Origin of the sequence: Gloeocapsopsis sp. IPPAS B-1203 (assembly GCF_002749975.1) — a bacterium.
Lineage (GTDB): Bacteria > Cyanobacteriota > Cyanobacteriia > Cyanobacteriales > Chroococcidiopsidaceae > Gloeocapsopsis.
Genome location: NZ_PEIG01000018.1, coordinates 57672 through 115342 on the forward strand (window position 1 = coordinate 57672; position 57671 = coordinate 115342).

At 43.4% G+C, this 57671-nt stretch carries 52 protein-coding genes and 3 pseudogenes (2 of these 55 cut by a window edge); 22 read left to right on the forward strand and 33 right to left on the reverse strand.

What is annotated here, in order from left to right:
• Positions 1-171, forward strand: partial view of a DICT sensory domain-containing protein gene (locus CSQ79_RS23645; RefSeq protein ID WP_099703569.1) — the final stretch only. It extends 1236 nt beyond the left edge of the window; the window shows 171 of its 1407 coding nt (coding positions 1237-1407); its start codon lies off the left edge, out of view; its stop codon occupies positions 169-171.
• A 122-nt stretch (positions 172-293) separates the two neighbouring features.
• Here the strand turns inward: CSQ79_RS23645 and CSQ79_RS23650 are convergent.
• Positions 294-521 (reverse strand): annotated as a pseudogene (locus CSQ79_RS23650) (ArsR/SmtB family transcription factor); the annotation flags it as partial.
• 60 nt (positions 522-581) lie between these two features.
• Positions 582-2054, reverse strand: a complete 1473-nt coding sequence (locus CSQ79_RS23655) for a sensor histidine kinase (protein ID WP_099703570.1) — start codon at positions 2052-2054, stop codon at positions 582-584.
• A 649-nt stretch (positions 2055-2703) separates the two neighbouring features.
• On the opposite strand from CSQ79_RS23655, the gene CSQ79_RS23660 reads away from it, so the two are divergent.
• A complete protein-coding gene (locus tag CSQ79_RS23660) occupies positions 2704-3387 on the forward strand; it encodes a general stress protein (RefSeq protein WP_099703571.1) in 684 nt (227 codons plus the stop codon).
• Here the strand turns inward: CSQ79_RS23660 and bioF are convergent.
• Complete coding sequence (bioF, locus tag CSQ79_RS23665) at positions 3362-4567, reverse strand: 8-amino-7-oxononanoate synthase (RefSeq protein WP_099703572.1); 1206 nt, start codon at positions 4565-4567, stop codon at positions 3362-3364. The genes CSQ79_RS23660 and bioF overlap by 26 nt on opposite strands.
• A 105-nt stretch (positions 4568-4672) precedes the next feature.
• Between bioF and CSQ79_RS23670 the strand changes: the two genes are divergently transcribed.
• From CSQ79_RS23670 to CSQ79_RS23680, 3 genes are all read left to right on the forward strand, one after another.
• On the forward strand, positions 4673-5656 hold the full coding sequence (locus CSQ79_RS23670) for an ABC transporter ATP-binding protein (RefSeq protein WP_099703573.1): 984 nt from the start codon (positions 4673-4675) through the stop codon (positions 5654-5656).
• Between the two features lie 8 nt (positions 5657-5664).
• Entirely contained in the window at positions 5665-6441 is a 777-nt protein-coding gene (locus tag CSQ79_RS23675) for an ABC transporter permease (RefSeq protein WP_502693962.1), read from the forward strand.
• Positions 6442-6731: 290 nt separating this feature from the next.
• Positions 6732-8819 (forward strand): PhoX family protein, encoded by a 2088-nt coding sequence (locus CSQ79_RS23680; protein WP_099703575.1) that lies wholly within the window; start codon positions 6732-6734, stop codon positions 8817-8819.
• A gap of 135 nt (positions 8820-8954) precedes the next feature.
• Here CSQ79_RS23680 and CSQ79_RS28440 read toward each other — a convergent pair whose 3' ends face one another.
• The gene (locus CSQ79_RS28440) at positions 8955-9113 is read right to left on the reverse strand and encodes a hypothetical protein (RefSeq protein WP_289501501.1); all 159 of its coding nucleotides are present in this window, start codon (positions 9111-9113) and stop codon (positions 8955-8957) included.
• A 30-nt stretch (positions 9114-9143) separates the two neighbouring features.
• The gene (locus CSQ79_RS23685; RefSeq protein WP_099703576.1) at positions 9144-9542 is read right to left on the reverse strand and encodes a rhodanese-like domain-containing protein; all 399 of its coding nucleotides are present in this window, start codon (positions 9540-9542) and stop codon (positions 9144-9146) included.
• Between the two features lie 158 nt (positions 9543-9700).
• Between CSQ79_RS23685 and CSQ79_RS23690 the strand changes: the two genes are divergently transcribed.
• Positions 9701-10357, forward strand: a complete 657-nt coding sequence (locus CSQ79_RS23690; RefSeq protein ID WP_099703577.1) for a Uma2 family endonuclease — start codon at positions 9701-9703, stop codon at positions 10355-10357.
• Positions 10358-10409: 52 nt separating this feature from the next.
• Here CSQ79_RS23690 and CSQ79_RS28445 read toward each other — a convergent pair.
• The 10 genes and pseudogenes from CSQ79_RS28445 to CSQ79_RS23750 form a co-directional block, all read right to left on the reverse strand.
• A pseudogene (locus CSQ79_RS28445) lies at positions 10410-10895 on the reverse strand (Rpn family recombination-promoting nuclease/putative transposase).
• Between the two features lie 204 nt (positions 10896-11099).
• Positions 11100-11966: a class D beta-lactamase gene (gene blaOXA / locus CSQ79_RS23705; RefSeq protein ID WP_099703580.1), complete on the reverse strand. Its 867-nt coding sequence runs from the start codon at positions 11964-11966 to the stop codon at positions 11100-11102.
• Between the two features lie 420 nt (positions 11967-12386).
• Complete coding sequence (locus CSQ79_RS23710; RefSeq protein WP_099703581.1) at positions 12387-12800, reverse strand: transposase; 414 nt, start codon at positions 12798-12800, stop codon at positions 12387-12389.
• Positions 12801-12983: 183 nt separating this feature from the next.
• Positions 12984-15143: a PAS domain S-box protein gene (locus tag CSQ79_RS23720; RefSeq protein WP_099703583.1), complete on the reverse strand. Its 2160-nt coding sequence runs from the start codon at positions 15141-15143 to the stop codon at positions 12984-12986.
• The gene (glsA, locus tag CSQ79_RS23725; protein WP_099703584.1) at positions 15133-16164 is read right to left on the reverse strand and encodes a glutaminase A; all 1032 of its coding nucleotides are present in this window, start codon (positions 16162-16164) and stop codon (positions 15133-15135) included. The genes CSQ79_RS23720 and glsA overlap by 11 nt, the downstream gene beginning before the upstream one ends.
• Positions 16164-16928, reverse strand: a complete 765-nt coding sequence (locus tag CSQ79_RS23730) for a MinD/ParA family ATP-binding protein (protein WP_099703585.1) — start codon at positions 16926-16928, stop codon at positions 16164-16166. Before CSQ79_RS23730 ends, glsA begins: the two co-directional genes overlap by 1 nt.
• A gap of 536 nt (positions 16929-17464) precedes the next feature.
• Positions 17465-17751, reverse strand: a pseudogene (locus CSQ79_RS28715) (nucleotidyltransferase family protein); the annotation flags it as partial.
• Between the two features lie 129 nt (positions 17752-17880).
• On the reverse strand, positions 17881-18108 hold the full coding sequence (locus CSQ79_RS23740; protein ID WP_099703586.1) for a hypothetical protein: 228 nt from the start codon (positions 18106-18108) through the stop codon (positions 17881-17883).
• Positions 18109-18233: 125 nt separating this feature from the next.
• The gene (locus CSQ79_RS23745; protein WP_099703587.1) at positions 18234-18566 is read right to left on the reverse strand and encodes a type II toxin-antitoxin system PemK/MazF family toxin; all 333 of its coding nucleotides are present in this window, start codon (positions 18564-18566) and stop codon (positions 18234-18236) included.
• On the reverse strand, positions 18551-18754 hold the full coding sequence (locus CSQ79_RS23750; protein WP_289501506.1) for a DUF2281 domain-containing protein: 204 nt from the start codon (positions 18752-18754) through the stop codon (positions 18551-18553). Before CSQ79_RS23750 ends, CSQ79_RS23745 begins: the two co-directional genes overlap by 16 nt.
• A gap of 393 nt (positions 18755-19147) precedes the next feature.
• On the opposite strand from CSQ79_RS23750, the gene CSQ79_RS23755 reads away from it, so the two are divergent.
• A complete protein-coding gene (locus CSQ79_RS23755) occupies positions 19148-20029 on the forward strand; it encodes an IS982 family transposase (RefSeq protein ID WP_099703588.1) in 882 nt (293 codons plus the stop codon).
• 155 nt (positions 20030-20184) lie between these two features.
• Here CSQ79_RS23755 and CSQ79_RS23760 read toward each other — a convergent pair whose 3' ends face one another.
• A complete protein-coding gene (locus CSQ79_RS23760; protein ID WP_099703623.1) occupies positions 20185-21153 on the reverse strand; it encodes an alpha/beta fold hydrolase in 969 nt (322 codons plus the stop codon).
• Positions 21154-21545: 392 nt separating this feature from the next.
• The gene (gene argZ, locus CSQ79_RS23765) at positions 21546-23660 is read right to left on the reverse strand and encodes a bifunctional arginine dihydrolase/ornithine cyclodeaminase (RefSeq protein ID WP_099703589.1); all 2115 of its coding nucleotides are present in this window, start codon (positions 23658-23660) and stop codon (positions 21546-21548) included.
• A 159-nt stretch (positions 23661-23819) separates the two neighbouring features.
• Between argZ and CSQ79_RS27170 the strand changes: the two genes are divergently transcribed.
• Together CSQ79_RS27170 and CSQ79_RS23770 are read left to right on the forward strand one after the other, a co-directional pair.
• Positions 23820-24020 carry a hypothetical protein gene (locus CSQ79_RS27170; protein ID WP_143755496.1) on the forward strand — a complete coding sequence of 67 codons (201 nt, stop codon included), beginning with the start codon at positions 23820-23822 and terminating at the stop codon, positions 24018-24020.
• Positions 24021-24130: 110 nt separating this feature from the next.
• A complete protein-coding gene (locus CSQ79_RS23770; protein WP_099703590.1) occupies positions 24131-25942 on the forward strand; it encodes an aspartate kinase in 1812 nt (603 codons plus the stop codon).
• Positions 25943-26054: 112 nt separating this feature from the next.
• Here the strand turns inward: CSQ79_RS23770 and CSQ79_RS23775 are convergent, their stop codons facing one another.
• The 3 genes from CSQ79_RS23775 to CSQ79_RS23785 all read right to left on the reverse strand — a co-directional run bounded on the left by CSQ79_RS23775 (position 26055) and on the right by CSQ79_RS23785 (position 28052).
• Positions 26055-26414: a phage holin family protein gene (locus tag CSQ79_RS23775; RefSeq protein WP_099703591.1), complete on the reverse strand. Its 360-nt coding sequence runs from the start codon at positions 26412-26414 to the stop codon at positions 26055-26057.
• 131 nt (positions 26415-26545) lie between these two features.
• Complete coding sequence (locus CSQ79_RS23780; protein ID WP_099703592.1) at positions 26546-27109, reverse strand: ExbD/TolR family protein; 564 nt, start codon at positions 27107-27109, stop codon at positions 26546-26548.
• Positions 27110-27350: 241 nt separating this feature from the next.
• Complete coding sequence (locus CSQ79_RS23785; protein ID WP_228055292.1) at positions 27351-28052, reverse strand: MotA/TolQ/ExbB proton channel family protein; 702 nt, start codon at positions 28050-28052, stop codon at positions 27351-27353.
• A 473-nt stretch (positions 28053-28525) separates the two neighbouring features.
• Between CSQ79_RS23785 and CSQ79_RS23790 the strand changes: the two genes are divergently transcribed.
• Complete coding sequence (locus tag CSQ79_RS23790) at positions 28526-28840, forward strand: YkvA family protein (protein WP_099703594.1); 315 nt, start codon at positions 28526-28528, stop codon at positions 28838-28840.
• 239 nt (positions 28841-29079) lie between these two features.
• On the forward strand, positions 29080-29262 hold the full coding sequence (locus CSQ79_RS23795) for a hypothetical protein (protein WP_099703595.1): 183 nt from the start codon (positions 29080-29082) through the stop codon (positions 29260-29262).
• Positions 29263-29298: 36 nt separating this feature from the next.
• Here the strand turns inward: CSQ79_RS23795 and CSQ79_RS23800 are convergent, their stop codons facing one another.
• Both CSQ79_RS23800 and CSQ79_RS23805 read right to left on the reverse strand, forming a co-directional pair.
• Entirely contained in the window at positions 29299-30774 is a 1476-nt protein-coding gene (locus tag CSQ79_RS23800; protein WP_099703624.1) for a leucyl aminopeptidase, read from the reverse strand.
• A 207-nt stretch (positions 30775-30981) separates the two neighbouring features.
• Complete coding sequence (locus CSQ79_RS23805) at positions 30982-31347, reverse strand: hypothetical protein (RefSeq protein WP_099703596.1); 366 nt, start codon at positions 31345-31347, stop codon at positions 30982-30984.
• 719 nt (positions 31348-32066) lie between these two features.
• Here CSQ79_RS23805 and CSQ79_RS23810 point away from each other — a divergent pair.
• The 7 genes from CSQ79_RS23810 (at position 32067) to CSQ79_RS23840 (ending at position 38426) form a co-directional block, all read left to right on the forward strand.
• Positions 32067-32903 carry a photosystem II manganese-stabilizing polypeptide gene (locus tag CSQ79_RS23810; protein WP_099703597.1) on the forward strand — a complete coding sequence of 279 codons (837 nt, stop codon included), beginning with the start codon at positions 32067-32069 and terminating at the stop codon, positions 32901-32903.
• An 828-nt stretch (positions 32904-33731) separates the two neighbouring features.
• Positions 33732-34517 (forward strand): RNA polymerase sigma factor SigF, encoded by a 786-nt coding sequence (locus CSQ79_RS23815; RefSeq protein ID WP_099703598.1) that lies wholly within the window; start codon positions 33732-33734, stop codon positions 34515-34517.
• A 140-nt stretch (positions 34518-34657) separates the two neighbouring features.
• Positions 34658-35650 carry a hypothetical protein gene (locus tag CSQ79_RS23820; RefSeq protein ID WP_143755497.1) on the forward strand — a complete coding sequence of 331 codons (993 nt, stop codon included), beginning with the start codon at positions 34658-34660 and terminating at the stop codon, positions 35648-35650.
• A 2-nt stretch (positions 35651-35652) separates the two neighbouring features.
• Positions 35653-35940: an acyltransferase gene (locus tag CSQ79_RS23825; protein WP_099703600.1), complete on the forward strand. Its 288-nt coding sequence runs from the start codon at positions 35653-35655 to the stop codon at positions 35938-35940.
• 54 nt (positions 35941-35994) lie between these two features.
• Complete coding sequence (gene hisS / locus CSQ79_RS23830) at positions 35995-37272, forward strand: histidine--tRNA ligase (protein ID WP_099703601.1); 1278 nt, start codon at positions 35995-35997, stop codon at positions 37270-37272.
• A 107-nt stretch (positions 37273-37379) separates the two neighbouring features.
• Positions 37380-37829 carry a GFA family protein gene (locus CSQ79_RS23835; protein WP_099703602.1) on the forward strand — a complete coding sequence of 150 codons (450 nt, stop codon included), beginning with the start codon at positions 37380-37382 and terminating at the stop codon, positions 37827-37829.
• Positions 37830-37943: 114 nt separating this feature from the next.
• Positions 37944-38426, forward strand: a complete 483-nt coding sequence (locus CSQ79_RS23840; protein WP_099703603.1) for a GNAT family N-acetyltransferase — start codon at positions 37944-37946, stop codon at positions 38424-38426.
• A gap of 299 nt (positions 38427-38725) precedes the next feature.
• On the opposite strand, the gene CSQ79_RS23845 is transcribed toward CSQ79_RS23840, so the two are convergent.
• Positions 38726-39124, reverse strand: coding sequence for a response regulator (locus CSQ79_RS23845; protein WP_099703625.1), 399 nt, complete (start codon positions 39122-39124; stop codon positions 38726-38728).
• 259 nt (positions 39125-39383) lie between these two features.
• Here CSQ79_RS23845 and gyrA point away from each other — a divergent pair, with 259 nt between their 5' ends.
• Positions 39384-41882: a DNA gyrase subunit A gene (gene gyrA / locus CSQ79_RS23850; protein ID WP_099703604.1), complete on the forward strand. Its 2499-nt coding sequence runs from the start codon at positions 39384-39386 to the stop codon at positions 41880-41882.
• Positions 41883-41959: 77 nt separating this feature from the next.
• Here gyrA and CSQ79_RS23855 read toward each other — a convergent pair whose 3' ends face one another.
• A complete protein-coding gene (locus CSQ79_RS23855; protein WP_099703605.1) occupies positions 41960-43405 on the reverse strand; it encodes a protein adenylyltransferase SelO in 1446 nt (481 codons plus the stop codon).
• Positions 43406-43717: 312 nt separating this feature from the next.
• Between CSQ79_RS23855 and CSQ79_RS23860 the strand changes: the two genes are divergently transcribed.
• Positions 43718-44002 carry a Calvin cycle protein CP12 gene (locus tag CSQ79_RS23860; protein WP_099703606.1) on the forward strand — a complete coding sequence of 95 codons (285 nt, stop codon included), beginning with the start codon at positions 43718-43720 and terminating at the stop codon, positions 44000-44002.
• Positions 44003-44094: 92 nt separating this feature from the next.
• Here CSQ79_RS23860 and CSQ79_RS23865 read toward each other — a convergent pair whose 3' ends face one another.
• From CSQ79_RS23865 to CSQ79_RS23905, 9 genes are all read right to left on the reverse strand, one after another.
• On the reverse strand, positions 44095-44622 hold the full coding sequence (locus CSQ79_RS23865) for an acyltransferase (protein ID WP_099703607.1): 528 nt from the start codon (positions 44620-44622) through the stop codon (positions 44095-44097).
• A gap of 120 nt (positions 44623-44742) precedes the next feature.
• Positions 44743-45321 carry an acyltransferase gene (locus CSQ79_RS23870; protein WP_099703608.1) on the reverse strand — a complete coding sequence of 193 codons (579 nt, stop codon included), beginning with the start codon at positions 45319-45321 and terminating at the stop codon, positions 44743-44745.
• 147 nt (positions 45322-45468) lie between these two features.
• A complete protein-coding gene (locus tag CSQ79_RS23875) occupies positions 45469-46659 on the reverse strand; it encodes a hypothetical protein (RefSeq protein ID WP_099703609.1) in 1191 nt (396 codons plus the stop codon).
• On the reverse strand, positions 46656-47687 hold the full coding sequence (locus tag CSQ79_RS23880; protein ID WP_099703610.1) for a glycosyltransferase family 4 protein: 1032 nt from the start codon (positions 47685-47687) through the stop codon (positions 46656-46658). Before CSQ79_RS23880 ends, CSQ79_RS23875 begins: the two co-directional genes overlap by 4 nt.
• A 10-nt stretch (positions 47688-47697) precedes the next feature.
• Positions 47698-48648: a phosphotransferase gene (locus tag CSQ79_RS23885; RefSeq protein WP_099703611.1), complete on the reverse strand. Its 951-nt coding sequence runs from the start codon at positions 48646-48648 to the stop codon at positions 47698-47700.
• Between the two features lie 35 nt (positions 48649-48683).
• Positions 48684-50444, reverse strand: a complete 1761-nt coding sequence (locus CSQ79_RS23890; RefSeq protein ID WP_099703612.1) for an ABC transporter ATP-binding protein — start codon at positions 50442-50444, stop codon at positions 48684-48686.
• An 88-nt stretch (positions 50445-50532) separates the two neighbouring features.
• The gene (locus tag CSQ79_RS23895; RefSeq protein WP_099703613.1) at positions 50533-53106 is read right to left on the reverse strand and encodes a glycosyltransferase; all 2574 of its coding nucleotides are present in this window, start codon (positions 53104-53106) and stop codon (positions 50533-50535) included.
• A gap of 289 nt (positions 53107-53395) precedes the next feature.
• On the reverse strand, positions 53396-54847 hold the full coding sequence (locus CSQ79_RS23900) for a sensor histidine kinase (protein ID WP_099703614.1): 1452 nt from the start codon (positions 54845-54847) through the stop codon (positions 53396-53398).
• A 24-nt stretch (positions 54848-54871) separates the two neighbouring features.
• Positions 54872-55576, reverse strand: a complete 705-nt coding sequence (locus CSQ79_RS23905) for a response regulator transcription factor (protein WP_099703615.1) — start codon at positions 55574-55576, stop codon at positions 54872-54874.
• Positions 55577-55944: 368 nt separating this feature from the next.
• Here CSQ79_RS23905 and CSQ79_RS23910 point away from each other — a divergent pair, with 368 nt between their 5' ends.
• Both CSQ79_RS23910 and CSQ79_RS23915 read left to right on the forward strand, forming a co-directional pair.
• The gene (locus CSQ79_RS23910; RefSeq protein ID WP_099703616.1) at positions 55945-57174 is read left to right on the forward strand and encodes an efflux RND transporter periplasmic adaptor subunit; all 1230 of its coding nucleotides are present in this window, start codon (positions 55945-55947) and stop codon (positions 57172-57174) included.
• 146 nt (positions 57175-57320) lie between these two features.
• Positions 57321-57671, forward strand: the 5' end (the start) of a protein-coding gene (locus tag CSQ79_RS23915) for an ABC transporter permease (protein ID WP_099703617.1). The gene runs 831 nt beyond the window's last position; only the first 351 of its 1182 coding nucleotides appear in the window; its start codon is at positions 57321-57323; its stop codon lies beyond the right edge, outside the window.

Consider the following 57671-nt stretch of genomic DNA (forward strand, 5'->3'; position numbering starts at 1 on the left):
GTCCGTCCCGCTGCAGGCGAAGATGTGAGTGGTGCAGGGCTAGGTTTAACAATTGTGCAGCAACTTCTGTTACGCTGTGGTGGTTCTATCTCAGTCAAAAGTCGCTTAGGAGAAGGTTCAACCTTTAATGTTCTTTTGCCTGTGGATAATTCTCAGAGTTCAGGGACTTAAACAAGAGGAGTTGTGAGTTCTTATTGTTGAGTTCTGAATTACGAGAATTCAACTCAAAACGTGCTAACGCACCGCTACGCTAACAAAATTCAAAATTCAAAACTACCACTCTTTCACTTCCCTTGCAATGCTTCACCGTCTAGCTGATACAAGTGGGTATTTCCTTCAGGATGCATCTTTACCAAATTCAATTCTTTAAGTTTATTGAGATGATGCGATACCGTTGGTTCTTTTAATTGCAATAGTGTTGCTAATTCTTCAACACTGCATTCCCGACTCGCTAAAATTCCCAGCATCTTCAATCGACTTTCATTAGCTAACACTTTAAAGAAGCGTAGCAGCGATTGCATCGCGTCCTGTTCCATACCTTTCACTAATTAGACCTGCATCTAATTAGAATTAGATCAATACTAGCTACAGTATTCGGTTTGCTTGACATCTAACGGCAAGAAAATCGTCAAAACTTCGCCTTCGTGGGGACGTTGTCGGATGATAAGTTTACCGCCAATAGCTTGAAATAACTGTTTGGTAGCTGTCATGTTCAAACTAATATTGCCAGTTTCAGGTTGAAATGTGAGTAATTGACCAAGCGACTTACGAATTGGTGGTACGGTAGATTCTTCTCCTTTATTTTCTTCGAGTTGAGATTTTGGCAGTAATTGCAACTTTAATTGATCTCCCGCTGGAATAACTTGTACTTGGATGTGACTGCCTGGTGGTAAGCTGCGAGTGAAGTTTTCAATTAACCCTGTCAAGACTTGATCCAGCATTTTCGGATCGCTGACTACAGTTGGTAGCTGTTGCGGTAAAACAACATCCAAAGTTAAATTACGCCGGCTGGCTTGTTTTTGCCAACGCGGAACACTCTGCTGTAAGACCTGCGTTAATGACATTGCTGTTAAATAAGTACCTGAGTGCTTGGCAGTACATTTTTCTAGTTCTGCTGCACGGAATAAAAGCTCCATGCGGTCAATTTGTTCGGTACACTCATGGTCAATGATTTCCAATCGTTGAATTGCATCAGTTGCTAAATCGCGGCGCTTAAGTAGTAAGCGAGTCAATGTTCGGATTGTCGTTAAGGGTGTCCGTACCTCGTGCGCGAAGGCTTGAAGTAATTCCACATCTACGCGAGGTGTTGCGTGACTTAGTTCTAAATTATTATTTTGTGTAGAATTACGAATTTCTTCGTGGGATTCTGGTATGTGCTGCAACAGCAAGCGGCTAAAGTGCATTACTGTTCGGTAATCTGGCACTACTGGATAATATTGCTGAATAAGTTCATCTAAATGCAATACCGATTCAGAAGTTGTGAGTGCAGCTCTTGCTCTCAAAGCGTACCATGCCTGTTCCACGACTTCTGGTTCAAAAGAAAATAAAAATACTGGTACACCATAAGCATTTTCTGCGAGAACCATTGCCAAGCTAAATTGTGCAGTTAAAACAAGACAGAACTGTTCTCGTGCCAGTGGATCTCCAGAAATCAACGGTAACAAAACTCCTGGTTCTCTAGCTACTTGTGATTTTTGTACTGCAGTACTTAAACTTGATGGCAGTAATTGATGCTGCCAGGAATCTGCCGTAAAAGTCCAAGAAGGTAATTTGTTAACGAGTTGAGGATTGCTAATAACTGGTACGGGACCTGCCAATATTACTCCTTGAGTAGATAACTGGCAATTCTCATCAACGGTATGTTTAAGGTAGATTTGTTGCAGTAAGTTCTCCAATGCGGCGATCGCAACTCGCCATTGCTGCGCTGTCACATCTACTGCAGTGCTTCCTTCATGACTTGCAGACAATAAGCATGAATGACTACCATAGCCGTCGTGTTGTGTGTCATTACTGGCTAGTATCTCACTCAGTGTTGGTATTATCCATTTGCGCACCAGTACTCACCCCTTCAACTCATAATTTTTTAGTAGTGCTTCAATCTTGATGTCAATACATAAGATATCGAGATTTGGTCATCAATGACAGTCGTAGAACCGAACCCATAAGTCGCAATTTCCGTTGAGGGTAGCTGTATCTTTTCTTTAAGAGGTGAATAGTAAGCTTGAGCCAGCTTTAATTGCATTCATAAAATACAGAGTAGCTATCACACTTCGATTGCAGTTATCAGATCTTTTAGAAAACGAACTATAAAGTATACAAAGAGAAAACATAACAAGAGATGTAAATAAATGTTTTGGTATTTTTTTGCTGTGATTTTAAATATTTATCTAAAAATTACTAATTGTTTCCGATGTGTTTTTGATGGTATATCATTCTTGAGTTATAGATAACAATTATTGTTCTCTGCATTTAGCTATTTTTTAGAAGTAAGTTTTATAAATCAAATATAATTACTGTAATAGTTTTTAAAAACTTTTCTGGAATCATTAAATCTTCAGTATTGATAATATAAGATTTAATCTATATTAGTTTTTCGTATGTTCGTGTTATTTCCATAGGTTGATGCTATTTGTTTAATTAAACTGCTAAAAAATTAGGTATTAGAAAAGAAAATACTTGAAAACATAAGTAGGGTAGTAACAAATGGTTAATGACATAAAAAGACGTGCAATTGGTGTGTTTTCTAGCTATTTGGATGCAGAACAAGCAATCAGTGAACTGCGCGATCGCGGTTTTTCAATGGACAAAATTTCTATCATTGCCCGCGACGAAGCAACTCAAGACGAAATCGCAGGAATTGATGTTAACGATACCTTTGATAATAAATCAGGTGAAGGTGCAACAGCGGGAGCGCTGACAGGTGGTGTATTAGGAGGAATTACAGGCTTACTAGTTGGTTTGGGTAGTCTTGTCGTACCTGGTGTAGGTCCAGTATTATTTGCAGGAGAAGTCGCTTCAGCATTAACCGCAGCGATCGCTGGTGGCGCAGTTGGTGCAGTCACAGGTGGTTTACTTGGAGCATTGCTTGGCTTGGGTATTCCTGAAGAAAGAGCAAGAATTTATAATCAACGAGTCGCTAGTGGTGGTTATTTAGTCATTGTCGATGGCACTACACAAGACATCATCAACGCCGAATCAATTTTAATGAATCGCGGCATTCAAGAGTTTGGCATTTATGAAATTCCTGCAACTACTGGCATTCAAACTTCTCTTGCAGATGCAACAACTGAAGTAACTCATAGCACAGAATATAGCGGACCTACTACGAGTACTATTCCTAATAACGATCCCAATGTTGTCATTATCGATCGCCGCGAACAGATTTAGATGAAGTGGTAGAAACTATTTTGATGGCGCTCAAAACATCTACAAGTTGCTTGATATGAGTAAGAGAATGAGTCGCCATCAGTGAAATCCGAATTCGGCTTGTTGGTACTGTGGGAGGGCGAATTGCAGGAGCAAAAATACCAGCATCTTGTAAGTGACGAGCAGCAATTAAAGCATCAGCCGCAGTTGGTAATAATAAGCAAAGAATTGCAGAGTCAGAAGGTAATAATTTTAAGTGTGATAGTTGATGTATCAGTAATTTAAAATTGTCAATATTGCGCCATAATTGTTGACGCCGTTCGGGTTCTTGCTGAATAATTTGGATTGCTGCTAAAGCTGCTGCGGTATCTGCAGGTGACAGCGCAGTTGTATATATCCAACTAGGGGCGCGATTGCGTAAGAAATCAATTAAAGTTTTGGTTCCAGCAACATAACCACCTAAACTCCCTAAGGCTTTACTGAGTGTTCCAACCTGAATGAGTTGACGTTGCGTACAATCGAAGTGTTCTACACATCCAGCGCCACGTTTGCCCAATACGCCAGTAGCATGAGCTTCATCAACTAGCAGCATACAGTTGTAATGCTCAGCTAAATTCAGTAGCTCTGATAAAGGACATAAGTCACCATCCATACTAAAAACACTATCAGTCAAAATCAGACAGCGACGATAGCGATCGCGTTGTTGATCGAGATGAGTTTGGAGTGATACTAAATCGCAATGCGGATATTCAATCACAGTAGCACCGCTGAGAATTGCTCCATTTTTCAACGATGAGTGATTGTATTGATCCGATAAAATAAGATCGCGCTGACCGACTACTGCAGAAACAACGCCCAGATTTGCCAGATAACCCGAACTAAAGACTAACGCATCTTCGGTTTGCTTAAGAGATGCGATCGCACATTCTAACTCGCGGTGTAATTTGCGGTGTCCGCTGAGAAGTCGCGAACCTGTACTACCTGTACCATATTTTTGTGTAGCAGTGATTGCAGCTTGAATTAAGCGATCGTCACTGGATAATCCGAGGTAATCATTACTCGCAAAATTAATCAGCGATCGCCCATTTATTTGCACCATCGCCCCCGAACGTCCTTGAATTGTCTGCACAGTGCGATACCAATCGGCTTTGTGAATAGTTGCAAGCGATTGTTCAATCCAGTTGTAAGCGTCACTCGGCATTCTAATTAAGATTTTGATTACTATTGTTCATGGAGAGCAATTTGTCAACAATTTGCAATTCTCATTTCCTCATCCCTCACCCCTCGCTCCTCGCCCCTAAATTATATGCCCATCATTTCGGCTGAAAATCTTAGTAAAGTTTATCCTGTAGCCGTTAAAGAACCTGGACTGAAAGGAACAATACAACACTTTTTCCGCCGTACTTATCGCATGGTAGAAGCAGTGAAACAAGTTTCCTTTGATATTGAACCAGGAGAAGTTGTCGGTTTTTTAGGCGCAAATGGTGCAGGAAAAACCACTACCTTAAAAATGCTGACAGGTTTAATTCATCCTTCAGCTGGGCGCGTGCGAGTTGCTGGATACATTCCATTTCAGCGGAAACCAGGCTTTTTAAAACAGATCACGCTTGTAATGGGGCAAAAGCAACAGTTGATTTGGGATTTACCTGCATTAGATACTTTAAAGATCAATGCTGCTGTCTACAACCTCTCAGATAAAGACTATCGTCAGCGTGTCGGCGAACTTACTGAAATGCTTTCACTACAAGGTAAGTTGAACCAGCCAGTACGCAAGCTGTCGCTTGGAGAACGCATGAAAGCTGAACTGATGGCTGCATTACTCCATCAACCGCAAGTCCTCTTTTTAGACGAACCAACGCTAGGGCTTGATGTCAATGCTCAAGTAGGAGTACGTGAATTCTTACGCGAGTACAATAAGCGGTATGACGCCACAATTTTATTAACAAGTCACTATATGGCAGATATTAGTGCATTGTGCAAACGCGTGCTAGTTATCCACCAAGGAATGTTAATTTATGATGGCAGTTTAGAAGGACTGATCGATCAATTTGCCCCTTATCGCGAAGTACAAGTAGAACTCGCACAGCCTTTACCAGAAGCAAAGTTGATGCATTACGGCGAAATCAAATCTATAGAAGGACAATCTGCTCGTTTTTTAGTACAACGCGAAGCCTTAACTCGTACTGTTGCGCAAATCTTAGCAGAGTTGGAGGTGATTGACTTAACTGTCACCGATCCACCAGTGGAAGAAGTGATTGGTCGTGTCTTTAGTGCTGGTGGCGTGTTATGAATTCAATTATGAAAAAAGCGAGAGTTTTGCTGAGTGCATATTATGCATATATGCTCGAATACCGCGCAGAGTTATTTTTGTGGGCTTTGTCTGGTAGCTTGCCACTTATTTTAATGGGAGTATGGACAGAAGCTGCTCAAAGTGGGCAATTTGGATTGTCTCCAGAAGATTTTGCCCGTTACTTTCTCACTGTATTTGTTGTGAGACAGTTCACTGTTGTTTGGGTAATTTATGAATTTGAGAAAGAAGTTGTCGAAGGAAAACTTTCACCGCGTTTATTACAACCAATTGATCCTGTCTGGCATCATGTCGCCTCGCATCTTTCTGAGAGATTAGCACGTCTTCCATTTGCTTTAGCATTGGTAGGATTGTTTTTTATTCTTTACCCTCAAGCCGTTTGGATACCGAGTTTGAGTCACATCTTATTGTTTGCGATCGCAGTCATCTTTGCTTTTATTCTAAGATTTTTGATTCAATACACATTTGCACTCTTCGCATTTTGGACTGAAAGAGCTAATGCAATAGAAAACTTTTGGTTCTTATTTTATCTATTTTTTTCAGGTTTAATTGCTCCTTTAGACGTGTTTCCAGAAAATATTCGCAACGTCTTGCTTTGGACGCCTTTTCCGTATTTAATTGATTTTCCTGCATCACTACTCATTGGTTTACCTGTCAATATATTGCAGGGTATGCTAGTCACATTTGGTTGGATTGCCTTATTTTTTGTTATTAATCGCTGGTTGTGGCGACAAGGATTAAAACAATATTCAGGCATGGGTGCGTAATAATTGCACTTAAGTAGTATTCAAATAATTAATAGAAACTATTAACTATAAATTAACTAAAACTTAATCTTATATAGGTATTGTAGTTAGCTGTAATAACGTGAGTTTACAGTGCTATAGGACTTACGCAAAAACTCTCCTTATCTTTTCTTTCTTGGCGTCCGCAGAGAGTAAAAAAGCTACGCTAATGTGGCTCATATTTTCTTAATTTGCGTAAGTTCTAGCTATAACTCCACTTATTCTCACATCAGCTCGGTAACAGGGCAAGCAAGACAAGAGGAGAACTTAACGTGAGTAGTAAACGCAGCCTACGGCAGAAGTATTCCCGTATTGCCAGAGGAGGGGTATATGAGGAGAATACACGCCACAATCAGCAGTTTGATAGCGATGGCGAGCCGATCTGTAATCGTTCCAACAATCCTTGCTTTTCATCGATCCTGAACTCTCGCTTACAGCGTCGTCAAGTATTAAGAGGTACACTTGCAGCAGCTGTAACATCCATGTTTGCTGGTCCAGTCCTGAATGGGTTAAAAGCTCGTCCTGCGAATGCTAGCACTTCCATGATGGGGTTTAAAGCAGTTCCGATCAGCGAAGCCGATTCCATCGTGGTTCCAGAAGGGTACACCGCCCGCGTTCTCATACCCTGGGGAGAACCTATTAGCGGTAGTTTTCCCAGCTATAGTTTAAAGAACACTGGGGCAGAACAGGGAATGCAGGTAGGACAGCACCATGACGGTATGCATTTTTTCCCTATTGAAGGTAAGTCACCCTACGAAGGTAGCTCCGTTGATGGACTTTTAGTCGTCAACCACGAATATGTCGAGCCACGTTATACCCATGCAGCAGCGGTAGGGCAAGCATTAGGTCCTGATGATTTTCCCAAGAAAGAAGACGGAACCCGTGAAACAGATCAAGTGCTCAAAGAAATGAATGGTCATGGAGTGAGCATTACTCGGATATCTCGCCAGTCTGATGGTAGTTGGCGCGTAGTACGCGATCCGCGTAACCGCCGCATTACAGCCTTGACACCAATGGAAATTCGAGGACCTGTGCGAGGATCTGATTTAATTAAAACGAAGTATAGCCCAGATGGGACAAGAACTCGCGGCACAATCAATAACTGTGCCCACGGTGTTACTCCTTGGAATACCTATCTCACCTGTGAAGAAAACTGGGCTAGATATTTTCTCAACAATGATGAAGACGTTCCTCGCGATCACGAGCGTTACGGAGTTTCTACAGATGGCACTTCACGCTATGGCTGGGAATTGGCAGATAACAAAGCAGATGAGTATATTCGCTTTGGGGCTTCTGCAAGTGGTGCTAGTGCAACTGAGGACTATCGTAACGAGCCGAATACCTTTGGCTGGGTAGTAGAAATTGATCCTTTCAATCCAAACACTCCGGTAAAACATACTTACCTTGGGCGGTTTGCTCATGAGGGAGTTGTGTTTCAGCCACCTGTAGAAGGTCAACCCATTGTTTGCTATTCCGGTGATGATGCTCGGTTTGAGTACATTTACAAATACGTGTCAGCACAGCCCTATAACCAAGCAACAGCAAGCGGGGCTTTATTAGACGATGGAACGCTTTATGTAGCTCGGTTTAATGAAGACGGTACAGGGAACTGGCTCGCACTGAAGTTTGGCGAGAACGAACTCACTTCTGAAAATGGCTTCCAGGATCAGGCAGATGTTCTAGTTAATACGCGCACGGCTGCTGATTTTGTAGGTGCAACTAAGATGGATCGTCCTGAGTGGGGTGCAGTTGATCCTCGCAATGGAAATGTTTACTTTACACTAACCAACAACTCCAACCGCGAAAAAGACCAAGTGGATGCAGCAAATCCTCGCCCTGAGAACGATTGGGGACACATCATTCGCTGGAGTGAAGCTGGCAAGAACCCAACTGCTACCTCGTTTAAATGGGATATATTTGTGCTGTCTGGACCAGAAGATGACAGCCGCAAGCTATCTGGTCGTCCTCTCAATGCAGACAACATCTTCGTGAATCCGGATGGACTATGGTTTGATGCTGACGCTCGCCTTTGGATTCAGACTGACATTGGTGAAAGCTCTCAAAATCAGGGTGAGTTTGCTCAGTTTGGCAACAACCAAATGTTGGCGGCTGATGTAAATACTGGTGAAATTCGCCGCTTCTTGACTGGACCAATCGGTCAAGAAATCACGGGTGTGGTGACAACCCCTGACCAGCGTACAATGTTTATCAACGTTCAGCATCCAGGAGCGACCACTTCCGAAGAAGAATTCGCGGCAGGTAAAATCAACTCACGCTGGCCCAACAAAAACCCAGAAATCTATCCTCGTTCAGCGACGGTGGTTATCACTAAAGATGACGGTGGCGTCATTGGAACTTAGCGGTCTGTCAATTGTTAATTGTGGGGTACTCTACAATTAACAATTAAATTTAAGTGTTTTTTGAGGGATCAATGACCCCTCAAAAGTTATTGAAAAACCACTAGCCCTGTGAGGGTAAGTACCTTTAAGCAAATTCTAGCCAAACATACATTGTTCGCACAAATTTTTTAGAAATAAATCAACGTTAGTAACAACATCAACTGATGCTACCGAAGTGCGATCGCACAATTTAGTTGCTGCAACTGAGTTAACAGTAAGGTTGCGCGATAGTAAGTGAACTTTGATTTTTTCCAAGAACCTCCGTTTAACCGTACCAATATAGGGTTAGGCACAACCACAGGATGCTGAGTTTTCAGTGCTTGCAGCTGCACCAGTTAATGTGGGGTAGCCATCACGCTTCCACCAATCCAAGCCACCCATCAGTTCTTTGACCCTGAATCCAAGTTTGGTCATGGCTAGAGCGCCCTTGGTTGATGCGTTGCACCCAATTCCATCGCAGTATGTGACTACCAACGCAGATTTGTCTAGATGAGCTGTCGATTCCGAACTCATCTGGCGGTGGGGAATATTAATGGCGCTAGGGATGTGTTCTGTTTTGTACGCTTGCGGCGATCGCGCATCAATGACAATAACTTTCTCTTTACCTTCAAGCGCAACTTTCAAATCCCATGAGTCTATTTCGTAATTCAATTTGTTCTGATAGTGTTTCAACTGTTCTTCCACGCAGACCTCTCTGTTGTGCCCAACTATATAATTATTAGATAAAAACTTTCTGTATATTTTAGGTGATATCGAGATTTCTGGATGTTATGCTCAGTTGATTTGTGCCGCCGCGATCGCCAAAGGCATTATCGAGTGGTTTAGTCGTATCAGGGGTAAGTATGGTTACAACACAAGCATTAGCCGAACAAAGAGTTGTTCTTAAGAATATTAGTTGGCAAACATTTACAGCCATGCTGAATGAAATGGGCGAGAAGCGCAAAGTACGTTTGGCTTATATTGATGGAATATTAGAAATTATGACTCCACTAGGAGAGCATGAAAATACAAATAGGTTTATTGACGATCTAATTCGAGTATTAGCTGATGAACTCAATCTTAATCTCAAAAAGTTTGGTTCACTAACTCTCAAGCACGAAAATATGAGACGTGGAGCCGAACCGGACTCGTGTTATTACATTTCCAATGAATCGCGTGTGAGGAATAAACGTCATATTGATCTAACTATTGATCCACCTCCGGACTTGGTAGTAGAAATTGATATTACTAGTAGCTCAATTGATAAACTTTCGATTTATGCTGCTGTAGGTGTTCCAGAAATTTGGCGTTATGATGGGCGATCGCTACAAATTCTCGTATTATCTGAACCTAATTCGACATACACCCAAACACAAAAAAGTCCCACCTTTCCCCTACTCGATCCAGATTTAGTTCCGCAGCTAATTGCACAAAGTCTGATTGATGGTGAAACTAAAACTTTGCGTTCATTCCGCGCCTGGGTACGACAGCAACTAGAGCGAGCTTCAGAAGGTAGATAACTACAATTTACTAATGCAGTACCAATATTCTTTTAGTTGGAACTATCAGCAGCTAAACAACAAGTCGCACCACGCCTACGCCAATAGATTGGTTGGTTACTCCCAACTCATCTAAATAGATCTGTGTGACTCGTTGACTTACAAACAGGTCTTGATATTGTGGTGGTACGCCAGGATCTAAGCTTCTTTTCTTGAAAACTACCACTCCGCGCCAATCGTTAGCACAATCATAGCGAGAAAAGTACAGAAAAACGTCAGCGAAAAAGCACTGGTATATCCGAGTATCTTTTTGAAATTGTACTTCGACAAAGTAGATCGGTTGATCGCTTCAACCAGGAGCAGGAAGGAATAACCCATCAACTAATGTCGGCGAAGTTTCCTCGCCGCCCGTTGATATATCAATTCTAAAGGCAGTTTGTTTGACTTCACTCGAGATGAATTCGTAGATGTCACCCGTAGCAGCTGGTTGACCAATAAGTTCAAAAAAGATACTTGGAAAGTTTTGAAATAATTGATAGAAAATTGTGTCCGTTTTCACATTGAGGTGTTCTACTTCAAGTATTTCTTCATAGTAAGGGTGAACATTTCTTACATAATAATTGCCGGACTAATCAGCCGACATTTATAACAAAACTTAGAAAAGTGCGATCGCCTGACTCTACCACCAATCTTAGGTTAACGTTCCTACTCGCTGGACAATCCGGTGCAGCAGAATTGTTGTGCGGCATTCTCAGAGAGTCAATTACAGCACTGCTAGATCTTTAAAGCAGCGACGTGTCAACTCTAGTCGGGCGGCTGGATCTTTCTCGTTCCGAATATCGATGTTAGTGGCAAAAAAGTAAACATTCTCTCCTTTCTCCAAGTAACCGACATACCATCCGATTTTTGGTGTCACATCATCTGCAACACCGACCCAACCTGTCTTACCAGTGATTGTATAGTCTGGCGTTTTCTCCATAATCATGATGTCTTTGACAATAGAAAGCGATCGCTTAGAAAAAGGTAAGTCGTTTTTGTATAGGCGACGAAGAAACTGAATCTGCTCTTGAGGTGTAATTCGCAGCTCTCCCTGTAGCCAGAACTTATCAATATCATCGCTATCACCAATCTTTTGGTTGCCGTATCCAACTTGGTTCACCCATTGTTGCATTCGTTCATATCCTACTCGGCGGGCTAGAACTTGATAAAACCAGATAGCAGAGAGCTTGATTGCCTCTCTCATATTCAAATCTCGGTTCCACTCAGGAAATCTCGAAATTCCATCCCACGTAAGAACAGCGATTTCATCCGAAATGACTCTAGTTTCCAGCGAAATCAGAGAGTTAAGAATTTTGAATGTCGATGCAGGTAAAAAAGCTGTTGTATTGCGTTGTGGATTATGTTGAAAAACACGATCGTTGTTCGAGTCATAGATCATAATTGAACCCTCAACGCCCAAATCTTGAAAGTGTCGTCCAAAATTAATGCTTTGAGCGACGTTTACGACGGATGAAGTTTCAATTGCTGATTGTGTCATAGTTGATGCTGGTTGCATTGTTTGAAATAGGGTAAAAACAATGCAACTCAACGAAACAAGAGCAATACTTATAAAACGAACTACTCGGTTCATGACCCTCCGCAAGATAGTGAGTTCATAGGCAGCCTTGAACTACACTGACTAACTTTTGGATTTCAGAACTTGAGATGTAATAAATATTTAAGTTTTGAACAAAAGTAGATAAGCTCCAAATCACTGTCTCAATTGCTATGCAACATAACTATTAGTTAGACAGAATTTTTTTGTTTATGCATTCTATACGGCTAATAAGCATAAATCCATATATGTACACTCTGCTTTTAAACTCACATTTAAGTTTACTTTTATGTTTTGATTATTGACTGTCCAAGTTAGAAATGGTAGTTGTGTTGATTAAAATTGATCAACTAGACTGCTATAAAGTTTTAATTTAAATAAAAAAGGTGGGTATTGCCCAGCATACAATCTCAACTAAACTATTTGAGCTATGTGATATAGAGTCTATTTGAGATCTTAAGGAGAGGCTGCAAGCCGCTTAAGCATCAGCCTGACAAAGCAGAGGTCGATCTTGGTGCTTGCATTCAGCACAGTCCGTTCAAAGTTCTTAACCAGGATTTTACACCGTTCCATCCACCCATTTGAGCGCTCAATGATCCACCTAGCTGCCACTGGAACAAACCCAGATTTCCCTTGCGCTGCCTTCTGTTGTTTTGTAAGTTTTGCCGACAATTCAGACCGGATTTTCGTCATGATCTGAGGATAAACCTGCTCCAATTGCGCTATCAAATATTCAGGATGATACCCGTGGTCAAGCAGGACTACCGTCTTAGGAATGTTAACAGGCTTTGACTTGAAATAATCGATGTTGAGGGTCAACATCTCAAGTAATCCTGCATCAACGGAACCAAATAGGGCAAACTCGATAATTTGCCAGCGATCGCGTTGTTAGCAGTAATTTTTTCCATTGGCAGTTCTATCGCAGTAATATTCATATCAATTGCACTCTCAAGACTTCCAGTTGCTAACTTCTCTGAGCTAAGGAACAGCATCTTTAGCTGTGTAACTGTGCGCTTTTTTAAAAAACACCTCACTATATTGCAAGATAACCCCTTAACCCCAAAATTCATCCAAGTTTACTTCTGCTATTTCTTGCTGCACTTCCTGAAAGTAGCTACTTTCAGTCAGCATTGCTACTTCTTTTTCCCGAGTTTTTTGGTCAATTTCAATCCTCAACTCTTCTAATTGTCGTCTCAGTTCATCTTCGCGACGTTTGCGGTCTGTAATGTCTTGCACAATGCCTTCGTAGTAGAGAACCTTACCACGGTTGTCTTTGACAGCACGAGCATCAATCTGTATCCAGATGATACTGCCATCTTTGCAATAGCAGCGGTATTCAAAATCCATTGCAGCATCCTGCTTTTCTAGCAATGTTTTGAATTCAAATCGTTTTTCTGGATCGACATAAAGCTGCGTGCCAATGTCGGTGATGCTTTCGAGCATCTCACTGGGAGAATCATAACCATAAATCTTTGCTAATGCTGGATTCACATTAATGAATCGACCTTCAGGGCTAGATTGAAAGATGCCTTCTAGAGCATTTTCAAAAATGCTGCGATAGTTTTCTTCGGCGATGCGTAACGATTCTTCGGAAGACTTACGATCGGTGATATCGCGCACCATAATCAATACTTCATCGTCTCCCAATACTAAAATTCGGACTTCTTCATCCTGGGCTTGATCGTTGATCGTGATGCGTTGCTCGTAAATCTGTAATTCACCTGTGGTTAAGGCTTGCTGGATGTAGTGCATTCGCTGGTTTGCCAAATCGGGCGGGAGTGATTCTTGCACAGTTCTACCAGGACTAAATTGTCTGACTCCGTGCACTCCCCGTAAGCGATCGCTACCGATGATCTCCAAATAAGTTCCATCTCCTTTGGCACGGATCATTAAATCAGGGATAGCCGTGACAATGGCGCGGTTCGTTGCTTCACTTTGTCGCAGTGCATCAAATGATTCCTTCAGTTGCTTTGCCATCGTGTTGAACGAACTTGCTAGCGTATCCAGTTCACTAATAGGACTAGGTTTCACATACTGATTGAGTTCGCCTTGAGCCAGCTTGTCGGAAGCGTGGGAGACTCGGTAAATTGGTTTTGTTACCCAACGAGAGGTGAAAATGCCGATTGCGATCGCCGAAGCCAACGTTCCTAAGCTCAACAACAAGGCATTACGGCGACTAGCGTTGATCTGTGCCATGAAATCTGATTCAGGAATAGTAAGAACCACCAACCAATCCAAATTGCTGTCTTGGAAGGGAACCACCTGGATGTATTGCCGTTCTCTATTCAGGTTGAAATCGAGTTGTTGAACAGATTGAATTTCGTTGAGATTGCTAAAACGACGATTGAGATCCTCGGCTGTGGCTCGAATGATGGAATTAGTGCTAGCAGTTGCCAATAGCCGCTCGCTTTTTTCTCCTTCTCCTGTTACCATCGATTCTACGGACGAGGTAGCAACCAATCGTCCCGATCGCTCCATAATAAATGCGCTCCCTGTCTTACCAAACTCTAGATTTTGCAAGAAAATACTCAATTGCGGCAAGAAAACGTCAGTTGCACAGACCCCAATCAGAGTGTTTGCTTGATCGTAGACCGGAGTACTTGCTGTCACCGTCGGAAACAGGGTAGAAAAGGCGAGGTAGATTTCACTCCAAACTTCCCCACCTGTTGCCTGTGCTGCCTGATACCAGGGGCGCACTCGCGGATCAAAAGGTTTATCGAAGTTGCCCATTGACACTGTGCGATTGCCTCGACCGTCGAAGCCGAAACCCTGGCGAATAAAGTTTGTATCAGAATTGCTCAATTGCAGGACAACCTCGGTGCTGTCTTGCTCGGCAAACCTCCTGACGCCAAAAAAGCCTCCCTGCTCATCCCCACAATACACAAAGCTCAGCGTTGGATAAATCTGCATTTGCTGCCAAAAGAGGTGTTCGCCTTTGGGGTTACTGACATTAATATCTCCTTGAGCAAAGGCAGTAGCATTCAAGCGATTGATTGCCTTCGGAATTTCAACATACGACTCTAGCCTTTCTGTAATTCGATGAGTGAGTTCGGCACGAAGTTGGCTCGCAACATCATTGACAGCCTGTTGTCCGCTGCGGTAAGCAATCCATCCCACCAACCCGAAGGCAGCAATAATTTGCAACACAAAGGGTACTACCAGGGTTGTGCGGAGGCGAAATTTACCTGGGAACTTGGCAGCCTTACCAGTCATTGATACCATCCCCACCCGCAATCCATTCCTGCAAGTTGCGTTCTGGTGTGGCTACATTAAACAAATGCAACCCAAAATCTTTTGACAGGTCTTCACAGACCTTAATTCCGCGCAGGCTGTTGCCCTTGGCATCCAGCGGTGGAGAGAAGGTGCCAATGCCCAATTTCCCAGGAGCGATCGCCGTAATGCCACCACCCACACCACTCTTAGCAGGTAATCCCACCCGATATGCCCACTCACCTGAGGCATCATACATACCGCAACTGAGCATCACACTAATCACATCTTGCACATAGCGTTCATCGATTGCTCGTTCTTTGGTTACAGGGTTGATGCCGCCATTTGCTAAAGTTGCTGCCAGCATTGCTAGATCTTTAGCATTCACCAAAATCGAACATTGCTGAAAGTAGAGATCCAATGTTTCATCAATTTTGTCGCTGACCATACCAAAGTTCAGCATTAAATATGCTATCGCCCGATTGCGATAGCCCGTTGCCTTTTCGGATAAAAAGACGGGTACGTTGATGTCATGCTCTCGTCCGGTGTAGCGTTTAAACATTTCCAATAATCGTTTCAAGCGTTCGGTGCCATTTTTCCCTTTGATCAGGTCAGTAGTGGCGATCGCTCCTGCATTGACCATCGGATTGTACGGACGATTGGTGAGTTCATCAAGCACGATCGCATTAAAGGCTTCTCCCGTCGGCTCCACACTCACTTTGCTGTTAACATACTCACGACCATGATCTTCTAATGCCAAGCCAAACACAAAGGCTTTGGAAATTGACTGAATCGTAAAGAGTTTCTCACAATCCCCCACTTCAAAAAGCTGCCCATCTTGTGTTACTACACATATGCCAAACCACTCTGGTTTCGCTGTAGCTAATTCAGGGATGTAATCGGCAACAGCACCCTCATTGAGCGAGCGATATTTTTCATATAAGTCATTGAGATAGTTGCGAAAGGGAGACGTAACGGCTGCGATCGAACTGGCAAGCGACTGCAAATCCCCTAAATTAGACATTACGCTTTTCCCTCCACAATCTGCTGTGCCACTTTGCGGAACTCTTGACTCACCGGATGTTCTGGATATTTCACACAAAACACGCCTTCACTGGCAAGCTGTACTATATCTTCCGACAAAGGAAACACCCCTGCCACTGTTTCGTTGTAAGTTTCTTCTACTTTCTGTTTCAGTGCTTCTATATTCAGCTTGCTGTACGCTTTATTGATTGCCAGCAACATTTTGCGAACTTTTAGTTGCCGTGCTACATCTATTGTGACTGCTGTGCCTTGGTAATCCTGCTTATCGGGGCGCAGAATCAGGATTAGCACGTGAGAGATAGCGATCGACAAAAAGGTTTCTTTGGATAAACCAGGATGAGTATCAATGAACAAATAGTCTAATTGCAATGCTTTAACTAAACTACGAAAGCCATCATTCATTAGCTTGACATCGTAGCCATCTTTTAAGATGCGGGCAATATCATCCGCTTTAACACTGGAAGGAACCAGATATAGCTTACTATTGCCACTCAGCCCCACATTGCTACTGATATCATAAGCTGCATCCTCGATCGCACTTTCTCCCCATAAGTAGTTATTCAAGGTTTTGCCCATCTGCTCTGGCTCTAGACAAAACAAACTATGAATCCCTGGCGAGGGAACATCTGTATCTACGACGCCCACACGGTTGCCTAACGCAGCAACTGTGGTTGATAAGTTAGCAGTAAAGTTAGACTTACCCGTCCCACCTCGATAAGAGTGGACTGAAATAACCTTCGGCATATACTTTCAGTATGTTGATACTAAATGTTGCTACTAAGAATATGTGAATCTTACTTGACAATCAACTTGATAAATTTTGACACCAGTGAAAGAGTTAAATTCTTAACATTCAGCTATTGCAAGAAAAAAATGTATTTTGTGTAACGGATGTATTGAAGTAGTTATGCATATCTGTAGTTCAGTTACTTCACTTACTCAATGCCAGATTCTATCGAAGTTTACTCAACAAAAACTAACGCTATTTCCCATAGAAATCACCTTCATATCAATACAGTTAAGATGACCATTTATTATACAGAAACTATTTGGATGTTATGTTATTATGAAGCTTTCTAAATATCACTCTATCTATAGAAAAAATCTTAAAAAACTTAAGAAAAAATCTTAAAAACTTACTGAAACTGAACTGCCATAAATTTTAATTTAAACAAATAAGGTGAGCAATGCTCACCATACATAAACTCGATTAAACCATTTGAGCTACGTGATATGGACTTGTTAATCGATCTAAATTGTTGCACCAACAAACTGAGTAAAAGGATTTCATGACGGCGTAAGTAGTTACGACTAGTTTCAATTCCTTGACGAGTGATGAGGTCAATTTCTCTGCGGAAAATAGTTTTTAACTCTGCTTCCATTTGGTCTAGACTACTGAAGGTGGGGTGAGCCTCTGAGTGAAATGGCACCATTACATCAATGTCACTGTCGGGGCGAAAGTCATCACGCAGAACCGAACCAAATAGGGCAAACTCGATAATTTGCCAGCGATCGCGTTGTTAGCAGCAATTTTTTCGATTGGCAGTTCTATGGTATTAACCATCATGTTAGTTTTGTCCCATAGCTTTTAGTTGCTAACTTATTCACGCTATTGTTATTGCTTCAGTCTTTCTACTCCTGTTTTGGCAAGTTCCAGCAAATCACTACTTCGATGATATTAGTATCCAACAAATACCTACCACTCATTGAGGTCTACCTGCTCGCAGTCTTGCTCAATTGCCTCGCGGATCGCCTGAAGATCATCAGAAGGAATTGAACCTGCAAAACGTAGCAATTGCTTTCCTGGAGTACCTCTAACTTCAGCTTTTACCAACGTCCGAGTGAACTCAAGTACCTGCCATTGTAAGTCCTGTGGCATAGCTCTTAAGTGTTCAATGACCTGATCGATGATAGAAATACTCATTTTGCTCTTTTTTCCACCATTCTATACTGCTAAGGAAAACCACCCCTTTATCTTCAGTTTGCCTATGTAGCAAACACACAACTTTATTAGTGAGGCGATCGCACCTCGTTTACAGAAAGTCCAATTCACTGTTGTAGTATTGCAATCAATTTGTTAATAACCTCATTTGTTTTTTCCAAAGTTAATGTTCCTGCTTTGTAAGCAATGATTTGTTCATTAGCAGTAAACACTCGGTTAGATTTAGCGTAACTGGTTTTACTTAGGCCACCCGTTTCAAAATTATCGTCTTCAATTAATGTTGTGTAGCTGTCGTTTACAGTTTGGCTGGTAATCAAGCAGAGAATCAAATCATTTCTGGTTAACTCAGCAACCACTAAAGCAGGTCGTCTTTTGGTACTGGTTAAATCTGAGAAGGGGAAAGGGACAACCACGACATCTCCTTTTACAAATGCTGCCATGCTTCATCCTCTTCTGGAGTCAACCAATCTTCTGCTAAAATTGGCTCACTCAATAGGCTAATCTCAAGCTGTTCTTGCTGAAGTTCTCTAAACTGAATAAACAGCAAAAAATCTAACACTTCTTTCAAGGTGGAATCGGATGCTTTTTCTATCTCTTTTAATAATTGCTCTTTGATGTTAATACTCATACTATCTTTTTTCAGTGGTGTTTCACAATTTAGTTTTACTCAATCAATCTAACTTTTTTTGTCTATATAATTAACTTGAAGGTAAAAGTGATTGTTTATTTTTTATGCTCTTTCAACCATTTTATAAGATCTAATAAACAAGGTACGTCATGCTCACTTTCATAATCTCAATTAAACTATTTAAACTAGGTGATATACACTTATTAATAGAGCGAGTTATTGCCCTAATAAACTGAAAAATAAATCGAATCGATAACAATACTAACTGGTTTTACTAAAGTGCGATCGCTTGATTTTGTCACCACTGCTAAGTTATTTAGTTAACCTGAGTTCGGGATAAGGAAAGGGACAGGTAGTAAGCTGAAAATAGCGTTAAATCCAGCAACCTGTCCTATGCTTAGTTTAGAATTAGAAGCTTTATTCTGCCATGTAGATGATTTCTGCCAAGGTTTTGAAGCACAATGGCACAAAAAGCTGTTAAATCAAGGACAAATCAAACGTCATCGGGCAAAAAGTCTATGTTTGAGTGAGATGATGACGATTTTGATTGCATTTGATCAGAATCAATCCCGAAATTTCAAGTTTTTTTATTTGAATCAAGTGAAACAATACTGGAGTAATGCGTTTCCTGGTCTTCCGAGTTATCAAAGATTTATCGAATGGATACCATCTACCTTGATACCGTTGTGTGCCTATCTAAAGCATTGTTTTGGAACTTGTACGGGGATCAGTTTTATCGATTCAACGAGCTTGAAGGTCTGTCACAATCGTCGGATTTCTAGGCATAAGGTATTTGAAGGTTTAGCTGCTCGTGGTAAAACTTCTGTGGACTGGTTTTATGGGTTCAAGCTTCATATTGTCGTCAATGAATTTGGTCAACTGTTAAATGTCACTCTCACTCCTGGTAACATTGATGACCGTCAACCAGTCACCGCTCTACTGAGTCAACTTCGAGGCAAAATTTTTGCCGATAGAGGTTATGTCTCTCAAAAACTCACTGCTCAACTTTTGCAATTCGGCATTCAATTTTTGGCAAAACCTCGTCGCAACATGAACAACAAGCTCATGCGTCTTCATGACAAACTGTTATCCCGTAAACGCTCGCTCATTGAGACCATTAACGATCAACTCAAGAATATTTCCCAAATTGAACATTCCAGGCACCGAAGCCCTGTTAATTTTTGCGTTAACGTTCTGTGTGGATTAATTGCTTATTGCCATCAACCTAAGAAACCTACCCTTCAGATGGACTGGCTTTTATCTCCAATAACTTAACCCGAACTCAGGTTAGTTATGAACTTTTGGCTCTTACAGATAACTATCGATGGTTGGCTCCAGTAAGGAATATGTTACGCTGCGCTTTTGAATATCAACAGGTAATCAGGCTACTGTCTCTACTAATGGCGTGCCTCAATGGAAGACTCATAACTTTAGACGCTCTCAATCAACCGTTGGACTGCACTAATAACCAACTCAGGTTGATCTAGTTGCACAAGATGTCCACTATTTTCTGCAATGATATGTTGGCTATTTGACGATAGTTTGGTCAAGTCTAATTGAAGCGATGCCCATTGCTGAAATCTTTCATCACTCATCTTTGAATCTTTAGAACCTTGGCTCAACACAATTAAAGGCAGGCTGCCCAGTGATGTAACTGATTGAACTTCCTCAAAGCTCTTTTTTATATTGGCAAGTTCACTGGATGCGGTTGCCCAATAGTCGGGACGGTAACAGAAGGATTTATAGGTATCAAATAAGGTTTGTACTGCCAGCGGATATTTTTGAATTTCTCGCTTAATGTCCTCAAGAATTGGTAACAGATTCATCTCCCCGATTAATCGCAGCACTCCAACTTGACTAACAACCCTTAAAACCTGATAAAGCCAAGACTGCATTTTTATGCGTCTCCACATTTCGGATGTCATCTGATTTTCATGGGAAGAATCGACTAACACTAATCCGACCACATCTTCTGGATATTGACTTGCATACAGCCGCATATTGACTCCACCCAATGAGTGACCAACTAAAATGTAGGGAGGATTAATTCCAGCCTTAGTCAAAAGTGAATGTAATTCATCAACGCTCTGCTGACTGGTGCGGGAGAGCCTGGGATTGGGATCGCTCCACCCCAACCCTGCTCGATCATAAGTGCAAACACGGGTAAATTTAGCAATTTCAGATGGAACCAAGCCCCATGCAATTGAGGAAGCACCACCACCAGCATCCATAACAACCGTTGGTGTACCTTGCCCAATACAGTTGAGATATAGACGAAATCCCCCAATATCCACAAGTGCACCCTGTGGAGGATGTCTGCGTCGATCCAAGGCTTCACTCACTGCTTGATAGAAAATCCCTGTAAGTAATGAGATTGCGGTAATACTTAGAGTAAGCATAGCCAAATTTTCCGTAATTGTCATAGCAAAATTTATAGATTCATACTGCTGCATTCAAGGTTATCTTTGCTACCAATTAGTTTGCGGCATCACTATTTATTAGACAGAAGCTTTCTATCTATCCTATATGGGATAATAAGCAAAAACTTTCTGGATATTATGATCAATAGTTATACTATCAAGAACCTTTCCCGATATCATTCTGTAGAAAAAGCCCTAAAAAACTGTGCTTCTAAGCTCGCTTTGAAATTTACTTTAATGATGGTCTTCTAGCTGGTAACAGTCCGAAATAAAAATAGTGTTTGTGTTGATTAAAACTTATGAAGTTGGACTGCTATAAAGTTTTAATTTAAATAAAAAAGGTGAGCATTGCCCACCTTATAAAATGTCGATTAAACCATTTGAGCTACATGATATGGACTTGTTAATCGATCTAGTTGTTGCAGTAACAAACTGAGGAATAAGCCGACATCGGTAACAACACCAACGGATTCTACTGAACCGCGATCGCTTAACTTTGTCACTACCGCTGGATTAATATCAACACACACCATCTTCACGCCTGCGGGTGTCATATTACCAACACCAATAGAATGCAACATTGAAGACAGCATTAAAATCATATCTGCGCCTTCTAGTAACTGCGCATATTCTTGTTGTGCTTTAATTAAATCCATCTGCGTATCGGGTAATGGTCCATCATCGCGGATTGAACCAGCAAGTGAAAATGGTACACCTGCACGCACGCACTCGTACATCACGCCACTATTTAATGCACCTTGTTCGACAGCTTTGGCAATATTGCCGTAACGACGAATCATGTTGATCACTTTCAAATGATGGCGGTGTCCGCCTCTTACTGCAACTCCGCGTTGCATATCGACACCCAAAGAAGTCCCCATCATGTTTTGTTCCATGTCGTGAACAGCGATCGCATTCCCACCGAGTAGTGCTTGCACGTAACCTTCACGAATCAATCGTGATAAATGTTCGCCACCGCCTGTATGAATCACCACAGGACCCGCTGTCACAACAACCTTACCACCTTGGTCGCGGATTTTCCGCAGTTCCCACGCGACTTGTTCAACAACCAATTCTACGCGACGTTCACTAGAAACTCCCGCAGACATAAAGCTGAATTCTTGGGCGTTGCGTTGTTCGCGTGATTCAGCTTTGCGGATGGTACGTATACCTTGAACATCAACAACAACTTGTTCATCAACTTCTAGATCGCGTAGCAGCTTACATCGTGCTAATAGTCCGTCAGCGGTTTGCTTGATTGCGATCGCCCCATCCATTCGTTGATTTTGTACTCTTATCCACTCACCATTAATCCGCACTTCTGTCGGATAAATCGTTGTAACGTAAAAGTCGTCTGGTGCAACTCCAGCTTGCAATACAGGCTCTAATTTAGCATCACGTTCATCGTGAGGAAGATCGACTGCACCCAAATCAATCAGTTGCGACAGAATACTTTCCATCACATCATGCGAAGGTGCCGAAACTTTCACCTCTGCGGTTGAGGTACTTTGTCGCTGTTCTCCCAAATTGAACTTGAGTACCTGAAAGCTACCGCTATTTTCAACAATTAAATCTAAAGCGCGGTTAATTAAACCAGTATCAAGTAAATGTCCTTCCAAGCGAATTGTCCGACTTTCTACCGACGCATTAGCCGTGACTTCGCTGCGCACAGGTTCAGTAACTCGCAATGTTAAGCACTTTGCTGCACCACCTGCTTTGAGAAATTCTGTTAGTGGTGTTTCAAGAACTTGGAATCCAGCTTTGGCGAGACGTTGTTTGAGATTGTCACTCGCCTTGTTCATAATCACAACCGAGTCAATATTGACAGCGTTACACGCAAAATTCACTGCATCGGCTTCAGCGATCGCAATTCGTTTTTCTGGTGCGACGCGCATTTCAATCATGCGGTTGGAATACGAATCAAATGCAGGTGGATAGTACAGCAAATAACCACCAGAAAGCGGACAAAAGCACGTATCCAAGTGATAAAAGCGCTCATCCATCAACCGGAGTGATATCACTTCGATGTCGAGCCACTTGGCAATATAAGGATGCGAGTCGAGTTCTGAACGAAAGCCATAACCCGCCCACAACCAGCGTCCTTCCCGATCTAGTAGTGCGTCTCCTGCGCCCTCAAATGGCAAGTCTTTTGGCAATTCATACACAGTATAGCCTTGCGACTCAAACCATTGTTTGAAGTATGGTTCTTCTCCCTGACGTTCTTTGTGGTAAAAGCGACTGAGAACAACGTTATCTCCTAACACAAGCCCCGCATTAGCCGTAAATACCATGTCAGGAACACCCTTTTGGGGTTGTACGAGGTCTACAATTGCATGATCTTTGATAACATGGTGCAGTTTTTGCCACTGATCGACAGCGCGATCGCGTGAAGACTTATGGATATTTCCTTCCATCCAAGGATTAATCACATAGTCTACGTCATAGTGGTCAGGAGGACACATGAGGAAGCGGATCGAAGAAGTCATAAAATAATGTCAGTGTGAATAAATTCCCAAGCTTTTATTTGGATACAGACTTTTGCTGCCCCAATTCTGTAGAACTCGCTACGATTTTGCCTCGCTTACTCCACAGAGGCTAGATCACTATTTTATATTTCCCTGTGCAACTTGACATAACAGCTTGTTGTGTCCTCAATCCTGGCACTTGTTGCGATCGCTCCCATAAACTCACAAGAAAAAGCAATATTAGTTAATAAAGATATTAGTGACTTACTCAGAGATTTAGGCATTGTTTTGAGACTTGAAAGTAAATCACATCTCCAGACAGATGTATTGCAGAAAACAAAAACACAAAATGTAAACGCAGCGTGCGATCGCCCCCATTGAGTCTGCTAAGTTAGTTAAGCTGGTTAACGTGAGAGCTGCTTTGTGATCCAGCACGAAGAGGCGCTTTCGTTATTTGCACTTTCGCTAGGCAGGATAAATGGAATAGAACTATGGCACTAATTGTCCAGAAATACGGTGGTACCTCGGTTGGTTCAGTTGAGCGGATTCAAGCAGTTGCTCAGCGCGTAATGCAAACAGTGCAAGCAGGAAACTCACTTGTTGTTGTTGTTTCTGCAATGGGTAAAACTACCGATGGTCTGGTCAAATTAGCCAATGCTATTTCCTCTAACCCTTGTCGCCGTGAAATGGATATGCTGCTTTCTACAGGCGAACAAGTATCAATTGCTCTCCTCAGCATGGCGTTGCAAGAGTTTGGACAACCCGCGGTTTCGCTGACTGGCGCACAAGTGGGAATTGTAACTGAAGCAGAACATACTCGCGCTCGGATTTTACAAATCAGTTCTCAGCGAATTGAAAAGTATCTTAAAGATAGCAAAGTCGTTGTTGTTGCTGGATTTCAAGGCATTAGTAGTACAACAGACTGGGAAATTACGACTTTAGGACGTGGCGGTTCAGATACTTCTGCTGTTGCTTTAGCAGCAGCACTCAAAGCAAATTGTTGTGAAATCTACACTGATGTACCAGGAATTTTAACGACAGATCCGCGCATTGTGCCAGAAGCACAGCTAATGACCGAAATTACCAGCGATGAAATGCTAGAACTCGCCAGCTTGGGTGCAAAAGTTCTGCATCCGCGTGCAGTAGAAATTGCCCGCAACTATGGTGTTGAATTAGTCGTACGCTCAAGTTGGAGCGATGAACCTGGCACAAAAGTGATCTCTCCTCAACCTCAGTCGCGATCGCTTGTTGGTTTAGAAATTACCAAACCAGTAGATGGCGTAGAATACGACACCAATCAAGCAAAAGTTGCTTTACTACGCGTCCCCGATCGCCCTGGTGTTGCAGCCCGCTTATTTGGAGAAATTGCCAGACAAAATTTAGATGTTGATTTGATTATTCAATCTATTCACGAAAGTAACACAAACGACATTGCATTTACTGTCACAACACCAATTCTCAAGCGAGCAGAAGCTGTAGCACAGGCGATCGCACCAGTTTTGCGCTCGCACAACGCCTCTCAAGAAGAAGCGGAAGTCATGGTGCAACAACAAATTGCCAAAGTCAGCATCGTCGGTGCAGGTATGATTGGGCGTCCTGGTGTTGCGGCTCAAATGTTTGCTACGCTCTCAGATGCAGGAGTCAATATTCAAATGATTTCTACCTCTGAAGTCAAGGTTAGCTGTGTGATTGATGCAGAAGATTGCGATCGCGCTATTGATGTTTTATGTCGCACTTTTGAAGTTAATAGACAGGAAGCACTGGGCAAAAACGAACTACCCATTCAAAATCACACACCTCCTGTGCGAGGTGTTGCTTTAGATCTTAAGCAAGCGCGACTTGCAATTCGCCAAGTCCACGATCGCCCAGGAACAGCCGCTAAGTTGTTTGGACTTTTAGCGCAACATAACATCAGTGTAGATATGATTATTCAGTCACAGCGTTGTCGTGTTGTTGATGGTATCCCGAAACGCGATATAGCCTTTACTGTGGCACAAATTGATGCCGAAGAAGCCCGTCGAGTGTTAGCAGAAGCTGCAACAGAGTTTGGTTGGGGTGAAGTTGTTGTTGATAGTGCGATCGCTAAAGTGAGTATCGTAGGTGCTGGAATGGTAGGACAACCAGGTGTTGCAGCACGGATGTTTGAAGCACTAGCTCAACACAAAATAAATATTCAAATGATTACCACATCAGAAATCAAAATCAGCTGTGTTGTAGCACAAGAACAAGGCATTCTTGCTTTAAAAGCAATTCATACAGCTTTTGAACTAGGAAGCGGTCAACAAATTCAAGTGCCAGCGTAATCATAAGTATATAGTGAGGTAGGCAGCTTGCCTGCCCCTGCCTTATCAACAATAAAGCGGTCTACCTTTTAGGAAACCGCTGCTAACTTACTATTCATTTTTTAAGAACTCTTTACAGAGCAACAAAACCATAAATTAAGTTACTGACAACTGAGAGTGCTAATGCGCCAATCAATGCGCTCCAAATTCCTGCACGTAAGCGAAAGCCACTTACGAAAGAAGCTGCTAATGCTAAACTCACAGCACCAATAATAAAAGTGAACACACCAGATAATAAGCCGAACGTCACCACATTAGGAATAAAAAACACGGCTTTTAATATGGGATTGACTACAGCTGCAACAATGCCTAAAACAGCAGCTGAAATAAATGCTTTAGGAGTGCTATCAACCTCTACCCCTACTGGCAGTTGTGTAACAAGTAACAAGCTTGATGCACTGACTAACCATGCAATTAATAACTCTACCAACATAGACTACATCCTTTGCTTAAATTATTGATTTATCAAAAATTCATTACTGCCAGTAAAGTAACTTAAGCAAAAGAAAGTATACATCTATAGATTGGCAGAAATTACTGTTTTCGGTAACTAAGCGTTACTGTTTATGGAACTGCAGGTGTTGCATTAGGAGGAATGGGAGATTGATTAGGAGCAGGTGCAGGAGGAATTGTAGGAATTGGAGCGTTGAGGTTATTTTGTGGATCTGGTGAAGGTGTAATTCCAGGAACAACAGGAATAGGACTGACACCTTGATTAGCATCGCCTGGTAGAGTTGCTAAAGCCACGCGATCGCCACCGACAGCTCGTAGCAAATCGAGTACTTGAATCACTTCATTGTAACTTGCGGTGCGCGAAGCATTTAATACCATAATTCCTTCAGGATTTGCCTGACGATAAGCTTGCAATCGTTGCGTCAGTTCATCTCGCGATACGGCATCTTGCTCTACATAAGTTTGCCCAATTCCATCCAACGTTACAATTAAAGTCTGGCGAATTTCTGGTGGTGTACCAGTACTTGCTCTCGGTAAGTCTACATTAATAGCTTGCTGTCGAGTAAATTGCAACGCAGCTAGCAGGAAAAATGTCAAGATACAAAAAATGACATCAATCAGAGGAATGATTTGAACCTGAACTTCTTCAATTGGAGAATGTAAATTGATTTTCATGTTGAATTGACATTAGCAGATAACAAGTTGTTTTGAGCTTAACTTGCAAGTTAATGTGTGAGGATGAAGCTCAGTGATACTCAGCAATACTTACTATTCAAAGTTTTGAGTTTTGTTCGCATTCGCGTGCCAGATGGCACTATTTTGAGTTAACCCAATAGAGTTTTGAATTTTTAAGTTAACTTCATTCATGATTCATAACTCTACCCAGCGGTAATGTATTCTGACTACATTGTTTAGCTTACAGTGGCGATGTATCTGGACCTTTCTTCTCAGAACGTGGTGGAATGCGGAAAGTTTCAGTTGTATCTCGCTGTACAATATTTGTCCGAGGTGCAGTGCTCTGAGGATCAGGCACGTTGTCACCCCAATTCTGACGATATAAAACTTCCAACTCACTTCCTGCTCTACGGAAAACTTTGACTTGGTTGACAACAAAAGCTTGAAACAACCGATAGAATGCTAGGCTAATAATTGCAACAACAAGACCTGCTGCAGTACTAATCAGCGATTCACCAATCCCTAGCGTTACTCCCGCCGCAGAAGCTGTTCCGAGATCGCCAAGACGAATATTTCTCAAAGATCGGATCAAACCTAGTACGGTTCCTAGTAAACCAAGTAAGGGAGCTAATGCAATAACTGCTTCAAGGATTTTTTCTCCTTGCCGCATGGCTGCTAATTCGTCCTCAGCAGTTGCTTCTAATGCTAGTCGGAAGAGATCAGGATCAGGTCTAGACAAACGCAACGGAGCATAAAGAAACCGCCCGATAGGTTGATCTGTGGCTCTTTTAGCAAGCTGTGTAGCTCCTGCCCAATTATCACGAGCTGCATAAAGGATGCGATTTACAATTTCTCGTTCTTGGTTCAAAATTCTAAACCAAAACCACAAGCGTTCAATAATGACACTCAAAGACAAAATCGAGAGTGCCAGCAATGGTAGCATTGCTGGTCCACCATTTCTAAATATTTCTATGACATCCACCGTTCTTACATACCTCCGTTCACTAGACTTTTTGGCAAAGACCTCATTGTACAAGTCGCGTAATCATATGTTATGCTCGACGCGTGAATTGCGCGTCATTTTGCTTAACAGACATTAGCTAGAGTTTACGAGCAAATGCTGATTTCTCTTCAACAGCATAGTTTACATTGTTTGTTTATTAAGGGAACCCATCGGCTGCATCCTTATTGTGAAACAGATAGCTAGCACTTAAGCACAATCTTGCAAAGAGTTTTAGGTGATTAACTGTAGAAACTAACAAATTATTTCAGTTTCAGCCACACCTATCTTTGGACAGGTATCCAGAAAAGTTACCTGTAGAATTTTCCAAACAAAAAGCAGACGGTTATTTCTACCAGAAGTTTACCCAGATGTCTGTCACGATAAAAGTAAGTGTAGGGTAATCTCAATTAACTATGAACTTTAGCATTCAAGCGGTTTATAACTGGTATCGCAATCTTTTGCGTAACCCTAAGTACCGTTGGTGGGTTGTGTTAGGAACAGCATTTTATTTCTTGCTACCGTTTGACGTTGCACCAGATTTTCTGCCAGTTGTAGGACAAATAGATGATGTCTTTTTGATATCACTGCTCGTTGCAGAAATTTCTCAAATCCTGATTGAAGGTGTCAAAGCGCGTAAAGTAAATACGGAATACAATCAAGCTGCTGATGATGGAAATGTAAGCTCCGCAGCAAGTACTATCGATGTTGATGCTGTATCAGTTAAATAGCGACTATTATTCCCTCCTTTATCGTTTGTTAACTGCACAAGATAGCAGGAGGGTGTCTTGAATTTATCGAAAATCAATATCTACATTTGAATTTTATGAACTGCTATCGTTAAATATCTTCTCAGGTTGTGTATTCTCTATAACAAAAGCTATTTTGTCGTGATGGCTTCGCGCTGTTAATATAAATACTGAAGATATGCGATACAAGTTCTGTCTAAGGCGAGTTCAGCAAGGAATATATGGATTCAGATCGCCCATCCACACCTCCTGAGGATCAATTTGATTCTGAAGCTATACCAACATTGCAAAGAAAGACTATCCATCCAGATAGCCTTAAGTTTATGGATATGGCAAAAGACCTCCTAGATAAGCCAGAAATCAAGCAAGCAATGACTGACGAACAACAAAAGCATGAAGAATAGGGCAGGGGGTAGTTTTCCCACTACCCATGTAGATATTTACTGGTTCAGTACCCAGTGAACTAAAGTACGAACACCATAGCCTGTTGCGCCAGGATTGCTACAGCCATTTTCTTTATCTGTCCAAACGGGACCGGCAATATCCAGATGCGCCCAAGAAGTTTCTTTAACAAACTGCTTGAGAAATAATGCAGCTGTAATCGAGCCACCGCCACGCGGTCCTGTATTCTTAAAATCAGCAATTCCAGATTTTAGTCCTTCAAAGTATTTTTCTTCAAAAGGCATCCGCCAAAGTTTTTCGCCGGCGGCTTCGGAAGCTTGGGCAAGCTGATGTGCTAGTTCATCATCAGGAGAGAATAAGCCGGCAATTTCGTCACCTAGAGCAATAATGCAAGCACCTGTGAGAGTTGCTAAATCAACAATTGCATCGACACCCAACTTCTCCGCAAACACTAGTGCATCTGCTAGGGTTAATCGACCTTCAGCATCGGTGTTGTTGACTTCGATTGTTTTACCATTAGAAGCCTTCAGAATATCTCCAGGATGCATTGCTCGACCACTAATCATATTCTCGGTAGCCGCACTGATAAAGTGAACTTCGACATCTGGCTTGAGTTGGGCGATCGCTTTGGCAGCACCTAACGTAGCACCAGCACCTCCCATATCCATTTTCATCATCTCAATGCTGCTACCCGCACCAGCTTTGATATTTAAGCCCCCAGAATCAAACGTTAAACCTTTACCAATAATTGCTAGCTTACGCTTGGGAGTGCCTTCGGGTTTGTAAGTCAGGTGAATAAACTTAGGCGGTAAATCAGAAGCTTGGGCAACGCCTAAAAAAGCTCCCATGCCAAGTTTTTCACACTCCTCACGTTCGAGAACTTCTAGTTGTAAGCCATGATCGTCGGCTATTTTCTGTGCAGTTTCTGCCAGTGTAATCGGTGTCACTGCGTTGGGTGGGGCTGCAACTAATTCTCTTGCTAAGTTAACTCCAGTACAAATTGAGTTGGCACGGGCGATCGCTTCTTCTTGCCCTGCAAATCCAATTAAATCGACTCGTTCGACTGTGAAGCCTTTCTCTTCAGGTTCAGATTTAAAGCGATTATCTTGATACGAAGCTAGTTGAATACCTTCGGCGATCGCTTGTGTTGTTGCCGCAGGGTCATTATCTACTGTTGGTAGACTTACCCCCACAATTTTGCATTTCTCCTTCTTCGCTAATCGAGCAACAGTAGCAGCTGCACGTCGCAAAATGTCTAATTTCAGTGCTTCTTGATTACCTAGCCCGATCAGAAACACTTTACGTACAGAACTACCACTACCAATGCGCGTAACAGCGCTACTGCCTTCTTTGCCTTTGAATTCTGTCTCATCAACGATTTCTTTGATGGCACCAGCAAACTTTTCATCAAGCTGGACGACACTACTGCTCAATTCAGTCTCTTCAAATAAGCCAATAGCAAGACCATCCCCAGTCCAATCTAGAAGTGGGGTATCAATTGCTCGAATTTCCATTTCTATATCTGTGATTAAAGCTTCTTGTACCAGTATCGCGCAAATTCTCACGAACAGGGGTTAGAGAGTTAAAGAAGCAGAGGTGTAGAGGATAATATAGAACTACGAATTAGTACTTCGCAAAGTAGCTATGAATTTTGAATGATAAATTATAAACGTAGTCACCTCAAAATGCATAACTCAACACTCAAAACTAATCACTAGCTACTAGTCTCTTATTATGGTCGCTTCGCCATTGTGTAATTCTGGAGTCGTAGCGATGTTAATTATTGTCTCGTCGCCCTTATGATTGTTGTGTGCTGGTTCGACATTCACAAATAAAGCTTGTAATCGCATTCGCTCAATATAAGGCCAGCCTCCTTGAGATTCAATATCTTTCAGCAACGTGTATAGTGCTTGACGATTGTCTGGCAAAGATGCTTGAAAAAGTCCATCACGAATTTCTTGATGTAGCCCCTCTAGCTGCCGTAGTAGAGATAAAAGTGCAATATTATTGCCTTGACAATTTTCTGCCAAGGTACGGATGGCATTCACAATTGATTGCAGTTCAGCCTGCTGATTGTCCTGACTCAAACTTAATGTTCCTTTTCAATAGGTTGCTGACATGTAATTTCTTGCATTACTGACTATGCGATACAGTATCGCAATCTCAGGCAAAACATAGATTAGTTTAGAGTAGATTAACCAGGCAAGTAGTTAAACATAGTACAATCTTTTCTCTAGATGAGAACATCTCAGTTGTACCAACGATACCAATTTAACTCTGATCAAGGATTTTTTAGTCAAGAGATAGCTGTTACTTTATCTTTTATCTGCAAATATACTACACATTTCGTGCATTTAGTCAAATGAAGTTAACAATAAATAAGATACAGCAGATTACTTACTTTGTAGCTGATTGATTTTTATTAAAATCAGTACTAATACGTCAAATCCTTAACAGGATTGTCTTAGTTTGTGTCATCTTCACTGTATTGGCGACAACGCCGTGTAAAATTTTGTATTGGGATCTGGGCTGATCCATTCTGCAAACCATCAGACCTGAGCTAAATCCCAGCGGTTCAATGAACCTCCAAAGATAGTTCTATAGGTACAAGTAAAATGCTATTTACCCCCTATACATTCCAACCGAGGACGAGCATTGAAGCGCGGTCTATCGCTGTAATGACTGTCATGCCGTTGTGCTATAGCTTTTGGTAAAACAAGCTGATATACGCCTATATTCAATTCTATTGGCAGATTATGTTTGCAGTTTGCAGGTTAAATACGAAGTTAAAAGATTGAGGTTGACCATGAGGTATCGCGCTCTAATTATTGCATTCATAGCATTGTGCTTGGGTGTACTAACCGCTTGTAGTGAGGGTCCTGCATCTGCTAGTAGTAGAGATGTACTCACCTATGACCAGATCAGAGGTACTGGTTTGGCTAACAAATGTCCACAACTTTCAGAAACAACGCGTGGTTCCATTGCAATTGATCCTAATCAGTCATACAGAATAGTTGAGTTGTGCTTGGAACCAACCACCTTCTTTGTTAAAGAAGAACCCACAAACAAACGTCAAAAACCAGAATATATTGCTGGTAAATTATTAACTCGTTACACTTCTACAATCGATCAGGTACAAGGCAAGCTCAACATAAATAATGATGGCAGCCTAACCTTTGTGGAAGAAGACGGGCTTGACTTCCAAGCAATCACGGTACAACTTCCTGGTGGTGAGCGAGTTCCTTTCTTGTTCACAATCAAAGATCTAGTTGCTCAAACCCAACCAGGACTAACTAGCATTAACACATCTACTGATTTTGAAGGTGATTTTAAAGTACCTTCTTACCGCTCTGCAGCCTTCCTCGATCCTAAAGGTCGCGGTGGTATAACCGGTTATGACAATGCAGTTGCACTTCCTGCTCAAGCAGATAGTGAAGAACTCGTTAGAGCAAACCGCAAGCAAACTCCCAACTTGAAAGGAGAAATTTCTCTACAAGTTGCTAAGGTAGATAGCAGCACAGGTGAAGTTGCAGGTACTTTTGAAAGCGAACAGCCATCTGATACGGATTTGGGTGCGCGTGAAGCGCTGGATGTCAAGATTCGTGGTCTGTTCTATGCTCGGATTGAACCCACGAGAGCGTAGCATAGATGTTAGTGTGGCAGGAGATAGTGAAGGATACAGCAAGATGTCTAAACACATCTCGTTCTTTTCATCTCCTTCCTTTTAGGTAGCAAATTGTGTAACAGTGTCATTAGAAATTTTCTTAAGAGAGCAGTTAGTCTCTCTTTTTTATTGACCGTTGCTGTTGAGAAGTAGCAAAATATCAAGTGTTGTTACAGAAACATCAGTAACGGAATAAATATTAAGCTCAATGATATTAACTATTTTTAATATTAATAGGCAATCTAGTACTGATATTAGTTACTAATAGAATATGTCACAGAAAAGTCAATAACTTTAACCTCTAGCTGAACCCTACAACTAAAAGTAAGAAACTTGAATTAAGGATGTTGGAAGTTTCATTTTCATAATTCTATTTGTGATGGGTTAACTGTCATGCATGCTTACTAATTGCTAATAGTGTCATCATAATTTAGTTGTTTACTGCATGGAGCTTGGTATAAATTCAATTTCACATCTCAAGTTTCAAATTCAAGCACAAAATCCTTGCTTACGGGTTTTTGAGGAGAACCTCAATCAGAGTCAAGAAAATTCAGTGTTATTTCGGTGGTATCAAAACAGGAAAAATTAATACTCTAATTAGTCAGCAGCGAGCAATCTCAGTTGCAGATATCAAGTCTATCTAGTTACGTGTATTGGCTAAATTGAGCGTTGAATGATGTTTCTTAGCTTGTTTTGTCTGTTTATCACAATGCATAGTCATGCTACTCATTACCCCAGCAATCAACAAGAAACAGTTGCGCGACGCAGTAGTAACGCCTCTGTTGTCATTCAATTATTACTATAATCATGGTGCTAAGTTATACCGTAAATCCGAAGGAATTGAAGCAGGCAAGTGCAAATCTACTGCGAGATTACGAGCAAGGGCGCTCTCAAACTATCCGCAACCAACTCGTCACCCTGAATTTGGGATTAGCAAGAAAAGAGGCACACTACTGGAGCAATCAATGCACAGAAAGTTATGAAGACTTACTACAAGTTGGCTGCATTGGGTTAATTCGGGCAGTTGAACGCTTTGAATTATCTAAGGGTCATGCCTTTAGTTCTTTTGCAGTTCCTTATATTCGGGGAGAAATTCAGCACTACCTACGAGATAAAGGTGTGATGGTGCGAATTCCGCGCCGTTGGTTAGCTTTACAGCAGCAAGCAGTAGGAGTGTCACAGGAACTACGCCAGAAATATAACCGCCAACCATCAGATGCTGAAATTGCCGCAGCACTAAACGTATCACTTGAGGAATGGCAAGAAGTTAAACTGGCGTGGCTGAATCGCGCTCCCTTGAGCTTAGATATGCCTGTTCAGGAATCTGAAGAAGGGACAACCTGTTTAGGAGAAATAGTTCCCGATCAAGATTATCGTAGCTTTCAACTTGCACAAGATGACCGCATTCGCTTACAACAATCTTTGTATCAGTTAGAGAAACGCACTCACGAAATCTTGAAATTTGTGTTTTTATATGACTTAACACAAAAAGAAGTGGCAGAACACTTGGGCATTAGCGTGGTTACAGTTTCGCGTCGTGTGAAAAAAGGACTCGATTGTTTGAAGCAGTTAATGGTTGGTACAGAAGATTAAATTGTCTTTAGACGACTCGAAAACTACTGTCACTTAATTAATCTAGGTTATAAAAGTACCAGAACTCTGGGATTGAGATGTTGGAAGATAGCGGATTGGAAGGAAATTCTGAGAGTAATAAAAGTTTTAGAGTAAGGGCAATGCGCCAGCTTTCCGCGATCGCATTTGTCGGCACCATCTTGTTGCCAATCGCGAGTTGTGGCAATAGTGGCGAAGATACTAACTCTACAGCATCACTGCCACAAGAAGCACCTGCACCTGCAGCGGAACCTTTCACTAAACCAACAGTTGCTCCACAATCACCAACTGTTGTCGTTCCTTCTCCTGTGCTTATTCAACCAACCAACGGCAATCAACGTGCCCAGCAAGTCCAAACTGGTAGAGAAGACCCTTTTGCTGGACTGTTTTTGCGAACAGCACCTAGAACTTCACAAGTCGCATCACAACCATCTACTCCTAGTAGTACGCCAGCACCATCTCCACCGCCACCCTCTCCGGCAAGTAATGGTGGTAGTGCAGGCTCAGAGCAAAATGCAGCGCCTAATGGTGGCTCACAGCCTGGAGGTGGCGCAAATAGCAATGGTAATAATGGTAGTCCTCCTATTGCTCAAGAGGATGGTATTCCTTTCCCACCACCAGATGAAGGTTCTTTTCCACCACCTTTACCGTCAATTCCAGAGCCTGAGTTAGCGAGAAAGGTTGCAGTTTCTGGCGTTGTTCAAATCGGCGAACAGTTGCAGGCAATTGTTCAAGTACCTAATGAAGGAACTAGCCGCTACGTGCGTGTGGGACAACGGCTTTCCAACGGAGAAATCCTCGTCAAACGAATTGAGATGAGTCCTGGTATTGAACCTGTGGTCATTTTGGAACAATATGGTGTTGAAGTATCTAAAGCGATCGGCGAGCAAACCGCAGAATCAGATGCAACAGACACAACAACACCCAGTCCCACGCCACCACCACCGGAAGCAGAAGTAGAAGAACCTGAAGAACCAGTTCCATCTCCAGAAGTGACGTCACCTGCACCTCCAGTAGGTACGCCTGTACCCGTCCCAGTTGCCCCACCTACAGTTCCTAATGCTACTCCGATACCATCACCTCCACCTTTTACACCTGGTCCAGGAGAGTTTTAATTATGCAAATGAGTCAAAATCAATTCAAGGATGAAGTTGAGTTTCCTGGCTTGCCATTAGCGGTTTACCGAGAAATCGCCGCGCATCTACAGCAGGTGGATGGAGTCGAAGCAGGGCTATATCCTGCTGCTCATCAACAGTTTGACTACAGCTATAGTCAAATTGGCGGTTTGTGGATTCAGTACGATCAACACGCTGACTTGATAAGTCGCGAACGAGTTGCTCAAATTTTGGCATACTATCAGAATTGTTACGGCGCATTCAGAAAACTGAATTCTGCAACTGAGTAGTCAGATTTTCTGCCGCGACACGTAACTGCAAAACGCAATTGATGTGAGCATTTGATGGGCGAAATTCAAGCACTACGAGGGACACGAGACATTCTGCCAGAGGAAGTTGGATATTGGCAGCAGGTAGAAACTAGGGCGCGGGATATTCTTTTCAAAGCAGCATATCGCGAAATTCGTACTCCGATTTTTGAGCAAACTGAGCTATTTGAGCGAGGTATTGGGGAAGCTACCGATGTAGTAGGTAAAGAAATGTATACGTTTTGCGATCGCGGCGATCGCTCGATTACGTTACGCCCTGAAGGAACCGCTGGTGTAGTGCGATCGCTTATTGAACATAGTTTGTATACACAAGGTGGCGTACAGCGGTTGTGGTACACCGGACCAATGTTTCGCTACGAACGTCCGCAAGCCGGACGACAGCGGCAATTTCATCAATTGGGCGTAGAAGTTTTAGGAAGTGCCGACCCCAGAGCAGATGTAGAAGTTATTGCGATCGCTACAAATATCCTGCAAGCTTTAGGATTAAAAAATCTCCACCTTGATATCAATTCAGTCGGTAATCTTGAAGATCGCAACTTGTATCGCCAAGCGCTGATAAACTACTTAACACCGTACAAAGATGAACTCGATCCTGATTCACAGGATCGTTTAAGTCGCAATCCATTACGAATTCTCGATAGTAAAGACAAACGCACGCAAGAAATTGCCCAAAATGCACCGAGTATTTTAGATCATCTGGGGACATACTCGCGTCAGCACTTCGATCAAGTACAGCAGTTGCTTACCGACTTAGGCATTAGCTATCAACTCAACCCGCGCTTGGTACGCGGACTCGATTACTACACGCACACAGCGTTTGAAATTCAATCGGATGACTTGGGTGCGCAAGCAACAGTTTGTGGTGGTGGGCGTTATGATGGTTTAGTCGCGCAGTTGGGTGGTCCAGAAACTCCTGCAGTTGGTTGGGCAATTGGTTTAGAACGCTTAATTTTATTGTTGCAACAGCTACAGGAATCTGCTGCACCGAGCGTAGATTTTTATGTTGTTTCGCGCGGGGATACAGCCCAAGCACAGGCGCTTGTTTTAGCTCAGAAGTTGCGGCAAGCAGGGTTTAGTGTAGATTTAGACTTGAGCGGGAGTGCTTTTAAAAAACAATTTGCCAGGGCAGATCGCAGTGGGGCAATCGCGTGTCTGATTTTAGGAGACGAAGAAGCCGCAAACCAAACAGTGAAACTTAAGTGGATGGCATCAAAAGAACAAAGTGCAATTCCACAAGCTGAATTACTTGCAAATATTGAGCAACTGCGAAGCCAATTTCAGAGGGGCGAGTGAAATTGTTAGGCTTCCTAAGCTATTGCCGTGTTGGTTAGGTGATATTTGAAAGTAATCGGTGGGGGCGATCGCAGATAATATGAGTTGTTAGTTTGGGGCAATAAGGTATGACCGCTCCTTACACTGGAGGATGTCAGTGCGGGCAAATTCGATACGAGATCTGGGCTGAACCTTTAACGCTTTATGCTTGTCACTGCAAAGAATGTCAAAAGCAATCTTCGAGTGCTTTTGGTATGTCAATGTCTGTTCCCCGCGATGCAGTTGTCATCCTCCAAGGACAACCAAAACAATGGCAGCGAGTCGCTGATAGCGGACGTGAAGTAACTTGCTTATTTTGTGAGGAGTGCGGGACAAGATTATTCCATAACCCTGCCCGAAACTCCAAAATTATCAATGTTAAACCTGGAACATTGGATGATACAAGTTGGCTCAAGCCTGTTGGCAACTTGTGGACTCAAAGTGTTCAAAAATGGGTCATCATGAATGAACAAATGTTGAACTACGAGGCGCAACCGAGCGACTTTAGCCAACTATTTGAGCAATTTCAAATTGAGTAACACGCTCATGAAGTGAAATCCACAAAACTACGCTAGAAACTCATTTGAATGTCGGCTTTAAGAAGGTTCAGTAGCTTCATTGCTTGGAAATCTTAAACATTAACTGAAGTTCATATGGAAGTACGGATTGAACCTTACGACGCGCATCAACTTGATGCAGTCATTCGCCTTTCGCTGCGAGCATGGGCACCAGTTTTTGATTCGATTGAGAAAATGATGGATTTTGACGTTTTTCGAGAACTTTATCCTGATTGGCGTGTGAGTCAACAAAAGGCTGTTAAGGATGTTTGCGCGGCTGAAGACACAAATGTATGGGTTGCGATCGCTGCTGATGCAGTCGTGGGTTTTGTCGCCGTGAAACTAGATGTAGAACCCAGCGTGGGTGAAATTTACATGATCGCTGTCGATCCCGACTTTCAAGGTCGCGGCGTTGGCTCTGCTTTAATAAAATTTGCGCTTGATTGGATGAAAGATGCAAAAATGTCGGTTGCAATGGTCGCAACTGGTGGCGATCCAGGTCATGCGCCAGCACGTCGCACTTATGAAAAGCTAGGCTTTAGGCTGTTACCACTTGCCCAATATTACAAAAAGCTCTAGAAGAGGGCAGGGGAGCAGAGGAACAGCGGGTAGTTGGGTAGTTGAGTAGGCGGGTAGTTGGGTAGTTGGGTAGTAAAGAACAATAATAATTAGATCTCTCCTACACTCCCACTCTAAAACGCTCCCACTCTCCCACACTCTTACTAGTCACTAGCCACTAGTCACTCTTCACTCACCCCTCACCCCCTATAGAATAGTATTTTTGTACTAAACTAGAATCGTTCTGGTTAATAACTGTGGTAAGGGTAGCGTCAGACTCCTTACGGTAGAGGACTTAAGTGAAAACAACGCAGGTATTGTTAGTCTTTTGGCAGCAATGCCAAAATTTGCTCGATAAACTGTTGATGGTCAACAACGGGTTTGGAAATGTAGCCATCAGCGCCACTTTGCTTGAGAAAATTTTCGCGATCGCCTTCCATGGCGTGTGCTGTTACCAAAATAATCGGCAATTTAGCAGTTTGTGCATTCGCTTTCAACATTTGGGTAATCTTAATACCATCAACGGCTCTACCTTGGTACACACTACGAGAGAGAGAAACATCCATCAAAATAATGTCAGCTTCTCCCGCTGTAGCAATTTTTATTACTTCTTCTACGTTTTCGGTATGTTTGACATCCAAGCCACCACGTTTAATCAAAATTTTGGAAAAAACCCGTGCATTAATCAAATCGTCTTCCACAATTAAAACAGTTTTCATACGAGGATTTACCGCAGTTTGTCTATTATTCATAAATGAACAGATTATAGTTATGGCAGAAAATACCATTTTATTAAGAACATTAAGAGGCATTTCAAATCATGAAAGTACTTGCCTCTAATTTAAGGATAATACTACTGCTGTTTACTCAACGACTACCGCTGAAATACTGGCACAAGCCATTTATCCTTTATGCTATTGTTCATTGTTTATAAATTACAGGACATCTTTTGTTGTTAGGAATCAGGGAACAGAATTCATGGCGAAACAATTAAACCTTCTCTCCAAGGGACAGGTCATTCCTACGGCTTTGCATACAGAAATGCAAAGGTCATATCTTGAATACGCCATGAGTGTGATTGTTGGGCGGGCATTACCCGACGTGCGCGATGGCTTGAAGCCAGTTCACCGACGTATTCTGTATGCGATGCACGAACTAGGGTTAACCCCCGATCGCCCTTATCGCAAATGCGCCCGTGTTGTCGGAGACGTACTTGGTAAATATCACCCTCACGGCGATCAAGCAGTGTATGATGCCTTGGTGCGATTAGTGCAAGACTTTTCCAGTCGCTATCCTTTACTTGCAGGGCATGGTAATTTTGGTTCAGTGGATAATGATCCGCCAGCTGCGATGCGTTACACTGAGACACGCTTAGCACCAATTAGCCATGATGCATTACTAGCAGAAATTGGCGAAGAGACAATTGAATTTATTAGTAACTTCGATAACTCGCAGCAAGAACCTGTTGTTTTACCCGCACAATTGCCGCTGCTACTGTTGAATGGTTGTGCAGGAATTGCGGTAGGGATGGCAACGAATATTCCGCCGCATAACTTAGGAGAACTCATCGATGGTTTGATTGCACTGATCGATCAACCAGAATTATCAGATGAAAAATTATTTGAACTGATTCCTGGACCTGACTTTCCCACAGGTGGCGAAATCATTGGCACAGCAGGCATTCGCGAAGCCTACAGCACTGGTCGCGGCAGCATGACACTACGGGGAGTTGCTCAAGTCGAAGAAGTACCTGGAGGACGCGGCAGTAAGCGACGCACTGCAATTATAGTGACTGAATTACCGTTTCAAGTAAATAAGGCGGGTTGGATTGAAAAAGTTGCGGAGTTAGTCAATCAAGGACGCTTAGAAGGCATTGCTGATATTCGCGATGAAAGCGATCGCACTGGAATGCGCGTTGTCATTGAACTCAAACGCGACAACAACCCGCAAGATGTGTTGCAGCACTTGTATCATCAAACCGCCCTCCAAATGAACTTTGGGGCAATTTTGCTAGCACTTGTTGATGGACAACCGCGTCAGTTAAGTTTACGCGAACTTTTACGCGAGTTTCTCAAGTTCCGCGAAGAGACACTTAATCGGCGCTACTCGCATCAGTTACATCAAGCCGAAAGCCGCGTACATATTGTTTCGGGTTTACTGCGGGCATTGTCACATCTAGATGATGTCATTGCAATTCTGCGTCAGGCAAGTGATGGTAGTACCGCAAAAATTACACTACAAAGCCGATTTGATTTGACAGAAGCACAAGCAGATGCAATTTTATCAATGCCACTGCGTCGGTTGACAAGCTTGGAACAGGAAAACCTGAAAAAAGAATTTGAATCGTTAAACGCGCAAATTCAAGAACTACAAAAGTTACTCAACGATCGCCGCGAGTTACTCAAAGCTTTAAAAAAAGACTTGCGATCGCTCAAGCGTAAGTTTGGTGATGTGCGGCGGACAAAGTTAGCTCAGAATTTACCACCAATCGAAGATAAAAAAGCAACAGGAGAAAAGCAGCAATCTTCATCAAAACCCCAAGTACCACTCAATGTGCATCCTGTGGAAGAAGTGGTTTTAGAGTTTACGCAGCGAGGATATGTCAAGCGATCGGCAAATGGTCAACGTCCCAGTAGAAAATCAAAAGCAGAAAATGGTAATTCTGATTATGATTGTGTGATTCAAACTCAACCTGCCAAAACTGATCAGACATTACTTGTGTTAACAGGTAGTGGCAAAGTTTATCCCTTACAAGTTGGAGAAATTCCTTCATCAGGGCGTGGAGAAAAACGTGGCAATCCTTTGATTGGCTTGCTGCCAAATTCGGCAACTGCGGAAACTGTTGTATCGCAATTTTTATTACCCGACGATCCAGAAACAACACAACTTGTCTTGTTAACTAAATTAGGGCGAATCAAGCGGTTGGCAATGACAGAGTTTTTGAGTATTACTAATCGCGGTTTGACAGTGATTAAATTTAAAGACGATGATGAGTTATTATCAGTCCTTGTTGTCCAACCTGAGCAAAATTTGGTTCTCGCCACAATTGGCGGACGACTGTTGCGTTTTCCTGTCAATGACGAACAACTGCCAATTATGGGACGTACTGCTGTGGGTTTACAAGCATTGCGGCTACGCAAGCAAGAGAAGTTAGTGGGTGGTGTGGCGCTTGATAACTTGGGTGATAATGTGTTGCTAGTTTCACAATCAGGATCGGCGAAACGAGTATCCGCAAGCACACTACGCCAGGGAAATCGCGGTGATATTGGGACGCAAGCAATGCAGTTTACGTCTAAATCTGATGGTTTAGCGGGGATGGTGTTGGCGACAGAGGAAGCAGCTTTAGTTGCAAATACGCAAAGAGTTGTGCGGATACCTGTCGATACAGTTACAGTTCGCGGTAAAGATGGCGCTGGCGATCGCATTGCTGAACTGAATCCTGGGGAGAAAGTGATTGAGGTGGTGGCAATTGAATAGGTGAGATACGGTTGGTAATAGGTAATGGGTAATGGGTAATAGGGTGAGAGTAGATCGTGTTGGTAATACTTGACGATTCAGATGATGTTGTTAGATCTCGTAATTTGTCCTAACAAATCATAAAATGGTTGCCAGTTATCTTCTTGGGTGATTGGTTCCCAAACTGATTCAATGACAGGTCGGAGTAAAGCAATTTTAGGGTTACTTTGCTGAAGTTTTGCTACATTTGCTGTTTCAGATGGAGGCAGTTTATTCAAGTATTTATGGTACAAGTTTCGCCAGCTTTCTAGTAATTCAGAGGAGCTATTCCAAGGTAAACTATCTATTTCATTCAAAATAAAATTGGCATCTTCTCGCCATTGGCTGGAAAAATAGTGTGTCAGTTTACTGAAAAAATCGTGATAACCTACCTGTGTCTCTTGTAAAAGTTGAATTGTTGTTTGTAAAAGCTCTTCTCCTTCAGCAACAGGTAACGACGAAAAGCCTAGTTTTTTTAACATTAATTTACTGTATTCTATATAGTAATGCTCGTCAAACATTGACAAACTTACCTCCATATCCTCAGGAGAAATGACAGCTTGTAAGGGTTCTTGTAAAAGTTCTAAATTTAATTTACAAACACTCGGTTGTCTGCCGTAACAGTAGCGACGATAGTAATCAAAATATGCGGCAGTAAATAGTGGGTCGTATGAGGGAATAAAAGCATAGGGACCATAATCAAAGCTTTCACCCGTGATGGACATATTATCGGTATTGAGTACTCCATGACAGAAGCCTGCTGCCATCCACTGGGCTGTGAGTTCGGCGACACGTTTGACGAGTTCGGCATAGAATAGCGAGTATTGATCGGCTTGACCCCAAACTGTGGGATAGTAGTATTCAATAACGTGGTCAAGTAACTTTTGAATTAAGTCTGGACGCTCGATGTAATAAAGTCGCTCGAAAGTTCCAAAACGAATGTGCGATCGGCTAAAACGAATCATGACAGACGATCGCGTTGGCGAAGGCTCATCACCGCGCCACAATGCTTCTCCTGTTTCAATTAGGCTAAAACAGCGGCTCGTGCGCACGCCCATTTGATGCAAAGCTTCAGCGGCTAGAACTTCGCGCACACCACCTTTAAGAGTTAATCTACCATCTGCACTGCGCGAGTAAGGTGTTGTTCCTGAACCTTTGGTACCAAAGTCATAAAGTTCCCCATCAGTACCGCGTACTTGTCCATAGAGAAAACCTCTTCCGTCACCTAAATATGGGTTGTATTGACCAAACTGGTAGCCGTGATAGCGTAAGGCTAATAACGGGTCGCGTCCTTGAAACTTGCCAAAAGCTTCGATGAAGTGTTCGTTTGTAACGGTTTGTGGATCGAGCTTTAATAATGGCAGTAGCGCATCATTGCGAAAGCGGAGGATATGTGCAGGAAACTCTGCTGCGACAACTTGATCGAAGTAATCATTACCCAAAGTTTCTAGGGCAGGTTCGTAGTTGAGTGCGAGAAAGGGGTTAGTCGAATTAGCGAGGCTCATTGATACATAAACATGACTGTCCTTTAATAACTAACATGGTTCAGGGTATGCGCAGGTAATATCATTTAGCTTTAAAGTTACTACATCTAGGTAGCAGAGGCGCAAAGTCGCTTCAGGAGCCAAGGAGAACTTAGTATAACCTATCCGTGGCAGGTACTTCAAAGTCAATGGTGCAGGCTTGGTATTTTGCAGTTAAGTAAAGGCTATCAATCATAGAAAAAGCTTATATGATTTACACCTTATTATTGAGCATACTTATTGCTATAGTGGGTTCAGCTTGAGAAATCAATAATTCTACAAAGGAGTCGTTCCATGGTTTACGCTACTAAAGAATCAACCGCAACCGTTTCCACCCCTTGTGTTGAAAGCAAAAAATCTTTAGAGACATCCTTTCAAGCAGCATTGGAACACGCGCGTCGCCTTACCCAAATGTATGGCATTGACACTCCTGAGGTCGCTGTAGCTTGGGATACAGTTGAAGAATTAATTACTGCGATCGCAGCTAAAGCTCATCAGCGAGAAACTCCCACATCGGCGTTTGCAAAATACTGCGCTTTGTATCCAGAAGCACCCGAATGTCGCCTCTACGACGTTTAAAACCTGCTACCTAGGCAACACATCTGAGCGCTCAGTTGATTGTGATAGGGTAAAGTTACCTACTATAAATCTAAAAAATTAACGTTGGTATATCAATCAGGATACGCCCAGCCAACAATTCGGGCAGGATTTCCCGCAGCGATCGCATATTCAGGTATTTCAAAATCAACCACCGCACCCGCACCAACAATTGCACCATCACCCAGACGCGCACCACTAAGAATTACCGCACGAGTACCAATCCAAACATCGTTACCAATCAAAATGCTACTTTGTGAAGTGCTACGCTGAGGTATTGTTGGAGGAACAGCAGCAAAAGAGTCTGCAAGCACAACTTCGCGAGAAATTAGCACGTAGTCACCAATCTTAACGTGTCCGTTTGTGGCAATGATAGGTCCTGCTAACGTGCAGTAATTGCCAATCTCAACTTCGCCTGACGGTCCAAGGTCGAAAAGTGTATCAATATAAATTCCTGTATTGTGTCCTACACGCAAACCACAAGCACGTTGACTACGGTAATGCAGAAATGCGTAAGTACTATACAACCAGCTTTGTTCGCCAAGGATGACGTTTGATGGTAGAGGTTGCGAAAACCAATCGTGTGGTAAGTAGGTAGGCATAATTATTTTGGGTAATCGGTAATGCGGAAAGCTGTTAGCGTTTAGCACTTAGCAAAGAAAAAAGCTAATAGCCAATCGCTAATTACTAATTGCTGTCCATGACCAATGACCAGTTACCAGTTACCAGTTACCAGCCTTATTTTGAATTCTTGCGGGATTGCCTGTGACGATCGCTTTTGCAGGAACATTTGTAGTGACGACGGAACCTGCACCAATTTGCGCACCCGCGCCGATATGAACTCCCTTAAGGATAATCGCGCCAATTCCGATTTGCACGTCATCTTCGACGATCACAGGTTGAGTGACTAACGACGGACGTGGTTTTTGATCGCCTGGAGGTGCGATCGCGATCGCATCTTGTCGTCTTAAGCCTGGTTCGCGGGGATGAAAGTCGCTATCGGCAATTGTTACGTTGTAGGAAATCGTGACGCGCTTACCAATAATAATGCTTTTGGCACACCAAAACATTGCACCCACAAGAATTGAGTCATCACCTACAACTACAGCACCTTCGGGTTCTACTGAGAAGACTGTCCAAGTATAAACATATACGCTATTCCCTAAGACTAACCCAGGATTACATTTGCTGCGGAAACGCCGAAAGCTGTCTTTACGCTCTAAGTAGCAATCTTTACCAATCCCCACGTTAGCAGGAAGTGAACCATAGTCCCAACTACCAATAAATTCATTAATATCCATTTACTCTAAATCCCGACATATTTTAGCAAAAGTGTAGAGGACAGAGGGTAGTAGGGTAGGCGGATAATAAAGAATAATAACAATTAAATCTCTCCCACACTCCTACACGCCCACTCTCCCACTCTTCCACTAGCCACCAGTCACTAGTCACTCTTCACCCACCCCCTCGCCGCTATAACAACCAATCTGCGCTAGCATTTCGCTTAAAACTTTTTGTGCATCAAAGCTATGTGCGAGTTTCCACGCAGCTTGTTGATGGTAGTCGTAGTTTTGTTCAATTGTGGCGATCGCCGCAACAGCCTCATCAAAATTACTAAACGAAAATAAACCGTGACCTGTGGGAATATAATCAGAAAAACCTGTTTCTTGGACAACCACAGGACGTTTAGCGGCAAGGTAACATACCGAACGACAGCTAAACCATCCGCAATGCGTTGCAACGTAGATATTCTTGGCAACGCTAAACTCGCCGCGCGATCGCTCGATATAATTGCGGTAAGTATTGGCAGATGCAGATGTCGCTTGGGCATCGACAACTGACCAACCTAGCTGTTGCCAGCGTTCTAATGGTGCGGAACCGTTAACATTGATTGTGACCTCAAACGCGGCGGATGAGTGTTTAGGAATTGCCTCGATTCTGCCAAACTCTAATTCTTTTGCACCATACGTGACACCATTATGGACGATCGGCTGCGGATAATTTCGCCAAGTCATTACCGTTGTCCACTGCGTAGCAGGTAATTGAGGTTTCCAGCAATCGAGAACTACCGGAGGGCGGGTGAAATGCCAGTTAATATCAAAGGTTGGCAACGGACAATCTGGTTGTCCAAGTCGTAGCGCATAAGTAAAAAAGTGGTCGTGCGATCGCCAACCCCAAGCTTGTTGTTCAACTGGTTTGCTATCCCATAAAGGAAAAATCGCAAAATGGTTCCAACCTGGATCGGTATCGATTAAGACTTTGTGCGGACAGCGTTGATATTCATCGCGTAGCAAGCTACCACCAGAGATATTAAGAAATAAACTTGCGTCGGCAGCAACATCAGCGATCGCCTCAGCATCAAGTCCATATGTTTGTCCATCTACAGCCCGATAATGCCAGCGTTTTGCTAAGGAAGGCGAAAGGACTTTAAGTGACTGCTGAAGAAATTGTATGCCGTAACTCGGATCTTCTTCGTACTCGCCAGTGTTTGGGTTGTAAGAATGTGCAGGTAAACCTGTATCTTCAAGGTAATAAACTTCAAAACCAAGACGTTCTAAGCCAAGCGCGTATTGTCCGTAATCCCAAGCAACACCGCCCACTGGACTTGTGACAATCATACCAGTGACAATCGCTTTCATTGCCGCGCCTCCAGCAATTTGTAATAAAGTGCTTCATATTCATCGACCATACGCTGATAGTCAAAACGGGCGACAACGGCTTGACGTACGCGAGTGCGATCGAGTGCTAAGACATCGGGGATACAGGCTGCAAGTGAATCTACATCAGTAGCGTAATAACCAGTTACACCAAACTCAACAATTTCAGAAACTGCACAGCGATCGCTTGCTAAGACGGGCGTACCACATGCCATGGCTTCAATTAACACCATCCCGAAAGCTTCAGAGTAGTTGATCGGAAATAGTAACGCTGCTGCACCCGCGAGTAATTCGTTACGTTTTTCGACGCCCACAGGTCCAATGTATTCGATTTGCTTGTTAATCAAAGGCACGACTTCAGTTTCAAAATACTCACCTTGTCCCTGCCCTGCCATAATCAGCCGCATACCGACTTTTTGTGCAACTTTAATCGCTTCAACCGCACCTTTTTGCGCGTTAAGATGCCCTAGAAACACAAGATAATCGCCCTGCTGAGGATGAAATGGAAATGCGGCAGTATCAATACCGTTATAAATCACAGGTACGTTGGCAAGTGACTTAAACTTGCTGCGATGATAGCGCGAAACTGCGACAACTTGGGCTTCTGGGTACTGTGTATAGCTGCGGAGAATATCAGAATTAGGATTAATGTGGTACGTGTGAACAATCGGCGTAGGAACTAGACGGGTAAATGGTAGCGCGTAATGATAAGCGTGGCTGTGGATAATATCGAATTCTTGGGCACGTTCAAACGCCGCCGCGACGTGGACAACTTCGTGAAATTCATAGTTATTCCATAACATCGGGTCATCTTTATAGCCGCGTGCATAAACTGCGTGTAACGGCGCAGATGCTTGTGAATCACCTGTAGCAAACAGCGTAACTTTGTGTCCGCGACGCATTAATTCTTCGGTGAGTAGCGACACAATTTGTTCAATCGAACTACCACTATCGGGCCCCGTTCGACCGGCAATTGGGGAGATTAAGGCAATCCGCAACAGTTTAGCCACTGCTGTCCTCCTAATCCAATTCGTGCCAGAGGTTTTCTACTTTATCGAGTGCATTTTCAACAAAAGTAGGTTTTTGAAATGGTTTGATCCACCAACGGAGATACCACAGCGTTTTCAGGATGTCGCAATAAGCCAGCGTTTGGTTAAACGTTTGTCGATCAATTGCAATATATTGCGTCAATTCATCGAGGTAAGCCTTGAGGAGATATGGTTTATGTTTGCCCCATCCTGAAAGTAACCGGACGACATCCCATGCAGCAATGCCAATTGACGCCCATTCCCAATCAATTGGTCGAATACCTACATCAGGTTGAACAATAATGTTGTGACAAGACACATCGCCGTGGAGTAATGTTTGTGGTTGGCAAATCAAGAATGCAATTAATTCGTCAAATCGCACCGTCAGCCGATCAAAGCGTGTAAGTAGATGCGCATCGGCTTTTTTTTTGAGACTCTCGCGGGCAGTTTGTAGAAGATAGTAATAGAAATCTACGTTATGTTCGCCTAGACAATCGAGCGATCGCAACTCGGCTACTCGATCGTAATAAGTTGCGTGTAACTGCGCCATCCAGCGGAAAGCTACTAACCATTCAGCTATCTCATAGTATTCGAGTTTCCACTCACCGACATCTTCGAGAAATAGCCAGTAGCGTTGTGTCGTGCGATCGCACAAACCAGCATATAACTGTGGTGCCCCAAAACGTTGTTCTGCAAGTAATTTTTGATAAAGTAGCACCTCACGTCCTTGACGAACATCCTGCTGCAGTTGCTTGAAGATTACAGATATCTTTTGACCTTGGTTCAGTGTTATTTTTAAACGATAAATAGGATGCGTACTGTAGTTATCTAACGCTGTGGAAGTCATCTGTTGAATTTGCATAGGCTGCCTCAAATATTCGCCCAAGCCTTGCTCCAGTACTTCCGCAACTGTGGATTGCCCCTCAACCAAGTCTAATGTCATTTCACTTCTCCTCTGCCCCTCTGCACCCTTACTTCCTAAGCTGACAATCCCACTGCTTCATCATCATTGGTTGTCATTTTTACTACTCTGCCATGCTCAAGTACGAGTCGAGCATCGCAGTGTTCCAGCGTACTCAGTCGATGCGCAATCATTAAAGTCGTGCGCCCGTGCATCAATCGTTCCATTGCTTCCATAATTGCGGCTTCTGTCTTGACATCAACTGAACTTGTCGGTTCGTCCAGAATTAAAATTGGTGCATCCTTCAAAAATGCCCGTGCCAGCGAAATTCGCTGACGTTCCCCACCAGAAAGTCGCATTCCCCGTTCGCCAACTTTTGTGTCATAACCCTGGGGCATCTTCATAATAAAATCGTGAGCATTTGCGGCTTTGGCTGCGGCAATGATGTCGTCGTAACTTGCATCGCAACGAGCATAGCTAATGTTTTCTGCAATACTGGTGGAAAAAAGCATCGGTTCTTGCAACACGATCGCAAACTGAGAACGCAAATCGCGTAACTTGTAATCGCGCAGATCGACACCATCAAGTAGAATTCGACCATCAGTTGGATCATAAAACCGCGTCAACAAACTGACGAGTGTTGTTTTACCCGCGCCTGTTGTCCCTGCAATACCTAACCGAGTCCCAGGGCGCAGTCGAAAAGAGATGTGGTGGAGAATCTGACTTGTGGCATCGTAACCGAACGATACATTCTCAAAAGTCACTGCACCTTTAGCACGGTGTAATCGTTTACCATGTCGTTTTTCAATCACATCAGGGGGTTCGTCCAGTAGCGCAAAAGCACGTTCAGCACCCGCGAGAGAACCTTGCAAACTTGCAACGCGCTTACTCATTGATTCCAACGGCTTATACAACTGCGATAGATACCCTAAGACTAATAGCAAGTTGCCTAATGATAATTCTCCGTTTTGTACGAGTCGCACACCGAAATAAAGTACCGCAGCAGTACCAACTGCCGTAGCAAGTGCTACGAATACACCTAAACCACCTTCGACAAATGTCAGGCGAATTTTTGCCCACAAGCTTTCACGCGCATGGCGAATAAAACGTGCTTGTTCGCGATCTTCTTGACCAAATGCTTTAACAACGCGCACCGCAGTTAAGACCTCTTGCACAACAGAAAATGCCGCGCTTTCGAGCTTTTTTGCACCACGCCATTGTTTGCGTAACCGTTGCCCATAGAGTCGCGATAGCCAGTAGAGTAGTGGTGAAATTGCGATCGCAATCAACGCTAGTTGAAGATGAATCAACGCTGTAACATACACCATCCCGATCAACGTGACAGATGAAGTGATAAAGGGAATCACACCATCAATGGCAATCCACTGCAAAGCAGGTGCATCGTGTTGTACGCGATAGTTTGTTTCATAGGTTCCCTTGGCATCGTGATATGCCAGTGATAGACGCTGGGCGTGGCTAAACAACCTGACGCGAAAGTTTAAAACTAATTTTTCACCAACATAAGTTTGCAGCACCGAAGTCACAAGTCCACGCAGCTTACCGAGAACAACAACAGCGATCGACAAGAAGATCGCAAAGATGAGAATTGCCTCATTCGAGCTTTGTACACCTGCTGGGAGGATTACTTGCAAGAAACCTGGCAACGGTCGCGATCCGAGTACTGTATCAACAATAATTGTGAGTGGTAGTGGAGTAAGAAGTGTAAATGGTGTTGACAACAAGCTCAAAAGCAACAAAACTGCCAAGTGCCAGCGAAAAGACCAAGCCTCTTGAAATACTCTTTTGTAAAGTATTCTGTTGGTATATGGCTTTTGCACTACTCTTTGCCTCTTAAAGACGATAGGGGTGAGCGGTGAGCGGTGAGAAGTGAGCGGTGAGTGACTAGTGACTAGAGAACATTATGTATTATTTCTCCTCTGCCCCTCTGCTTCCTCTGCTTCCTCTGCTCCTCTGCTCCTCTGCACAAGAAGCCCCCTGCACTCCTTTACGCTCGATTGCTTGCAACAGCAAGGACATGGCGATCGCACACTCGTAAAAACTACGAAAAATTAAAATTAAGGCGATGATACTTAGTTTAAGTACTGCGCCCCATGCCTGGTCAATTGTTGCGCCTAGAGTCAATACGACAAATAGCACTACAAGTATCCAGCCAAGTTTTGACCACCGCGACCAGATTTGTAACCGGACAAGTTGATTACCACCACCGTGTTCTTCAATCGCCATTAAAAGACGACCAACGCCAAGTAAACCTGCAGGAACTTCGAGATCCCATCGGTCGTAGTTACCGCCGTGATGTACGCAATTTCCAGTTTGTTGAATTGCTGATTCGATCGATGTCAACCATGCTTCTGGTGCTTGCCAAACTGTACTCCAGATCGTGAGTTTTTGCAGTCGGGGTAAAACAAGATGCGCTAACCCGCGCGATCGCCAAGGCTGTAATCCGTGGCGCAAACGTCCGCGCAGCCGTGCTAATGGTTGGAGTAAATACAATATGGTTGTCAAACAGTATCGCTGCCAACGCTGGGATTTTGGCGTGTTAGGAAATGAGGCACGCGCCGCACTGCGACTTGCTTGTACTAATGTGGTCACAACTGCAACAACAGCTATAGGCAACACTAACCATAGCGGAGTCCACAACAAACCAAGTAGCGCCAGCCCAAAAAGTGCTAAAATGACAAGATACCACTCTGGCATCAATGGGATAGCACCAAGCGTTCCTGGCGTGCGTTGATAAATCGATTGAAACGGCGCAGTTCCCCACATTCCATAAAATACCTGCTCTTTGGCACTCAGCGCGTGCATAACGCCTGAACCGTAAATGCGCCCAGACCAAGAAAGATGACCTGCTGCATTGTATTTTTCCGGAAATTTTTGTGAGAGTAGCGCTTCGGCTTTACCGTAGCCTTGTTGTTGCTTCCAATATGCGCGTACCGAGTTGCGACGATGATGCCAAACTACCGCCGCCGGATTAAACCCGAGACTCCAACCTTGTTGCTGTAACCGCCAACAAATATCAACATCGTCACCCGCAGTACGAAATTGCGGATCGAAGCCATCAATTGCTTGCAGGCACGTTTTGCGAAACGCCATGTTACAACCAGGAATATGCTCAGCTTCTCGATCCGACAAGAGAACGTGCAACGGACCTCCTGGTGCATTCGCCACACATTCAGCGATCGCGCCGTCTCCTGGCGGTGCAATATTGGGACCACCAACACCAGCATAGGATGTATGCACAAACGTATCAGCTAAATACATCAGCCAATGCGGATCGGGGTAAGCATCATCGTCAATATATGCTACAATTTCACCCTTTGCTGCGCGCATTCCAACGTTACGAGCATTACTCAAACCTCCTTGAGGAATGTTGATCAGCCGCACATTATATTCACTGGCAATCTCAGGTGTACTATCTGTTGAGCCATCATTAATAACGATCGCTTCAAAATGCGGATACTTTACTTTGGCTAAGCCCTCAAGAGTGTCGCGAATAGTCCGCGCACCATTGTAACTACATACCACAACCGATATGAATGGCAATTGGAGATTTGGGGAAAATGGTACCTGTGCGAAAGCATCACCCACCGCCGCCAGCGCGGGTTTTAGTTGTCGCCGCCGAGTTGTTAATCCAAAATCCCAATCTTCAATGTCATAGCCGCCGCGATGCCATTCATCCGTCCAAGCAAAAATAAAAGCCCCCGCACAACCTGCCGCAAAGGCTGTACGAATTTGCCAATCGAGGACATCAGCTTGCTTTTTGAGACCATTGCGCCGACTATCTAAACCAATCTCAGCCATCACTAAGGGGCGATCGCCAACCAGGTTTTGCAGACGTGCTAGGTAAGCTTGCAAACGGTCTTGTTGTTCCAAGTAGACGTTGAAACAAACAAAGTCAACAAATGGCAGATGTAGATACTCAGTCGTGGGATAATTCACGTAAGTCACTAAACTGCCAGGGTCTTCACTTTTTGCTACCCAATACAGTTGTTGTAAGAAACGCTCGATGCGATGACGACCGTACCACCGCACAATGGACGCTGGAATTTCATTACCGATCGCGTAACACAATAATGCCGGATGATCTGCACAAGTACGCACACCGCTACGGATGCGTTCTTTAATTGCTTTGATGCGGTTCTTATCCTCCAAAAATGCAATATGCTGTTCCCAGGGCAGCCCCACCATCACACGCAGTCCGTGTTTTGCCGCAACATCTAATAACCAACGTGGCGGTACTGTATACGTCCGCACCGCATTGATACCCTTCGCCGCCATTGTGGCAAAGTCAGATTCCACAATCCGAGGATTGGGATAATCATTGCCGTTTTGGTCAGGACGAAAAGTTCCATAGGTAACGCCACAAACATAGAGTTTCTCCTCACCGATAAACAGAAACTTACCCCGAACTTGTGGTCGCAGTTGCTGCGTTACAGAAAAAGGAGTGGGTAAGTTACGTACAGTTATTTGTTGAGCAGTCAAGTTGATCGCACCCTTTCAAAATCTATCGGGTTGCCCCAAGAGAACATAAAATTAAAAATAATCATTGAAGCTTTAAGAATGCTTAAATGAAGCTTAATGTATCCTTAAATTCTGCTCGACCAACTGCAATTTAATTCCTAAAACGCAAGCACTACAAAGCTTCTAGCAATTTGATGCAAGTAAGTTGCAATAACAATTTATCCGAATTTAATTAACAGCTTGTAACTAAATTCGCCACATAATATCAATTCGTAATGCCTTTTTCAGAGGAACTTCGCTACTAACACAATTATTTATTCTCCTCTGCTCCCTTGCCCCTCTGCACAAAAAGTGGCAACTCTACCCAAAACACCGCCCCACCCCTTGGTTGATTCGCCGCATTGATTGTGCCGCCGTGAGCTTCTACAATTGCTTTGGCAATAGCTAAACCCAATCCCGAACCCCGCTCCTCATTCCGCTGCTGGCGATCGCGGTAAAAGCGCTCAAAAATATAAGGCAGAACAGTTGGAGAAATACCAGATCCCGTATCGGCGATCGTAACCCGTGCTTTAGAGTTGACAATTGCTAGCTGGAAATCGATCTGCGTACCTTCTGGGGTATGGCGAATTGCGTTATCCAAAAGATTCAGTAGCACTTGCTCAATGCGATCCATGTCAACTAGTACCATCACATTGCTAGCGATCTGGGTTTGCAGCTGGCGTTCTCCCATCATCAAGCGGACTTGTTCTGCGACTTCAATACACAAGCTTGATAAGTCAGTCAGTTGTAAATTAAACGTTGCTGAGCGATCGCTGCGTGCAAGCAACAAGAGATCTTTAACCAGCCGATTTGTGCGATCGACCTCGCGGCGGATTTTACGAAGCAAGGGCTTACCTGAATCGGGTGTCCCTGCGACTCCATTCATCAGTATTAAGTCAGCATAACCACCAATGACAGTTAGTGGCGTGCGCAGTTCGTGCGAGACATCAGCGAGGAATTGACGCAGTTGAGATTCCGATCGCCTTTGTGCCTCAAACGCAGTTTGAATACGGTCGATCATTTTGTTGAAAGACCAAGCTAGTTTACCGACTTCATCGTGTCCCTGCGGTAGTTGTACGCGCTGCGAGAGATCGCCCCGCGCAATTCTATCTGTCACTACAATCATGCGTTCTAATGTTCGCAAATTGGCACGTACCATGAGAAAAATCAATGCTGCGGCGATCGCTAGAAAAACTACGCTAGCGACTACAAATGACAACACGTGCTGGCGTATTTCAAAGAAGCGTTCTACAAGCGAGGTACTCAATACCACAACACCAAGTGGTTCTCGACGTGGTGGAATGGGGACAAGCGCTATCAAAATTTGCTTGCCATTACTACCATTTATGATGTAATTTTGCTCTAATTCGCCTGCTAATGCCGGTACATACCACTCTTTAGGCAATTCAGGCGGCATCGGTTCGCCAATTGTACTGATATGGCGACCAATGACTGAACCGTTACGGTTAACAATCAACGCGCCGGTGTCTGCTGAAGTGAGATCAGTTGCAAGTTGTGGTGCTAGTGCTTGCAGTTTTTGTTCGTCTACAGGCTGGTTGAGTAGCTGTGCATCAATAGTTGGCTTTGCTTGCGCGCGAATGCGTACGGCTTCGCGATCTAACATAAAAGTGCGCAAATTAATGTAGTCATGCAAACCCAGCAATAGCAGCAAAGGAGTAATTGAAGCTAGGATACTGAGTGTCAATCGCCAGCGGAGTGTCATGATTATTTAATCAACCTCTGCTAATTATTCCAACGCTGGATCGCGCAACATATATCCAATACCGCGTACTGTCCGAATCATAAATGGTGGCTCGGTATCTAACTTGCTTCGTAAATAGCTAATGTAGACTTCGATAATGTTGGCGTCACCATAGTAGTCGTAACCCCAAACGCGATCGAGAATTGTTTGGCGCTCTAAAACCTGATTAGGATGTTGCATTAGTAGATGTAACAAGTCAAATTCTTTACGTTTAAGCTCAATCTGTACGCCATCGCGCCAAGTTTCGCGAGTATTCGTATTCAATGTAATCGATCCAACTGTGAGTACTTCACTCTTTGGGTGATGATGGCGGCGTAACGCAGCACGGATGCGAGCTAGTAATTCAGGAAAATGAAATGGTTTAGTGAGGTAATCGTCAGCACCAAGCTCAAAACCACGCACTTTGTCTGCAAGATCGTCGCGTACCGTCAGCATGACGATGAGAACATCACTACTACGACGCAAGCGACGACACACCTCGAATCCATCGATGTCCGGTAAATTGTTATCGAGGATCACAAGCTGCGGTTTCCATGCATTGAATGCTTCAAGTGCAGCATATCCTGTACGCACCGATTGCACCTCAAAACCTTCATAACGCAAGCCAAGCTCAACGAAGTCAATGATTAATTGCTCATCATCCACCACTAGCACTCGGATCGGCTGATTGCTCGTATCCTGACCACACATGGCGGCTAATACTCCCTCAGACTTGATTAATTTTTAGTCTAGTACATCAAATTTTGTTGTAGGCGATCGAGAAAATGGAAAGCAATTATCTAGTTGCTTGTTTTGACCTTCTAACTTTTGATGGAGTCATAAGCACGTTATGATTAACTATGGTTGTTTAACAACTCAGGGTTGATCCTGACTGCCGCCGCCGCACCACAACCGATACTCTAAGCTGCACATGTACTGTGTTTTCATGCTCGTGGCATTGAAAAGTCTATCAGTAGCATAGTGCTAAATTCTGTATTCTGACATTTTGAGATCGCAATCTTGATTAATATTCAGCCGCAGCGATCGCTGCTACGCATGAGATTTCTAGCTTGAAAATCATGAAGAAGTTTAAGAGTAAAGGTCAATGGCTGGCAGGACTAGCAGCTTTGGCGGGAATTGGTGTTAGTGGTTTGATTTACGCTGTAGTTCTCAATCGCTCGGCTGAGCCAGTACCAGTGAGCTTGGTTACTGTAGAGCGCGGTACAGTAGAAACGACACTGAATGAAAGCGGCATTGTCGAACTGGGAAATCAACAAACAATCAAGTCTCCAACAGAAGGAGCGGTAGAGCAAGTCTTAGTACAGCCAGGGGAACGCGTCAGAGCAGGACAAGTACTGATTACCTTACGCTACCCAGAACGACAAACTGCACTTGGTAGCCAACAAGCAAAGATTGAGCAGCAACAACGCATCTTCGCACGCAATCAGCAGAAAATTAGTGAAGCGCAAGAACAACTCCGCGCCGATGAACGAAACCTGCAAACGCTGGCGGCGGGAGCGCGGGAAGGCGCAGTTGCTCGACGACAAGTTCAAGAACTCGAAGATAAGGTGCGCCAAACGCAGGCAACTTTGCGCGATGCTCAGACAGATACTCGTACCGCAGCATTGGAAATTCAGGCACTACAACTAGAGCGGCAAAGGATTCAGCAAGAACTGCGAGACACAGTGATTACAGCACCAGTTGATGGTGTAGTTCTCGGAATTGATGTCAAGAATAATGACGGAGTTGAATTGCGCACTGACTTAATCACCATCGGCGATCCTCAGCAAGAACTCGTAGCACTCCAGCTTGCTGCCCTCAATGCTGCCCAAGTAAAAGTCAATCAATCGGCGCGTGTTAGTGTAATTGGTGCAGATGCAGAGACTTTTAGTGGCAAAGTTCAAAGTTTGTATCCTCAAGCCGTTGTTCCCAGAGAAGAAGAGCGATCGCAACAAAGATCGAGTCAATCATCAGAACCAACAGTACCCGCGATCGTTAGGCTTGATACTCCAACTGGTTCGCTGATTCCTGGTAGCCGCGTGAATGTCGAAATTGTGTTAGAGCAACGCCAAAATGTTGTTGCCTTGGATACTGAAGTGATTCAGCGTAACCCTGAGCCTTTCGTATGGATTCGCGATAGTCAAAGTCAAGCTCAAAAACGCGATATTACTTTGGGGTTAGAAGGCGTATTGACAGTTGAAGTAACTTCTGGATTACGCACTGGCGAGCAAGTCATTATCCCACCTGATGAGGATGAGCCACAACTACAACCAGGAATGCCTGTGGTTCCGGCAAATAGCCCAGAATAAGAGCAGAGGGTAGAGGGTAGTAGGGTAGTTGAGTAGGCGGGTAGTAAAGAACAATAATAATTAAATCTCTCCCACACTCCCACACTCCCACACTCCTACACTCCTACACTCCCACACTCACCACTAGCCACTAGCCACTCTGTATTATGAGCATTGCACCAATTGACTTGCTAGATCTAACGTATCGTTCGCTGCGTAGCAACCCTTTACGTTCTGCTTTGACCGCTTTGGGGGTATTTATGGGTGTAGCAGCAGTGAGTGCTACACTCAATGTTCGTAGCATTAGTCGAGCTGTCATTGCGCAGCAACTCGCAGAACGCGGCGCGCCACGAGTGTCGATATATCCTCGTTGGGAGCCAAATAGTCCAAATACTGACCTGAGATCCGAAGACATGGATTTTCTGCGCCAGCGGCTGACAGGTGTGCAGGCAATGAGTGCTTTTAATTGGGCGGGACCAACACCAACAATTTTTCAAGATCAAGAATTGACTCCCCCA

Excerpts from the sequence above, each read along its gene's own strand:
- CSQ79_RS23720 (WP_099703583.1), bottom strand. The coding sequence starts at position 15,143 with ATGACTGGTAAGGCTGCCAAGTTCCCAGGTAAATTTCGCCTCCGCACA.
- bioF (WP_099703572.1), bottom strand. The coding sequence starts at position 4,567 with ATGCCGAGTGACGCTTACAACTGGATTGAACAATCGCTTGCAACTATT.
- CSQ79_RS23760 (WP_099703623.1), bottom strand. The coding sequence starts at position 21,153 with ATGCTTACTCTAAGTATTACCGCAATCTCATTACTTACAGGGATTTTC.
- CSQ79_RS23690 (WP_099703577.1), top strand. The coding sequence starts at position 9,701 with ATGGTTACAACACAAGCATTAGCCGAACAAAGAGTTGTTCTTAAGAAT.
- CSQ79_RS23675 (WP_502693962.1), top strand. The coding sequence starts at position 5,665 with ATGAAAAAAGCGAGAGTTTTGCTGAGTGCATATTATGCATATATGCTC.
- CSQ79_RS23670 (WP_099703573.1), top strand. The coding sequence starts at position 4,673 with ATGCCCATCATTTCGGCTGAAAATCTTAGTAAAGTTTATCCTGTAGCC.
- CSQ79_RS23810 (WP_099703597.1), top strand. The coding sequence starts at position 32,067 with ATGAGGTATCGCGCTCTAATTATTGCATTCATAGCATTGTGCTTGGGT.
- CSQ79_RS23885 (WP_099703611.1), bottom strand. The coding sequence starts at position 48,648 with ATGACATTAGACTTGGTTGAGGGGCAATCCACAGTTGCGGAAGTACTG.
- CSQ79_RS23820 (WP_143755497.1), top strand. The coding sequence starts at position 34,658 with ATGCGCCAGCTTTCCGCGATCGCATTTGTCGGCACCATCTTGTTGCCA.
- CSQ79_RS23785 (WP_228055292.1), bottom strand. The coding sequence starts at position 28,052 with ATGCTACCATTGCTGGCACTCTCGATTTTGTCTTTGAGTGTCATTATT.
- CSQ79_RS23730 (WP_099703585.1), bottom strand. The coding sequence starts at position 16,928 with ATGCCGAAGGTTATTTCAGTCCACTCTTATCGAGGTGGGACGGGTAAG.
- CSQ79_RS23860 (WP_099703606.1), top strand. The coding sequence starts at position 43,718 with ATGGTTTACGCTACTAAAGAATCAACCGCAACCGTTTCCACCCCTTGT.
- CSQ79_RS23660 (WP_099703571.1), top strand. The coding sequence starts at position 2,704 with ATGGTTAATGACATAAAAAGACGTGCAATTGGTGTGTTTTCTAGCTAT.
- CSQ79_RS23875 (WP_099703609.1), bottom strand. The coding sequence starts at position 46,659 with ATGAAAGCGATTGTCACTGGTATGATTGTCACAAGTCCAGTGGGCGGT.
- gyrA (WP_099703604.1), top strand. The coding sequence starts at position 39,384 with ATGGCGAAACAATTAAACCTTCTCTCCAAGGGACAGGTCATTCCTACG.
- argZ (WP_099703589.1), bottom strand. The coding sequence starts at position 23,660 with ATGACTTCTTCGATCCGCTTCCTCATGTGTCCTCCTGACCACTATGAC.
- CSQ79_RS23780 (WP_099703592.1), bottom strand. The coding sequence starts at position 27,109 with ATGAAAATCAATTTACATTCTCCAATTGAAGAAGTTCAGGTTCAAATC.
- CSQ79_RS23845 (WP_099703625.1), bottom strand. The coding sequence starts at position 39,124 with ATGAAAACTGTTTTAATTGTGGAAGACGATTTGATTAATGCACGGGTT.
- CSQ79_RS23910 (WP_099703616.1), top strand. The coding sequence starts at position 55,945 with ATGAAGAAGTTTAAGAGTAAAGGTCAATGGCTGGCAGGACTAGCAGCT.
- CSQ79_RS23900 (WP_099703614.1), bottom strand. The coding sequence starts at position 54,847 with ATGACACTCCGCTGGCGATTGACACTCAGTATCCTAGCTTCAATTACT.
- CSQ79_RS23740 (WP_099703586.1), bottom strand. The coding sequence starts at position 18,108 with ATGAGTATTTCTATCATCGATCAGGTCATTGAACACTTAAGAGCTATG.
- CSQ79_RS23790 (WP_099703594.1), top strand. The coding sequence starts at position 28,526 with ATGAACTTTAGCATTCAAGCGGTTTATAACTGGTATCGCAATCTTTTG.
- CSQ79_RS23840 (WP_099703603.1), top strand. The coding sequence starts at position 37,944 with ATGGAAGTACGGATTGAACCTTACGACGCGCATCAACTTGATGCAGTC.
- CSQ79_RS23815 (WP_099703598.1), top strand. The coding sequence starts at position 33,732 with ATGGTGCTAAGTTATACCGTAAATCCGAAGGAATTGAAGCAGGCAAGT.
- CSQ79_RS23870 (WP_099703608.1), bottom strand. The coding sequence starts at position 45,321 with ATGGATATTAATGAATTTATTGGTAGTTGGGACTATGGTTCACTTCCT.
- hisS (WP_099703601.1), top strand. The coding sequence starts at position 35,995 with ATGGGCGAAATTCAAGCACTACGAGGGACACGAGACATTCTGCCAGAG.
- CSQ79_RS23835 (WP_099703602.1), top strand. The coding sequence starts at position 37,380 with ATGACCGCTCCTTACACTGGAGGATGTCAGTGCGGGCAAATTCGATAC.
- CSQ79_RS23905 (WP_099703615.1), bottom strand. The coding sequence starts at position 55,576 with ATGTGTGGTCAGGATACGAGCAATCAGCCGATCCGAGTGCTAGTGGTG.
- CSQ79_RS23755 (WP_099703588.1), top strand. The coding sequence starts at position 19,148 with ATGCTTAGTTTAGAATTAGAAGCTTTATTCTGCCATGTAGATGATTTC.
- CSQ79_RS23865 (WP_099703607.1), bottom strand. The coding sequence starts at position 44,622 with ATGCCTACCTACTTACCACACGATTGGTTTTCGCAACCTCTACCATCA.
- CSQ79_RS23770 (WP_099703590.1), top strand. The coding sequence starts at position 24,131 with ATGGCACTAATTGTCCAGAAATACGGTGGTACCTCGGTTGGTTCAGTT.
- CSQ79_RS23855 (WP_099703605.1), bottom strand. The coding sequence starts at position 43,405 with ATGAGCCTCGCTAATTCGACTAACCCCTTTCTCGCACTCAACTACGAA.
- CSQ79_RS23800 (WP_099703624.1), bottom strand. The coding sequence starts at position 30,774 with ATGGAAATTCGAGCAATTGATACCCCACTTCTAGATTGGACTGGGGAT.
- CSQ79_RS23825 (WP_099703600.1), top strand. The coding sequence starts at position 35,653 with ATGCAAATGAGTCAAAATCAATTCAAGGATGAAGTTGAGTTTCCTGGC.
- blaOXA (WP_099703580.1), bottom strand. The coding sequence starts at position 11,966 with ATGAACCGAGTAGTTCGTTTTATAAGTATTGCTCTTGTTTCGTTGAGT.
- CSQ79_RS23745 (WP_099703587.1), bottom strand. The coding sequence starts at position 18,566 with ATGGCAGCATTTGTAAAAGGAGATGTCGTGGTTGTCCCTTTCCCCTTC.
- CSQ79_RS23750 (WP_289501506.1), bottom strand. The coding sequence starts at position 18,754 with ATGAGTATTAACATCAAAGAGCAATTATTAAAAGAGATAGAAAAAGCA.
- CSQ79_RS23795 (WP_099703595.1), top strand. The coding sequence starts at position 29,080 with ATGGATTCAGATCGCCCATCCACACCTCCTGAGGATCAATTTGATTCT.
- CSQ79_RS23775 (WP_099703591.1), bottom strand. The coding sequence starts at position 26,414 with ATGTTGGTAGAGTTATTAATTGCATGGTTAGTCAGTGCATCAAGCTTG.
- glsA (WP_099703584.1), bottom strand. The coding sequence starts at position 16,164 with ATGTCTAATTTAGGGGATTTGCAGTCGCTTGCCAGTTCGATCGCAGCC.